The sequence below is a fragment of the Hydrogenophaga sp. genome (genome assembly GCF_051860785.1).
Classification (GTDB): domain Bacteria; phylum Pseudomonadota; class Gammaproteobacteria; order Burkholderiales; family Burkholderiaceae_C; genus Hydrogenophaga.
This window is the reverse complement of sequence record NZ_JBIMLB010000031.1, coordinates 1-46,316: the sequence shown is the minus strand read 5'-3', so window position 1 is coordinate 46,316 and position 46,316 is coordinate 1. Positions and strand designations below refer to the sequence as shown.

Genomic DNA, 46,316 nt, shown 5'->3' with positions numbered 1-46,316 from the left:
GGGCTACCAGGGCGTGGCCAAGCGTGAAGAGACGCAGGGCATCGAGGCGAACTGGCACGTGGCCATGCGCCCGGGCAAACGCAAGATGCTGGACAAGAGCACGCCCATGGGCGAGATCATGGACAAGCTGGAGCAGACCAAGGCACGCATACGGGCGAAGGTGGAGCACCCGTTTCGGGTGATCAAGCAGCAGTTCGGTCATGCCAAGGTGCGCTACCGGGGTCTGGCCAAGAACACGGCGCGGCTGACGATGCTGTTTGCGCTGAGCAATCTGTGGATGGTGCGCAGGCAGATCTTGAGGCTGCAGGGATGAGTGCGCCCGCACCCCGCGCGATGCCCTGCGGGGCGGGGAAAAACGGGCGCAGAAGGTCGAAATCCGCCGTCAAAAACCATCCGCATCCGACTTCGATGTCGACATCCGAAATCCATCGACTCAGCTCACGCTGCGGCGGGGGTTGTGCAGACCTTCCCTAGCGCATGAACAACTGGCCTGTCACCTTCCTATGGCCACAGTTGCTCTGGCTGCTGCTGGCATTGCCCCTGCTGGTGTTGCTCTACCTGTGGCTGATGCGCCGCCGCAAGCAGGTCGCGCTGCAGTACGCCAGCCTGTCCATCGTGCGCGAAGCCATGGGCCGGGGCGCGGGCTGGCGCCGCCACGTGCCGCCCATCCTGCTGCTGCTGTCCATTGCCGTCATGCTGCTGGCGGCCGCGCGGCCTGTGGCCAAGATCGTTCTGCCCTCCACCCAGCAGACCATCATCCTCGCCATGGACGTCTCCGGCAGCATGCGCGCCGAAGACGTGCAGCCCAACCGCCTGGTGGCCTCGCAGAACGCTGCCAAGGCCTTCCTCGCCGAGTTGCCGCGGCACGTGAAAGTGGGCATCGTGGCCTTTGCCGGGTCCGCGCAGGTGGTGCAGCCCGTCACGCTCAGCCGTGAAGACCTGGTGACCGCCATCGACAAGTTCCAGCTGCAGCGCGCCACCGCCATCGGCAGCGCCATCGTGGTCTCGCTCTCCGAGCTGTTCCCCGAGCAGCGCATCAACCTCGGCGACATGACCTACAGCCGCAACACCGATCCCTTTGCGCCCAAGGGCCGCGCGCTCGACCAGCCCAGGCCTGACGACAAGCCCTTCACACCGGTGGCACCGGGCTCGCACACGTCAGCGGCGATCATCCTGCTCACCGATGGCCAGCGCACCACCGGCGTGGACACCGCCGAGGCCGCCAAGATGGCCGCCGAGCGCGGCGTGCGCGTCTATACCGTGGGCGTGGGCACGGTGGATGGCGAGATCATCGGTTTTGAAGGCTGGTCCATGCGCGTGCGGCTGGACGAAGAGAGCCTGAAGGAAGTGGCGCGCACCACCCAGGCCGAGTACTACCACGCCGGCACCGCCGAGAACCTGAAGAAGGTGTATGAAACCCTCAGTTCGCGGCTGACTGTCGAGAAGAAGGAAACCGAGATTTCGGGCCTGCTGGCGCTGGCCGCGTCCATCCTCGCGCTGTTCTCGGCCGGCTTGTCCGTGCTGTGGTTCAACCGGATTCTCTGAACGCGGTCGATCCCTTCGGTAGCCCGGGGCTGGCAGGTCATCACCTGCCGCGCGGCACAATCCCCGCATGACCCAAGCAGTTCTCATTGCCGGCGGCGGCATCGGCGGCCTGGCGTGCGCGCTTGCCCTGGCGCGCGCCGGTGTGCACTCGGTCGTGCTGGAGCAGGCGCAAGCGCTGGGCGAGGTGGGGGCGGGCCTGCAGCTCGGTCCCAACGCCGTGCGTGTGCTGGCCGATTGGGGGTTGATGGACGCGCTGTACGAGTGCGCGGCATTTCCCGAGTCGCTGCACGTGCGCGATGCCCACAGTGCCGCGCAACTGGGTCACCTGCGCCTGGGCGCCATGGCGCTGGCGCGGCACGAGCAGGTGTACGCCACGCTGCACCGTGCCGATCTGCATGGCTTGTTGCTGAAGGCAGTGCAGCGCCTGCCGGACGAAGTGCAACTGCGTCTGGGCGCCCGGCTCGCAAGCTTCCATGAAGATGCCGATGGCGTGCAGGCCACGCTGGAGAACGGCGAGACCTTGCAAGGCGAGGCCCTCATCGGCTGCGACGGGCTCTGGAGCCGCGTTCGCGCGCAACTGCTGGGCGAGCAGCCACCACGCGCCACGGGACACCTGGCGTATCGCGGCATGGTGCGCGTGGCCGATCTGCCGGCTGCGCTGAATGCCAACCTCGTCACCGCCTGGCTCGGACCCCGGCTGCACGTGGTGCACTACCCGGTGAAGCAGGGTGAGTGGTTCAACGTGGTGGCGTTTGTGGAGGGTGCACTCGAGCCGGCCGACGATCCTCAAGGCTGGACGCACGAGGCGCATGTGGCCGACCTGCAGCGCGCGCTGGGCCCCGCGTGCGCCGAACTCATGGCCGTGCTCGACGCGGTGACCGACTGGAAGCTCTGGGCCCTGAACGACCGAGCGCCCATGCAAGGCCCGCAGGAGCACGCGCAGGGGCGCGTGGCGCTGCTGGGCGATGCCGCGCACCCCATGCGGCCCTATCTGGCGCAAGGTGCTGCCATGGCCCTTGAAGACGCGTGGACGCTGGGGCGCATCTGGGGCGTGCAGCGGATGCAGCGCGGTGGGCCCGACTGGCCCACCGCGCTCGCGCAGTACGCGGATTTTCGCTGGACCCGCAACGCGCAGGTGCAGGCACTTTCAAAGCGCAACGGCACCATCTTTCACGCCAGCGGGCCGCTTCGCTGGGCGCGCAACCGGGCCATGGCCCTGCTGGGCGAGCGCTTGCTGGACAATACCTGGCTCTACGGCGGGCCGAGCGATCCGGCGCCGGCACCTGAAACGCCTTCAATTCGAAAGAGGAAGACCCCATGACGCAGCAACATTCCCCCATCACCCGCCGCCATGCCCTGGCCACCGCCGCCGCCCTCGCGGCCACTGCCATGTTGCCCGCTGCGCATGCCCAGGTTGCCTGGCCCAGCCGGCCGCTGAAGATGATCGTGGGCTTCCCCGGTGGTTCGTCACCCGATCTCACCGCGCGCCTGCTGGCCGAGCCGCTGTCGCAGGCGCTGGGCCAGCCCGTGGTGGTGGAGAACCGGCCAGGTGCAGGCGGCAACATCGCGGCCGCCCAGGTGGCCCGCGCCGACGATGACCACACCATTGGCCTGATGATCAACGGCAACATGACGATCGCCAAGATCCTCAACCCCGACACCACCTACGACCCCATCAAGGACCTCACTCCCGTCTCCCTCATCGCCACCGCGCCGCTGGTGCTCAGCGTGCCGGCTACGGTGGCTGAAAGCGGCGCGGCTTACCTGGCGGTGGCCAAGGCCGCTGGCGACAAGTGGAACTACGGCACACCCGGCGTGGGCACCGTGGGCCACCTGGGCATGGAACTGCTCAAGAGCCGCTCGGGCATCGCACCGGTGCACGTGCCTTACCCCGGCAACCCGCAAGTGATTGCCGCCATCATCGGTGGACAGATCCAGATGTCGCTGCTGCCGCCGGGTCTGGCCATGGCGCAGGTGCGCGGTGGCAAGCTCAAGGCCATTGGTGTCACGTCCACTGGCCGCAGCAGCCTGGCGCCCGAGGTGCCCAGCTTGTCCGAAGCGGGTGTGCGCGACTTCCAGCTCGAGATCTGGAACGCCGTGGCCGCGCCCAACAGCCTGCCCAAGGCACACGTGAACAAGCTGGCCACGCTGCTCACCGAGATCGTGCGCCGCGAAGACATTCGCCAGAAGATCTTTGCCCAGGGCTGGCAGGTGGCCGGCACCGGTCCCGAAGGCCTGGCGCGCCGCATCAAGAGCGACACGGCGGCCATGACCGAGGTGATCCAGCGCAACAACATCCGTCCGGGCTGATCGCAGAACCGGCATGGCGCTGGAGAGCTGCACGTGCTGGTCAACAGGCCCTGGGTCGACTTCGAAGGAACGCACATGCCGAAGTACCTAGCTCCCGGCGTGTACGTGGAAGAGGCCAGCTTCCGCTCGAAGCACATCGAGCCAGTGGCCACGCACACCACGGCTTTCGTCGGCACCATCGGCTCGCGCACCGTGTCACCGCTGCTGACCAGTGTGAGCGACTTCGATCGTTATCAGGATGGCGAGACCCATGCGGCGATGGCGCAGGCCGTGCGCGCGTTCTTCAGTGAGGGCGGAAAACGGTTGTACGTGGCGTCGACGCTGGACGCCATCGAACCCCTGGCGGATGTGTCCATCGTGGCTTCGCCCGGCGACACCACCACCGAGATGGCGCACGCGCTGATTGCTCATGCCGAACGGCCCGGTGCTCACCGCATCGCGGTGCTCGACGCGCCAGCGGGCAGCACGATGGCGAGCGTGCAGGCGTACCGGCGCGCTTTCGATTCCAGCCATGCGGCCCTGTACCACCCCTGGATCGTGAGCAGGGTTGAAGGCCGCGAGGTGGTGTTGCCGGCGTCGCCCTTCGTGTGTGGCATCTACGCCCGCCACGATTTCGAACAGGGTGTGCACAAGGCGCCCGCGAACGAGGTGGTGCGAGGTGCCGTGCGTTTCGAGCGTCCGATCAACAAGGCGGAGCAGGACGTGCTCAATCCCGAAGGCATCAACTGCTTGCGCTTCTTCGATGGACGGGGCCTGCGCGTGTGGGGCGCGCGAACGCTCTCCAGCGATCCTGAATGGAAATACGTCAACCAGCGGCGCTACTTCAACTACCTGCAGGCTTCGCTCGATCGCGGCACGCAGTGGGTAGTGTTCGAAGCGAATGGCGAACCGCTGTGGGACCGGCTGCGCGAGTCCATCACCCACTTTCTCTACAACGAATGGCGCAACGGCGCGTTGCTCGGAGCGAAGCCTGAAGAAGCCTTCTTCGTCAAGTGCGATCGCAGCACCATGACGCAGAACGACATCGACCACGGTCGCCTGGTCTGCCAGGTCGGCGTCGCGTTCCTCAAGCCCGCCGAGTTCGTCATCTTCCGCGTCGCGCTTCAGTTGGCGGTGTGAAACCTCAACGGGCCGTCGCCACACCCGGCAGTGCGTACGCGATCACCGAATCGCCCGCCTTGGTGCCGAGCGATCCGTGGCCCCCGGCGGCCACCACGATGTACTGCCGGCCGTCGCGGCCTGTGTAGCTCATGGGCGTGGCCTGTCCGCCCGCAGGCAGGCGGCCCTGCCAGAGTTGATCGCCGTTGGTGAGGTTGTAGGCGCGCACGTAGTTGTCGATCGTGCCTGAGAGGAAGGCCACGCCGCCCGCCGTGATCAGTGGCCCGCCGAGGTTGGGCACGCCCATGCGGAACGGCAGCGGGATCGGCGCCACGTCGCGAACCGTGCCGTTGCGGTGTTGCCAGACCACTTCGCCGCTGACAAGGTCCACCCCGGCGATGAACCCCCAGGGCGGTGCCTGGCACGGCAAGCCAAGCGCCGAGGTGAACGGCCCCATCTTCACGGCGAAAGGTGCTCCCAGGTTCTCGTTGAGCGCAGGCAGCGCGCCTTCCGGCGGGCCACCGTCCTGCACGATCAGCGATGTGTCGTCCGGACGCGGCACGAGCTGCGACGTGAAGGCCAGGTAGGTCGGGGTCGTGAAGGCCACCTGCCGCACCGGATCCACCGCGATCCCACCCCAGTTGAAGACGCCGAAGTTGCCGGGATGCACGAGCGTGCCCTGGGTGGACGGTGGCGTGTAGCGTCCTTCATAGCGCAGTTTCCTGAACGCGATGCGGCAGGCCAGCTGGTCGAACAGTGTGGCGCCCCACATGGAGGCTCCGGTCAGTGGGGGTGGCCCGAACGAGATGGCCGAGACCGGTTGTGTCGGCGCCGTGTGGTCGCCTTCGGCCGCGCCTTGCGGCACCGGCACTTCCTTCACGGCGTGCACCGGCCGACCGGTTCGCCGGTCCAGCACGAAGAGCTCACCCTGTTTCGTGGGCTGCACCAGCGCAGGCACTGTGGCACCGTTCAACGTGAGGTCCACGAGCGTCGGTTGAGAGGGCACGTCGTAGTCCCACAGGTCGTGGTGCACGGTCTGGAACACCCAGCGCAGGCGGCCGGTGGCGAGATCGAGCGCGACCACCGAAGAGCCCACGCGTTCGATGGCCTCGCTGCGGTTGCCGCCCCACTGGTCTGGTGGCGGGTTGCCCATGGGCAGGTACACCAGGCCCAGCCCTTCGTCCACGCTCATGATGGACCACACATTGGGCGAGCTTTCCGAATACGTCTGCCCGGCCTGCAGCGGTGTGTTGTCGTCGGGATGCGCCGGGTCCCAGTGCCACAGCAGTTCGCCGGTCTGCACATCGAAGCCACGGACCACGCCCGAAGGCTCGCTGGTCGACACGTTGTCGAGCACCGTGCCACCCACCACCAGCACCTTCTGCGATGCGATCACCGGCGAGGTGGAGTAGTAGCCGCCCAGCCGCACGTTGGGCATGCCGTGCCACAGGTTGATCTGGCCGCTGCCGGCGCCGAAGTTGCGGCACACGGAGCCCGTCTCCGGGTCGAGCGCGATGATGCGGCCGTCCACCGTGGGCATGTAGAGCATGCGCAGGCAGTTGTCGGTGGCGGGGCTTTCCTCGGCCGCCACCGGCAGCGGCGGTGCGGGCAGGACGGGCTGGGTGGCTGCCGCGCTCGCGGCAGTGGGCACGCGGGCTTGCGGCGGCTCGCCGTCGCTCGACCAATAGGACAGCCCCCGGCAGGTCAGGTGCTGCAAGGCCAGGCCGGAGCGGATCTTCGGATCGAAGCGCCAGCGCTCCTCGCCGGTGGTGGCGTCGAGCGCGATCACGAACTGGTGTGGCGTGCAGAGGAAGAGCATGTCGCCCACCTTCAGGGGCGTGACCTGGAAGGTGGTTTCCTCGGGGTCGCCCGGCTGGCCGCGCTGGTCGCGGGTGTTGAAATGCCAGGCCACTTCGAGCTGGTCCACGTTGTCGACGTTGATCTCTGCCAGCGGCGCGTAGCGCTGGCCATGACCGGTGCGTCCGTACGCATGCCAGTCCAGTCCCACTTCCCACAGCGACCACACCAGCGTGGCCAGCAGCAGTGCGGCATACACCCACCAGGCCAGAGCGCTGGCCCGGTAAAGCAGCAGCGCCACCACCGCCAGCGCCACGCCAGCCGCCAGGTAGAAGGGCGAACCTCCCAGCGCCATCAGCCACGCACCTCCACCCAGAAGTCCCAGGGCCATCAGGCCCAGGATGATGGCGATGCTGGTGGTGAGGCGGTTCTTTCCCATCGAGGCGTTCTTTCTTGGCTGGAAGGTCGAAAGCCAACGGGGGGCAAACGACGTTCCCGGACAAGGTGTCCCTCGAGCCCCATTCGGGCCAGCATTCCTCGCCATTGCAGAAAGGATTGCCGAAACAGCGTGGTCAGCGTGTCGGGCCCATGTCGAGCAGATGCCCGTTCATGCAGGCGTGGCGTGAGAGGGCGTCGCGCACCAGCCAGCCGCCGGTGAACAGGGAGAAGGCCGGCAACACCAGTTGGTGGTCGATGTGCGCAAACGCGGGAAAGCGGCCGCGAAACCCCGGCACCCTCACCACCGGGTGCAGGTGCCCGCAGATCAGCAAGCGGCCGTCGCCTTCGAGCGCAGCTTGTGGTGCGTGTGCGAACACCAGCGGACTGTGCGCTTCCTCGACGCGGTCGCGGCGGTGCTCGATGCCCAGACCCGCCTGCGTGGCCGCCCGGTCGTGGTTGCCTTCCACCAGCAGCATCTCCAGCCCGGCGTGCCGTGCGCGGAAACCGGCCCAGTCTTCGCGCCAGTGCGTGTCCACCAGAGGCCCGTGCAGCAGATCCCCCAGAAACCACAGCGCCTCTGCGCGGCTGTGCTCGATGAGTGCGCTCAGGCGCTCCAGATCGTGGCGCGCGCTGCCCGCGGGCAGCGCGATGCCGGCCGCACGAAAGGTATCGTCCTTCCCCAGGTGCAGGTCGGCGACCAGCAGTCGGCGTTTTTCGGGCCAGTACAGCGCGCGGTCGGCGTACAGGCGCAGCGCAACACCCGCCAGCACCACCTCCATGGAGTCACCGCCATCAGCCATGGCGTTCCTGAAGCTGATCGGCGGCGCGCCGCACGCGCGTGCTCCAGTCTTCGGTGCTGAGTTCGCCGCGCACGGTTTCTGCCCACAGAGGAAAACTGAGCGGCGTCAGCGTGCGGGGCTGCCGAAGTTCGATGCGGCGCGCGGCGCAACGCGCGAGCGCTGCGGCCAGCGCCTGCACGTCCATCTGCGCCTCGAACACCTCGCGCACGGCCTGAGCCAGCAGCAGGTGATCGGGGTCGTAGCGCTGCAGCACGTCGAACAACAAACCGCTGGACGCCTGCAACTGCCGTTGGTTGCGTCGTGTGGTGCCGGGCATCGACGGGGTGAGCATGCCCGCCACGCGGGCGATGTCGCGGAACTGGCGGCGCGCCATCTCGGTCAGGTTCAGTCCCTCACGCAAGTCGTCCATCAATCCGTCCGGCGATAGGATCCTGGCGAGCGCACCTTCGTCCACGGCAAACGCTTGCTGCGAATTCAGCACGAAGCCATAGTCGTTCACCGCGAACACCACGGTGTGCGGCGCCAGGCGGCCCAGGCGCAGGGCGAACAGCGCGGCCATGCCTTCGTGCACCGAGCGGCCGGCGAATGGGTAAACAAACAGCGAGCCGCCACGGCGCATGTTCACCACCTCCACCAGCAGGGTCTGGGGTGTGGGCAGCGCCGACACGCGGGCTTGCAGATCCAGCAGCGGCGAAAGCGCCCGCAGCTCGGCGCTGTCGCGCGGGCCGCTCAACGCCGCCTCCACCGCCGCGCCGAGTTCGGTGGACAGCGGCAGCCGCCCACCCTGCCAGCGCGGCACGGCGGCCGTGGTGCCACGCGCGATGCGCACATAGGCCGTCATCTGGTCCATGGTCACCAGCTCCAGCGTGCGCCCGGCAAACTGGAAACGGTCGCGGGGTTTCAGGCGGCTGATGAAACTCTCCTCGACCGACCCGAGCGACGCACCGCGCAGAAAGCGCACCTCCACTGCGCCGTCGGCGGTGATGGTGCCGATGGACAGCCGGTGGTTCAGGGCCACGCGCCGGTCCGTCACGCGGTAGATGCCGTCTTCGTCCCGTTGCACCCGGTGGAAGTCGGGGTAGTTCTCCAGCGCCTGCCCGCCGCGTTCGATGAAGCGCAGCACGCCTTGCCACTGCACGTCGCTCAAGGCGGCAAAGGCGTGCGTGCCACGCACCTCGGCCAGCAGGGCGTCGGGCTGGAAGCCACCACCCAGTGCGAGCGTGACGCAGTGCTGCGACAGCACGTCCAGCGACAGGCGCGGCGGCCGCCGCGATTCGATCTGGCCCGCCTCGATGGCCCGGCGCGCCGCCGCGAACTCGGCCAGCTCCAGCGCGTGCGTGGGCACGCAGTGGATCACGCTGGACGCACCCGGTCGATGGCTGGCACGGCCCGCGCGCTGCAGCAGCCGGGCAATGCCCTTGGGGCTGCCCACCTGCAGCACCAGGGCCACGGTGGGAAAGTCCACGCCCAGGTCCAGGCTGGAAGTGGCCACCACGCAGCGCACGCTGCCGTCGCGCAGACCCTGCTCGGCGGCCATGCGCAAACCCGTGTCCAGCGAGCCGTGGTGCAGCGCCAGGGCCTCGGGCGCTTCCAGCCAGATGGACGAGAGGGCGCGGTGCCACAACTCGGCCTGCGCGCGCGTGTTGGTGAACAGGATCGCGCTGCGCGTGCCGGCGATGAGCTTCATGACGCCTTCGAGCTGCGACAGGCCCAGGTGTCCTGCCCACGCAAAGCGCTCGGGTCGGGCGGGCAGCAGCGTCTTGAGCGTGGTGGTGCGCTTGCGCGCGTGGCGCACCACCGGCGCGTCAGGCCGGTGCGGCAGCAACACGTCGCGCGCCTCGTCCAGGTTGCCCAGCGTGGCCGAGAGGCCCCAGGTTACCGCCTCGGGCGAGATGGCGCGGATGCGCGCCAGGCCCAGTTGCAGCAGCACGCCGCGCTTGTTGCCCAGCAGTTCGTGCCACTCGTCCACGATCACGCCGCGCAATCCCTTGAGCAGCCCCGCAGTCTCGGGGTAGGAGAGCAGCAGCGCGAGCGACTCCGGCGTGATCACCAGCACCTCGGCCTGGCCCTGCCGGGCCAGGCGTCGGTCGCGCGAGGTGGCATCGCCCGTGCGCTTGGCCACGGTCCAGCCCAGCCCCAGTCCGTCGATGGTCTGCTGCAGTGCGTGTGTGGTGTCGGTGGCCAGGGCGCGCAGTGGCGTGATCCACAGCAGGCGCAGTCGCGAAGGCTTCGCACGCGACCGCACCGGGTCGGGCAACGCGGGCTCCAGGCCACGCAAACCTTCCAGCAGCGCGCCGCCAAAGGCCGCCAGCGTCTTGCCGCTGCCGGTGGGCGTGACCAGCAGGCCCGACTCCCCGCGCAACCAGTGTCGCCACACCGTGCGCTGAAACGGCGCGGGTGACCAGCCCCGCTGGGCGAACCAGGCGAGCAAGGCGGCGTCGGCATTTTCATTCACGGGAGCTTCGGCCTGGATGCTGTGAAGGCTTTACCCGACGGGCCGTGAACCGGCTGGCATGGAGCCGCCCCCACTCAGCGAATCGTGACCTGCACCCGTCGATTGCGAGGCTCCGCCACGCCGTCCTTGGTCGGAATGAGCAGGTTCTTTTCGCCGTGCGATTCCAGGGTCAACGCCGAAAACTTCATCCCGGAAACCTGCAACCGGTCCGCCACCACTTTGGCGCGTTGTGCTCCAAGCACCACGTTGTCTTCGGCGCTGCCCACCGTATCGGTGTGACCAATCACCACCACCTCGACAATCGATTGCGCCGCGCGGGTTTTCCAGCGATTCATCAGGTCGGTGAATTGAGTTTCTGATTCGTCGGTCAACTGAATTCCCCCCGAGAGGAAATACAGCACGAAATGCTCAGGCGGGGCAGGTTGGGCTTCCTGGGCCGCTGAAAAGTCGGACTTCAATTGCACGCCATCGAGTTCGGCCTTGACTTCCTTGCCATCAATCCCCGCCACCTGCCCGGCGCGGCTCAACACCTGGTTGCCCTTGGGTCCGCTCACGATCACCTGACCCACCGCACCGTCCGGATCGGGCACCAGAACCACATAGGAGCGCGGAATGGTGGGCGCGCACGCTGCCAGCAACAGCAGCGCGCCCAGAAGGCCCGTTGCCCGCACCCAACGACGAAGGTTCTGCATTTCAAACATGGCAGGCGGTCCAATTCTTCAAAGTCGATCGGCACGCCAATGCGTGCCGGGCGGGAGGGATCTTTGGGCGCAAACGTCGCGTATTGCCGGAGACAGGAAATGGCGGGTTGCGATGCTAGTATCGCCGCTGTCTGAATACCCCGGGGGGATCTGGGGTGCCGTTGAATTCCAGATGCCGCATGTCCTCGTGTGTGGCTTCACTCCATTGAGAGCGACATGACAGCAGACGATAACGAATTCCAGCGGCGGCGCGACGTATTGGCGACCTATCTGCGCGACAATTTTCCGGGCATTGACCAGGAGACGCTGCAAAACATTCAAGACAGCGTTCAATGGATCGAGTTGCGCGCGGGTGACGTGCTCATGGAACAGGGCGAGGCGGGGGACGCCGCCTACCTCACGGTCAGCGGCCGGCTGCGCGTGTACGTCAAGACCGACGACGGCGTGCCCCGCATGGTGCGCGAACTCGGGCGCGGTGAGATCACGGGGGAAATCAGCCTCTACACCGATGCAAAGCGATCGGCCACGCTGGTGGCCATCCGAAGGACCGTGGTGGTGCGGCTGGACAAGGCGCGCTTCACGGCGCTGGTGGCGCGCAATCCGCAGGTGTCGATTGCGCTTACCCGCAAGATCATCGACCGGCTCCAGACCCAGCATGACCGGCGCCCCTTGCCGCCTCCGGTCACGGTGACGCTGCTGCCCATCACCGGTGGCAGCGTGGATGCCGTGGCCATGGCGCAGCGCCTCACCCAGGCGCTGGCAAAGTTCGGCCGCGCCTGCTGGGTGGAGGCCGGCCATACGCTGGCCGAGCTTGAAGACCTGGAGGCCGAGCACGACTTCGTGCTGATGGTGGCCGACCCCGAGCCGAGCGAATGGACTCAACTGTGCATCAGCCAGAGCGACGAGGTGCTGCTGCTGGCCGACGCCACGCAGCCCGCCGCCGTGCACCCGGTGGAAGAGATCTGCATGGTCAATCCGCCACAGCGCAGCGAGGTGGCGGAAACGCTGGTGCTGCTGCACCCCGCGGACATCCGGTCGCCGCTGGGCATGCGCCAGTGGGTGGAGCGCCGGCCCGTGGCTGGCCACGTGAACCTGCGCCCCGCGCTGGACAGCGACATCGCGCGGCTGGCCCGCCTGCTCAGCCGCAACGCGATCGGCCTGGTGCTGGCGGGAGGCGGTGCGCGTGGCTTTGCCCATCTGGGCGTGTGGAAGGCGCTCGACGAGCTGGGCATCGAGATCGATTGCGTCGGCGGCACCAGCATGGGCGCCGTCATGGCCGCGGCCATTGCGGCCGACCGGAGCATTCCCGACACCATCCACGTGATCCAGCAGGCCTTCAAGATCAATCCCACCGGCGACTACAACATGTTGCCCCTGATCTCGCTCATCAAGGGCCGACGCGTGCGGGCCATCATCGAGCGCTCCATTGCATCGCTGATGGGTGGGCCGGTCGACATCGTCGATCTCTGGAAGGGCTACTTCTGCATCGGCAGCAATTACTCGCAGGGCTGCGAGATGCAATGGCAAAAGGGCGACCTGGGCCGCGCGCTGCGCGCGAGCATCGCCATTCCTGGCGCGCTGCCGCCGGTGGTGATGGACGGTGAGCTCTTCTGCGATGGCGGCACGTTCAACAACTTCCCCGCCGATGTCATGAGAAACATGCGTGGCGTGGGCAAGGTGATCGGTGTGGACCTCAGCGCCCGCCGAGCCCGCCGGCTCGACTTCGACGAAATGCCCAGCGCCTGGCAGGTCTTCTTCGACCGGCTCAAGCCCCGCGCCCGGCAGCGCTACCGCGTTCCTTCGCTCGTGTCGTACCTGCTCAACGTGTCGGTGCTCTACAGCGTGTCGCGGCAGTCGGAATCGCGCAAACAGACCGACCTCTATTTCAACCCCGAGTTGTACAAGTTCGGCTTTCTGCAATGGGGACGCTTCTCGTCCATCGTCTCCAAGGGCGACTCCCATGCGCGCGAGGTCATTGGTGCCCTCAGCCACCCCGAGAAGCAGTCGTGGGGCATCCAGGAAGCCTGAGCCCGGTGCAGGGCGGCGGCCAGCGCCGACCTGACACCACATGAAAAGAATGCTGTCCCTGCGTTCGGTGGCCGCGTTGCTCAGCCTCGCCACGGCTGCGCTCGGCCTGTTGTTGGTGCTGGCCGACCCCCTGGCGCTTCAGGCCCTTCGGCACCACGGGTTCGATCAGTACCAGCGCTGGCAACCCCGAGCTTTCGAGGCCGTGCCGGTGCGCATCATCGACATCGACGAAGCCAGCCTGGAGAAGATCGGCCAATGGCCCTGGCCGCGTCACAGGCTGGCCCAGCTGGTGGACCAGCTCGGGGCCAAGGGTGCGGCGGTCATCGGCTTCGACGTGGTGTTCGCCGAGCCGGACCGCACCTCCCCCCGCCGCGCTGTTGCCGAATGGGCCTTGTCGCCCACCCAGGCGCGCACGCTCGAAAACCTGCCAGACCACGACGCGAGCTTTGCCGCCGCCATCGCCCGACACGACGTGGTGCTGGGCTTCGCGCTGCGCAGCGACGCCGCAGCATCGCCATTGCAACAGGCCACCCCCCCGAACGCGCCTTACCGCTACGTGTGGGTGGGCGAGCCCAGCCCCCAGGCGCTGCACGCATTCCCCACGGCAGTGCCACCGTTGCCGCTGCTGGATGCTGCAGCCAAAGGCAGTGGCGTGCTCACCTTCGTGCCCGATGGCGACGGCGTGGTGCGCCGCGTGCCCCTGGTTCTGGCGTTGGCAAGCACCCCCGTGCCCAGCCTCAGCGCCGAGCTGCTGCGCGTGGCGCAGGGCACCGACAACTACATCCTGCGGCGGGCCGAGGGCGAAGCGCCCGCGCTGGCCGAGGTGCGCATTGGCCAGGCGAATGTGCCCACCAACGCTCGGGGCGAAATGTGGCTGCACTACACCACCGAGCAGCCTCAGCGCTATGTGCCCGCCTGGAAGGTGCTGGCTGGCGACGTGGATCCCGCCTTGCTCGAAGGACACATCGTGCTGGTGGGCGCCTCCGCACAGGGCCTGATGGACCTGCGCTTCAACCCGCTGGGCCGTGTGATGCCTGGCGTGGAGGCACACGCGCAGGCGCTGGAACAGGTGCTCTCAGGGCACTACCTGAATCGCCCCAGCTGGGCCCTGGCGGCCGAGGCGCTGGCGGTGGTGCTGGGTTGCGTGGCCGTGGTCTGGATCGGCGCCTTCGTGCCTTCACTGTGGGCCGCTGCCCTGGCCCTGGGCATGGTGGGTGGCGTGCTGTGGGGCGGCTGGTCCGCGTTCTCGAACCACCGCCTGCTGCTCGACAGCTTCACGCCCGCGCTCGCCTGGGCAATGGCCTTTGTGCTGGCCAGCCTGTGCCGGCATTTCTGGAGCGAGCGCCAGCAGCGCTGGGTGAAGGAAGCGTTTTCCCGGTACGTCTCACCCAACAGGGTGGAATACCTCATGAAGAACCCGGGGCAACTGGAGCTGGGCGGCAAGCGCCAGCAGTGCAGCTTCGTCTTCACCGACCTGGCCGGCTTCACGAGCCTCATGGAGTCCATCGACCCGGCGGAGGCGGTCACCCTGCTCAACCGCTACCTCGAAGAAATGATCTCCATCGCCTTCCGCCACCACGGCACGCTGGACCGCATCGTGGGCGACGCCCTGGCCATCATGTTCTCCGCGCCCGTGGTGCAGCCCGACCACGCGCAACGCGCGCTGGACTGCGCCATGGAAATGCACGCTTTTGCCACCGGCTACGCGGAGGACCTGCAAGCCAGAGGCATTGCGTTCGGCCACACACGCTTCGGCGTGCACACGGGCGAAGTCATCGTGGGCAACTTCGGTGGCGGTGCCATCTTCGATTACCGCGCGCTGGGCGATCCGGTCAACACCGCGGCCCGGCTGGAGAGCGTGAACAAGCACCTGGGCACGCTCATCTGCGCGTCCGAAGCCACGTTGTCGGCCTGCGCGAACGTGTCGGCACGGCCGGTAGGGCAGCTCGTGCTCAAGGGCAAGAGAGCAGCGTTGAAGGTGTTCGAGCCGTTGCCTGAGGAACTGCCACTGGGCTATGCGCCCACCGACCTCTACCAGTCGGCCTATGAAGCCGTGCGGGATGGCGACGAGCAGGCGCAGGCGCAATTCGAAGGACTGTACGAGCGCTACCCCCTTGACCCGCTCGTGAACCTGTATTGCGCGAGGCTGGCGCAGAACGAGCTGGGCGACCGGATCGTGCTCAGCTCGAAGTGAGCGCCGTCACTCTTCTTCCACCTTCAGCAGGAACTGCGTGCCACGCACGCCAATCATCCCCGTGGGCGTCTTCACCGTCACGGCCTCCGGCTGCAGCTTGGCGATCACGCCCGACACGTAGTTCAGCGTGCCCTTGCCCATGCGGGCGCCCAGCTTGAGCTTGCCTTCGCCCGGCTCGTACAGGTACTCATCCACCGTCAGTTCCGTGCTCGGCCCGAAGGACATGATGGTGTTGTCCTTGAAGATCACGCCCATGCTCGATTGCGCCTCGGTCTTGAGCGCGCTGCCCTGGTGCAGTGGCGTGCCAGCCTGTGCCTCCACCACCTTGCCATCGGTGGTGACCGTGGCCGTGCCCTTGACGTTCTTCACGTAGCCCACAGGCACCTTGGCATCCTGCGCGGCGGCCACGCCCGCCCACGATGCCAGTACCAGGCCCATGGCCGAAGCGAGCACAAAAGAGCGGGTGAAGGGGGTCGTCGTCATGGCTGGAGCTCCCGGCAAAGGGTAGGAGAGGGCGGGCGGCATCGCCCGAAATCTCCAAGCACAGGGAACGCCCGGTGAGGGAATGCGACCGACAGGCGGGATGATAAACGGTCTGACCGGATACGCCTACCCGCATTTTGGGGATGCAACCGTACAGAGTTGGTCTGTTATATTTACACGAAAAAATATCAATAATATAGGAAAAATTCCATTTATATTGGATATAATTTCGTGTAAATGAAGAAATCATGCACCCTGCAACTGCACGCCCATGGTGCTTGGCACGACGTGGTGGGTGTGAGCCTGTCCGGCTCTGAACTCGAAGGGTGGAAAACCCGGACCTACTCGGGCTATGCGGTCGAATGGGCCGTGGAACACGCTGAGGCGATCGACGCGCATGCGCTCTGTGCCCGATGGCCGGTGGGCCTTGAGCCTCTGCAGTTGCCCCATTGGCCGGTGGCCCTTATCGACATGTTGCCCCAGGGGTTTGGTCGGCAAGAACTGCTTCGGCGCATCGGTCGAGCTCCCACGGCTGGCGTTGTGGCCGACTGGGAACTGTTGCTGGCCGGTGCCGGAAATCCCATCGGCCATCTGAGGGTCAAGGAAGCCGCCGAATGGCTCGGTGCCAACGCCGGGGCACAGCGCGGGTTCACCGATGACGAGGTGGCGCAGCGAGGCGACGAGTTCTCCGAGTACCTGGCCTCGCACGGCCTTTTCGTGGCGGGCTCGTCCGGCGTGCAGGGCGAGTGGCCCAAAGTGCTGCTGACGCGCGCCCACGATGGGCTTCTCTACCTGGATCACACCTTGCCTGACGAGCACGCGGACGAACACTACATCGTCAAGTTCGGCCGGGGAATGGATGCGCGAATGGCCAGCATCCTCCGGCATGAAGCGTTCTACATGGACATCGCCGGGTTGCTGGGCCTGCGCGTGCATGCGCCGCTGGTGTTGCGCGAACGCGCGCTGTTCATTCCCCGGTTTGATCGGCGCGTGATCGGCGGCGGTCAGGTCACCCGTCTGGCGCAGGAAAGCATCGCCACCCTGACTGGCATGCCGGGGTTCGAGGCCGTGCCGAGCCACGATCAGGTGTGTCTGAACCTGACTCGCCATTGCACCCACCCGCAGGACGAGGTGCTGGAATACCTCAAGCGCGACATCGCCAATCTGGCCTTGGGCAACAAGGACAACCATGCGCGCAACACCGCGGTGCAGCGGGACTTCCATGGCCACATCGCCCTGACGCCGCTGTACGACTTCGCGCCCATGTACCTTCACCCCGACGGCATCGCCCGGCGCATTCGATGGGAAGGCAACGATGGAGGCCAGCCCGACTGGGCGCGCGTGCTGGATCGCGTTGTCGAACTGGGTGAAGAGGTTCAGCGTGAACGTGGGAAGAAGGGGGCGGGGCTGGTGCAACGCGAGCCGCTGGTTGAAGGCCTGAAAACCATGGTGCCCGCACTGGAACGCATCGCCGAAGAAGGTGAGGCTCTGGGCCTGGACGCCGAGGTGCTCACCCACCTGCGGCCCGGCATCCTGGCGCGGGCGAAAGAACTGGCCGCACTGAAGTGACGGGAAGACGATGGACAAGCGTTTCACCCCCCTTTCCCTGGCTGAGCAACTGGAACTGCGCAAGCAGGCCCTTGACGATGTGCTCGCGCACCCCGAATGGTCGTTGGCGCAGTCGGTGCGGCACCTGAAGAAAACGATGCGACTGACCACGGCCGAAATGGCCAGGCTCTCCGGTGTGGCCTATCGCACCATTCAAGACATCGAGCAGGAGCGCAGCGACGGCAGCGTTCAGACGATGAACCGCATCCTCGGCATGCTGGGGCTCAAGCTGGGCGTGGCGCGTGTGACCAGCGAGCCTGAAACTCCATCCGCTCGCGAAGATCTGGGCTGAGTGCGCATCCTCAGGCCAGGCTGGCCTTGGAGCCTGCTGGCGAGTACATCACCACCAGCGCGGTGGCCGGACCGGACAGCGCGTGCCCGCGGTGAGGGATTCTCGAATCGAAGTGGATGGTGTCGCCCGGCTCCAGCACGAACTTGTCCATGCCCACCTGCCATTCCACACGACCGGTGAGCACGTGCATCATTTCCTCGCCCTCGTGTTCGAAGAAGACGAACTTGTCCACCTTGTCGGGGAAGGAAAAGATGAAAGGTTGAAGGGCTCGGCCCGTTGTGGCGTCGGTGAGGGCGAAGTAGTCGTAGCCGAACTGGCTGCCGCCCATCACAGTAGGGCGCTTGTCGGTTTTCTTCACGAAACTCACCCCGCGCCAGGCCGCGTGCGAAGTCTCGGTGAGCAGGCTGGCTGCCTCGATGCCCAGCACGTCGGCGATGCGCGAGAGCGTGCCGATGGGCGGGACCTTCTTGCCGTTTTCAATGCGCGAGAGGTAGGCCTTGCCAAAACCGGATCGCTCGGCCAACTCGGCCAGCGTGAGCTGCGCTTCGAGACGGCGTTCCTTCAAACGCGTGCCGAGCGCGATATGGGCTTCGACCTCTTTGGACCCTTCATATGCGGCGGCGGGCTGGACGGACTTTTTCGGGCGAGCTGACACCATGTTTCCTGAAATTTCCCAATGGTTGCTTTGTTGCCCAGCATAGCGCATGCGCTGGCGCGCTCCATGGGGGGATTTCCTGCCCTGGCGGTCCTTCAGGGGACGATCAGGCGGTGGCGCTTGGTGGTCTCGAACGCGTTGGCGTCTGCATCGGGCAGGGGCTGCAGTTCGCGCACCACGGGCCAGACGGCAGCGAGCTCCGCGTTGAGCTCACGGTAGGCCTTCTGATCCGGGGCGAGATCGGTGGCCGCCACGATGGCTTTTACCGGGCACACCATTTCGCACAGCGAGCAGTTGGCGCAGGTGGCGGGGTTGATGACGACGAAGTTGGGCCCGCCATGGAAAGCGTCTTGCGGGCACACGGCCACGCACTCGCCATAGCGGCAGGCAATGCAGGCTTCGGTGACGACGTAGGCCATGGCGGGCGCTGGCTCCGGTTACTGTTTGTCGGCTTCGAAGCCGGCTGCGTTGAAGAAGATGTTGGGCTTGCGGTAGACGGCGAGGATGGTGCAACCGGTGTCGGACCGCGTCTCGTGCAGCGACCCCGGGTGGCGGTAGACGTACTGGCCGGCGTAGCAGGTGCCGTCGTGGTCGGAGAAAGAGCCTTCGATCACGTAGCTCTGCTCGATCTCCGGGTGCTTGTGGAAGGGCAGCACGGCGCCCGGCTCCCACTTGAGCAGCACCGTCATTTCGCCTTCTTCGTCATTGCGGTAGAGCACCTTCATCTGGATCTTGGGAAACTGCGAAGGCTTCCACTCCATCTTGGCGGGGTCCACATAGACAGAACCTCCGATGGTCGGCTCGAGTTTCCCGCTGAGTCGTTCTTTGAATGCGCTGGTCATGGCTTTTCTCCTAAGGCTTGATGCACCCGATGCCGGCTGGGTGCTGACGAGGTTGTCCAATGGGAAAACCTCGTTGGGGCTTGGCAATGGCGCCTGGGGTCGGCCTGCTGGCATGAGGGCAGGCCGACGGTCTGTGCAGAGACCACCCGGGTTGCCAGCCCGGGCGCGCAAAAGAAACCCTATACCCGCACCGAGCTGTCGCGCGTTTCATGCGCATAGCAGGCCGCCACGAAAGTGATGATGGCCAGACCGATCAGCAGCATGGAAACACCCGCTGAACCACCCATCTTCTGCACCAGGATGGCGGACATGATGGGCGTGAGGCCACCACCAATGGCCGCCGAGACCTGGAAGCCGAACGATGCACCCGTGTAGCGCACCTTGGCGCCGAACAGTTCAGGGAAGTAGGTGGCCTGCGGGCCGAACATCAGGCCGTGGCCGAAGCTCAGCGCCACGGCCACCGCGATGATCACGATGAACGGATCGCGCGTGTCCATCAACCAGAACAGCGGGAACGCGAAGAAGAACGTGAAGATGGTGCCCGCGAAGTAGAAGGGCCGCCTGCCGATGCGATCAGAGAGATAGCCAAACAGCGGGATCGTGATGATCTCGATGGCCGCAGCGATCATGATCGCGTTGAGCATCAGCGACTTGGGCAGGCCCAGGTTGTTGACGGCGTAGACCACCATGAAGACGGTGAGCATGTATACCCACGACACCTCGCAGATCTTCAGGCCCACGGCGATCAGGAAGTTTTTGGGGTTGCGGAACACCGCGTCGTAGAACGGGTTCTTGGCGATTTCCTTCTTGGCCTTCATTTCCAGGAACACGGGTGACTCGGACACCTTGAGCCGGATGAACGTGCCCAGCGCTACCAGCACGATGCTGGAGAGGAAGGGAATGCGCCAGCCCCACGAGAGGAAGTCCTCTTCCGGCAGGCGCGACACCAGCGCGAACACCGAAGCGGAGAGGATGAGCCCGATCGGAAACCCGATCTGCACCAGGCTGCCGCAGAACCCGCGCCGGTGCTTGGGCGCGTGCTCGAGCACCATCAAGGCCGCGCCGCCCCATTCACCCCCCAGCCCGATGCCCTGCACGATGCGCAGGGTGACCAGCAGGATCGGCGCCCAGATGCCGATCTGGGCGTAGGTGGGCAGCAGGCCAATGGCGAAGGTGCCCAGACCCATGATGACCAACGTGATGAGCAGCATGGATTTGCGGCCCACCTTGTCACCCAGGAAACCGAAGAAGGCGCCACCGAACGGACGCGCGAAGAAGCCCACCGCCGCGCTGCCGAGCGCGGCCAGCGTGCCCAGGAACGGGTCGTCGGCGGGGAAGAACAGCTTGTTGAAAACCAGCGCGGCGGCGGTGCCGTAGATCAGGAAGTCGTACCACTCGATGATGGTGCCAATCGAACTGGCGAAAACGACCTTTCTGACCTCGGAAGGATGGGTGCTGGCCGGCTCGGATGTGTGCTCGGCCGTTGCGGAGTAGCTCATATCGGTGTCCTGTGGAGTGGTCCGCGCACTGCAAGGGCGAAGCAGGCCCCGGCCGCGCGCAGCAGCTGTTCGAATGGAGGAGAGGAGAGGCGGAGGAGCGATTGCGTGTCGCTGTGGGGGCCGGATCATCGGGGCCATCTGCACCGCCCCCGGTAAGGATTCGGTGCGCGCTGCTGTCGCTCAGGACGGGTGAGGCTTGAACGGTGCTGGCATCGGCTGGCTCCTTCAAAGAGGTTGGACTGGCCACGGTTGTCGGGCCAGTGCGGCGATGTTAAGTTTGTTTCCCAATAGACAACATATCGAAAACCCTGATATATTGTTTCCCATTCGGAAACTATTCTGACGGCTTTTCAGGAGCTTCAACATGCACGTCACCTTCCTTCTGTACGAGGGCATCGAGCCCGTGGACCTGGCCGCCATTGGCGTCATCTCGATGGCTCGTCGCATCATTCCCGAGTTGTCCTACGAAACCGTCGCGGCCCGGCGCGAGCCCGTCCAGTTCTCCAATGGCCTCATGGTGGTGCCCGCCAGAACTTTCGACGAAGTGAAAGACGTGGACGTGTTGCTCGTGCCCGGTGGGCCCGGCTGGCGTAAAGCCTCGCAAGACCCCGCCATCCAGGCCTTCGCGCGGCGCGTGGCGCCAGGCGCCACGCTGTGCTCCGTCTGCACCGGCGCCATGATCTTCGCCGAGGCCGGCCTGCTCGATGGCAAGTTGGCGACCACCAAGGTGGAAGTGGTCCCGCCCGAGGTGTCACCCCTGCGCGAACTGCGCGAACGTTTCCCTGGCGTTCAGGCCAAACACGCCTTGCTGGTGGATGCGGGGAACGTGATCACCGGGGGCGGCGTGACGCTTTGCATCGATGCGGTGCTGTACCTGCTGGAGAAGCGTTTCGGCGAAGAGGCCGCGAACGAGGTGGCTCGCATCATGGAGTATTCGGCGGCCCGAAGCGCCAACCGGGCACGGCTGGCGGTGCTGGCCTGAGCAGCTTGGCGCGCGAGACCACTTCGGAAGGTGACCCGCACCCTCTCTATGGATACTCACTCCGCAACTGCTTCGCCGCCACCACCATGTTCTCCAGCTTGCCCTGCGCCACTTCCCGCGGCAGGTACTTCATGCCGCAATCGGGCGCCAGGATGATCTGCTCGGGCTTCACGTGCGCCAGTGCCTTGCGCACGCGATCGGCGATCACTTCGGGCGTCTCCACGTTCAGGTCCGACAGGTCCAGGCAGCCCAGCAGAAACTGTTTGCCTTCGAGCTGGCGCAACACCGACGTGTCCAGATGGGACTGCGCCGTCTCGAGCGAAACCTGCTTGCACCGGCACCCTGAGAGCTCGGGCAAAAAGGAATAGCCCGTGGGCCGCTCGTGGATGATGGCGGCGTAGCCAAAGCAGATGTGCACGCAGGTGGTGCCCTGCACGCCATCGAGCGCGCGGTTCAGCGCGGCCAGGCCGTATTGCCGGGCCTTTTCCGGTCGGGCCTGCATGTAGGGTTCGTCGATCTGCACGACGTCGGCACCCGCAGCAAACAGGTCCTTGATCTCTTCATTCACAGCCGCCGCGTAGTCCATCGCGGCCTCTTCTTCGCTGGCGTAGAAATCGTTCTGGGCTTGCTGAAGCATGGTGAACGGACCGGGCACGGTGATCTTGGTGCGCAGCTTCGTGTGTTTCTTCAGGAACTGAAGGTCTCCCACCTCCACCGCGTGCTTGCGCCGGATTTTCCCGACGATGCGGGGCACCGGGTTGGGGTGTCCCGAACGGTCCAGCGCGGTGCCGGGGTTGTCCAGGTCCACACCTTCGAGCGCCGTGGCGAAGCGGTTGGAATAGCTCTCGCGTCGGATCTCACCGTCGGAGACGATGTCCAGCCCCGCTTGTTCCTGCATGCGGATGGCGATCAGCGTCGCATCTTCCTGCGCCTGGGCCAGGTAGGCCTCTGGAATGCGCCACAACTCGCGGGCTCGAACCCGGGGCGGGAAGCGGCCAGCCAGCTTGGCGCGGTCGATGAGCCAGTCGGGCTGAGGAAGACTGCCGACGACGGTGGTGGGGAACAACATGGATGCACCTTTTAGTTGAGTCACAGGATGTCTCTGAAGCCTGCAAATCGACCGTACATGGCCGCGGCACATCGTGCAAGCTTGGTTTCCCCCACCTCCTTGGCCAACCCCGCCTGTCTCCTGTGACCCGGGTCACTTCACATGGAGCGCGCCGCAATTGAAACTGCCGGGATGGCTGCCGGTGCCATGCCCGTCGCAGTCCCTATCTTCCAGAGGCCCCCATGTTGTTCGACCCGTTGGTACGACTTTCCCTCTGCGGCCTTCTTGCGTTGGCTGCGTGGCCTGCCTGCGCCCAGATCGGGCCGCAGTTCGTGCGAAAGCTGAGCGATGGGGATCTGACCGAGTAATGGGTCAGACTCGCATAAGACACTGGCGCATGCCAAGTGCGGCATGCGGAGTTCAGTGGTGGAGTATCTGCCCGAGAAACTGCCTGGCTCTTTCCGTTTGCGGGTGATCGAAGAACGCTTGCGGTTCGGCAAACTCGGCGATCTTTCCATCGGCCATGAAGATCACGCGATCTGCCACCGCACGCGCGAAACCCATTTCGTGCGTCACGCAGATCATGGTCATCCCGGTGTCCGCAAGTCCGATCATGACGTCCAGCACTTCGGAAACCATTTCTGGGTCGAGCGCGGAAGTTGGCTCATCGAACAGCATGACCTTGGGGCGCATGCACAACGCGCGCGCTATCGCTACACGCTGTTGCTGTCCGCCTGAGAGCTGGCCTGGATATTTCCTGGCGTGTTCGGAAATCTGAACGCGTTTGAGCAGTTGCAGTGCCATTTCTTCCGCAGCAGCTGGATCCTGCCTTTGCGACCACACCGGTGCCAGCATGCAGTTCTCAAGCACGGTGAGATGAGGGAACAGGTTGAACTGTTGAAACACCATGCCCACCTCCTGCCGCACCGCTTCTACTTGCTTCGTCTGGCCTAGGTCCTTGCCCTGAACCAAGAGACTCCCGGATTGATAGGGCTCCAGACCGTTGAAGCAACGCACCAGGGTTGATTTGCCCGAACCCGAAGGGCCGCACACCACGACACGCTCACCTTGCTGAATGGAGAGGTCGATGTCGTGCAGTACCTGGGTCGCGCCGTACCACTTGTTCAGTCCAGTGGCCACGATGCTCGGTTGAGCGTTGTTGGCGCGGTTCTCATTCATGTGCGTTTTCCTGATGTTTCTGCAAGGCATCTCGGTCCGAGCAAATCCAAACGATTCTGGCCTCCTCGGGGCCGGTGGACACCAGCGCGTGTCCTGTGCGGCTGTCGAAGTAAACGCTGTCACCTTCATGGAGCGTGAGTGGTTCGTAGTGCTCGCTGTGCAAGGCGATGGATCCCGAAACCACATAAACGAACTCTTCACCCTCGTGAGAGGGCAGGGGGCCGAATTGCTGGTGACTTCGCGCCTTGATCGTGGCAAAGAGCGGAAGAAACTGCTTTCTGGATAAATCGGAGGCAAGCGCCTCGTACTCATAGTGCTCCGACGTGTGGCGCACACCCTGGCCTCGTCTGGTGACTCCGCGTCGCCCGGTCGAGACGGGTTCGACGCGTGGCTGAAACAGCTCGGCCACTTCCACGCCGAGACCGATGGCCAAGCGTTGGATCGTTTCGTACCCTGGCGAGAGTTGCCCGCTTTCAATCTTCGAGATGGTGGATGCCGCCAGGTCGCCCTTCTCCGCCAGCTCGGTGAGCGTCAGTCCTGCGCGGGTTCGCAGCGCTTTGACGATCGCCCCCAAGGCGCTTTGCGTTTTGGGGGCTCTGACGGATTTTCTGGCTCTTTCCGCAGGGTTTGTATTCCTCATAAGCACCTCATGATGGGAAAAAATATTTCCAATAGGAAAATTATTTGTGTATTATGCATCAACTTTTCGCGGTGGTGTTGCGCCTCAGCGCAGACGCGAAGAGCATTTTTGGAGAATGGTATGAACAGTTTGACCTCGATCTTTTCTGCCAGCCGGCGTATGGCCACGCTGGCCCTTATTGGGACTGCCGGGTTCGGTGGATCCGTGTTGGCTCAGACGCCCAAGAGTGCGCTGGACCTCATCAAGGATCGAGGCACGCTGCGCTGCAGCGCTCACAACGGCAGTTTCAGTGGCTTTTTCGAGCTGGACGACAAGGGCAACTGGAAAGGTTTCGACATCCAGTTCTGTAAAGCGCTCGCCGCCGCAACATTGGGCTCGGCGGAGAAGGTGACCTATGTGCCACTCAGTTGGGCGCAACGGTTTCCCTCGTTGATCTCCGGAGATGTCGACATCGTTTTCAAGGCCACGGGTTGGACGCTGTCGCGCGATACCAAGCAGAAGATTGATTTCAGCATGCCGTACTTCGTCGGTGGGTTCCAGTTCATGGTGCCCACGGCCTCCGGGATCAAGAGCGGCAAGGAGCTCGGTGGCGCGACTGTGTGCACAGCAGCTGGTACCAGCATCGAACCTGTTCTGGCGAGCTACATGGCTTCGGAAAACGTGAAGTTCAAAGTCGTCACCTATGAAAAGAGCGAAGAGTTGCAGGGTGCTTACTTCGCGGGCCGTTGCGACGCGCTGGCTGGTTGGGGCCCAAGCCTGGCCGTCACGCGAACACAGAAAGTGAAAGACCCCAGCACGCAGACCATCCTGCCCATCACACTCACGCTGGAGCCGATCTCGGCAGCGGTACGTGAAGACGACAAGAAGTTTCGCACCGTGGTCAACTGGACCATCGCTGCAATGATTCGTGCAGAGGAACTGGGCGTCACCAGTCAGAACGTGGACGGCATGCGCGCACAAATTGCGGCGAACCCTGCCGCCAACCCCGCCATGGCCAAGTTGTTGGGTGTTCAAAAGGGTGTGGGGGCCGATTTGGGCCTCTCCGACAACTGGGTCTACGACGTCATCAAACAGGTGGGCAACTACGGTCAGGTGTACGACCGCGAATTGGGCGCGGCCTCACCATACAAGCTGGACCGCGGAGCCAACCGCTTGTGGAGAAATGGCGGCTTGATCTATGGCCCGGTCTTCGATTGATGTCGGGCATGCCGGAGTTATGAACGCTTCTCCTGTTTCTGCAGCATCGCCCTGGATGAGGCTTTCCACAGGCAGCCTTCTGACCATCTTGGTGTTTGTCGCGATCGCGGTGGCCTATGTGATGGGTGAGCTGGATTTCCTGAGAAACGCCACCTCCTGGCAAATGGGGTTCTCGGTGATCACGCAGACGCCCAGCGATCCCTACTGGAAAACGATTGGAATCTCCGTTCTGAATACGGTTGTTCTGGCGGCCGTGTCGATTGCGCTGGCAACAGTTATCGGCAGTCTGGTGGCGTTTCTCGCGGTATCGGGGCATCCGTTGTGGAGTCGACTGGCGAAAGCCTATGTTCAGGTCTTTCGCAACATGCCTCTGATCCTGCAGGCGTTGTTCTGGTTTGCGGTCATCACGAACATGCCGGGTCCCCGACAGGCGTTCGGCATTGCCGGTGCGGTCGTCAGCAACCGGGGGGTGAGCATTCCCTTCCCGACGGCCGCGGGCCTTGCTGTGGTGGGCGCTGCGCTGGCTCTGGTCCTTTTGCTGTTTCTCCTCTCTCGCCGTCGGCGTCTCTTTCCAACAGGGCGAACATGGAAGCTGTTTGTCGTCGCCGCCTTGGGTGCGGGCGCCACGAGTCTATTGGGGTTTCCCGGCGAAGCGCTCTACTCGGTACCGAAGTTGCAGGGGTTCAACTTCGTGGGTGGTTTGTACGTACCGACGGAGTTGCTCGCTGTGCTGATTGCGCTTTCCATGTTCGGCTCGGCCTATGTCGCGGAGATCGTGCGCGGCGGCTTTGCGACCGTTCCTAAGGGCATGCTGGAAGCAGCACGCGCCCTGGCGTTGCCGACATGGGTGGTCGAATGGAAGGTGCGTGTGCCTTTGGCACTGCGGGCGGCCATCCTTCCGATGGGGAGTCAGTACACCACGCTGATCAAGGCTACCTCGATTGGCCTGGCGGTCGGGTTCACCGACCTTTTCGCGGTCACGCTGATGTCCATCAACCAGTCCGGCCATACCGTGGCGCTACTGTGTGTGATGACCGCGTGTTTCGTACTTCTCAATCAACTGGTGGTCTCCATCGCCAATGCGCTGAATCATGCATTTGAAGTACCTGGCCACGGCGCCTAGCAAAGACAAAGACGGAGGCACTGCGCCAGTCGTCAAGCGCGGTCTTTCGACCCTCCTGACGGTGGTCGCAGCGCTCTTCATCGCATGGCTGGGGTGGGTCGTCCTCCGTTGGGGTGTCATCGATGCCACCTGGAATGCCACTACTGCAGCTGAATGTACGCCGGGCGGTGCATGCTGGGCGGTGCTCAGAGCGCGCTACCACTTGATCCTGTTTGGTCTGTACCCCGTGGTTGAACAGTGGCGACCAGCTACAGCATGCGCCCTGGTCATACTGGCAGTGGCGCTGTTGCAATGGCCTCGCCTCTGGCGATCCGCCGTGCTGTTGTGGTCTGCTGTGTTGGTGGCGGCTGCGTTCGTGGTGTTGATGCATGGAGGCATCCTCGGCCTTCCTGCGGTGTCGACCGACCGCTGGGGTGGCTTTGCGCTCACGCTGTTTCTCTACCTCGTCGGCATCCTCCTGGGCTTTCCTACCGGTGTGGTGCTGGCACTGATGAGGCGTAGCAAGAATCGGCAGTTGGCTTACGCAACCGGGTTCGTGGTCGATGCCGTTCGCACGTTGCCCATGGTGATGATTCTGTTCTCCGTCGGTGTTCTGGCACCCATGCTGGCCCCTGGATGGCTCTCCGGCGACAAGCTCTGGCGCGTTGCCATTGCCTTTGCTTTTGTCTACGGTTGTTATCAGTCGGAAATCGTGCGCGCTGGCTTGCAGGCCATTCCCCGTCAACAAGAGGAAGCTGCAAAGGCATTGGCCTTGTCGCGCTACCTGCGCCTTCGCCTGGTTCTGTTGCCGCAGGGATTGACGAATGGCCTCCCTGCGACGGTGAACCTTCTCGTTGCAACCTTCAAGGAGACTTCGATCGTCGCCATCATCGGCTTCTTCGATTTCACTGCCTCGGCGCAGGCCGCGTACGGAAATGCCGATTGGGTCAACGCCTATCTGGAGGTATATCTCTTCATTGGCGCCGTCTATTTCGCTTGCGCCAGTGTCATCGGATGGCTGGGAAGCACGCTGGAGCACCGTTTGCGCGAGGCGAGGGCATGACCATGGAAATCCCCTACGTCCACGTTTCGGCCTTCACCGACACGCCAGGGCTCGGTAACTCGGCAGCCGTCTGCAAACTGAATGCATGGCTGGCCGACCATGAGCTGGCCAGACTTGCACAGACGATAGCGCTGCCGGTCACCTCCTTCATTGTGGATACCCAGCGTGGCTCGGAGTTGCGTTGGTTGTCCCGGTCGGGTGCGTTCGTGCAGTCCATGTGTGGTCATGGCACGTTGGCCGCTGCCTTTTTCATGGCAATGCACGGCCATGATCTGGAAGATTTCAGCTTTCTGACTCCCGGCGGCGAGGTTCCCGTACGCAAGCGTCACAAGCGCTTCTTTCTTTCTTTGTCGCAATGGAACGCAACGCCGATGCATGAGGGCTGGCTTGCTCTGAATGAAGCTTTGGGCGCAACACCAGTGGAAGTGCTTGCCGCCGGGCGGGACTTCCTGGCGGTGTTTTCATCCGAAGACGAAGTGCGCGCACTGAATCCAGATGTGAAAAAGCTGCTGGCACTGGGGAGGCACGGCTTCATTGCCACGGCTCCAGGTCGAACGCACGACTGTGTATCCCGATTCTTCTGTCCATCCTTCGGTTTGGGTGTCGACGAAGACCCGGTGACCGGATCTGCGCATTGCTCGATCGCTCCGCTGTGGGCAAAACGCCTCGGCAAGCCTCGAATCATGGCATTTCAAGCATCTTCTGCGGGCGGTGAACTCGAGTGCGAGGTCCACTCCCAGGTGGTCACCATTGGAGCCAGTGCGGTGCTGAAGTCCCATGAAACTGTGAGCATCTAACCGGCGCTGATGAAAAGATCTTCATGATTTTTCTTGACGAAGCACAGACGACCGAAGCCCTGCCTTTTGACCGGTTGATCGATGCCATGCGCGCCCTTTTTCGAGAGGGTTGTCATGTGCCAGCGCGTCATCTTCACGAGGTGAAGACGCCCGAAGCCACCGGAACGGTGCTCATCATGCCGGCCTGGACCGAGCGATATCTGGGAATCAAGACCGTCAACATCTATCCCAACAACGGGCAAAGGGGGTTGCCGGGCCTCTTCTCGGTCTATACCCTGTTTGATGCAACCACCGGCATGGCTCTCGCGCAACTTGATGGAAATGTCATCACCGCGCGCCGAACTGCAGCTGCATCCGCACTTGCTGCGTCCTACCTAGCGCGTCCAGATTCGAAGCGCATGGTTGTGGTCGGTACTGGACGCGTCGGGCGCCTTTTGCCCCAGGCGTACCAGGCGGTGTTGGGCATTGAGCACGTGGATGTATGGGGACGCAGTCTTGGATCGGCGCAAGCTGTGTGTGAAGGTCTTGCTGGCGAGCTCGGATCTCTCACGCCGATCGCTACCGGGCTTGATGTTGCGGTCAGTCAAGCCGACATCGTGAGCACGGCAACATTGGCCACCGAGCCGCTGGTCAGCGGCAATTGGCTTGCGCCAGGGAGCCACCTGGACCTTGTGGGGAGCTTCACGCCCAGGATGCGAGAGGCAGATGACGCCGCCTTCAGAAACGCCACAATTTTTGTGGACACTGAAGAAGCACTCGAAAAGAGTGGCGAACTTCTCGATCCCCTGTCGCGTGGTGTTTTTGATGCAGCGGATGTAGTTGCCACGCTGCAGGGTCTCTGCACCGGGATGCACCCAGGACGATCTCACGGCAGCGAGCGCACTGTTTTCAAATCAGTGGGTACCGCGTTGGAGGATCTGGCTGCAGCGATCCTGGCGTATGAGTACTGGCAATAGTGCGAAGAGGATTTTGTATGTGCTGGGGCGTTCACGTGTGGACTCTCTCTCATCACCCGTCGCTCCGATGTGACCCCGGTAACTTCACGCCAAGCACTCCGCGCTTGAAACTGGTCGGACAGCCGCTGGTGCTGCTGAGGAGGTTTCCCCATGTTTCCCACTTCGTTGGCGCGACTTTCCCTCTACGGCCTTCTTGCGTTGGCTGCGTGGCCTGCCTGCGCCCAGATCGGGCCGCAGTTCGTGCGAAAGCTGAGCGATGGGGAGCTGACCTGCTTGCAGATCCATGCGGAAACCCTGACGCTCGAAAAGGCAAGCCAGGATCACCGGATTCAGGCCACGCAGGCACAAGCTGTCATGGCGGAAATTCAGAACGAAATGCTGGCCCAGGCCAACGTCGCGCGTCGCGGTGGCATGGGGTCGGCGATGGGCAGTGGGCTGATCGGCATGATTCCCGGAGGGGGCCAGATCCAGGGCTATGCCATGCAGGCTGCCGCCGATGCCCGCAGGGCCAGGATGCAGGAAGGTGTCAACAAGATGATGCAGGTGCAAACACAGCTGATGAATGCGGAACAGGCTCTGGAACATGCGCAGGCGCGCAGCGATCACCTGGTTGATCTGTTCCTGAAGAAGGACTGCAAGCTGTCACAGGTTTCACCTGCACTGCCCGTCGAACGTGTCCTTCATGGTCGAGACGACTGAGGGACGAACACCGCGCCAGGTCTGAACATTCATGTTCGTGGCCTTGGCTTCGCACTGGAGTCGCGCCTGATCGGGCGGCGTGACCGGCATCAGCTTGATCAAGCCCGACAGGGCGTCGCAATACTGTTTGAAGTTCTTCGTGCTCAAGGCTTGGTCCCGGCGAGCGCGAAGCTTGTCGTATTCGTCGCATTGGGTGTCGGGCGCGGCTGTGGAGACGCTGGCAAGAAGGCACAAGGACAAACCGATGAAGATTCTGGACATGGGAAATGGGTCCCCGAGGGACGCTATTGAACGGGCGACCGCGAGTATCGAGTGCAAGCCCCGCCGGGGTAAGTGACCCGGGTCACATCGTCCAGCAGGAAGCACGGTCAACGCGCGAGTGCTTCGATCAGTTGCTCGGCTCGAACCGGTTTGTGAAGAAAGGGGAGGCCACTGCTCCTGATCTCTGCGATGCGCTGTGGCGCGGTTTCGCCAGTCACGAGCAGGGTGCGCAGGTGCGGCGAGGTGCGGCGCAATGCCAGCAGGAAGTCCACGCCGTTGCGCTCCCCTGGCAGCCGAACATCGGAGACCACGGCCTCGATCGGGTTCCGCGCCAGCAGCCGTTGTGCCTGTTCCAGGTCGCCTGCGGTGTGCGCGGTGCAACCGTGCGCCGAGAGCAGCAGTGCCATGGCTTCGCGACTCGTCGGTTCGTCGTCGATCACCAGCACCTGCTGGGGCAGGTTCTTCGCGGCGTGCGCAGCTGGAACGCAGTCGGTCTCCGATGGCTTCGCCTGTTCCGGTGTCTGCCCGGCGGCTTGTGGAACCCACACACGAAAGCGTGTACCTCTTTGCGGCCTGGATGACATGGCCATGGGGTGGTCCAGCAAGGTGGACAACCGCTTGACGATCGACAGGCCAATGCCCAGACCGGCCGCGCGATCGCGCTGCGGATTGTCCAACTGGAAGAATTCGTCGAACACCCGTTGCTGGTGTTCGCTGGCGATGCCGATCCCGGTATCGACGACTTCGAAGCAGATGCGGCCGTCGCCGCCTGCAGCAGCACCCGAGCGCGCGGCCACGAGCACGCCACCGGTGCGGGTGTACTTGATGGCGTTGTCGATCAGGTTTCCGAGCAGTCGGGTGAGCAGCTGCACGTCGCTCAACACGACCAGGTCGCCCGGTGAGCGGAATCGAATCTGCAGATTCCGGTTTTCGGCGCTCGCGGCGAAGGTGTGGTTCAGCGACATGAACAACTCATGCACCTTCAAGGGTTTCAGAATGGGTTGCACCGCGCCGGCATCCAGCCGCGAGACATCGAGCATGGTGTCGAGCGACTGGTTCAACATGCGCACCGACTGGCTCAAGCGGGTGATGGTCTGTGTGCTCTCCGGATCGAATCGGGAGCGTTCAAGCACCGATGTGAACAAGGAAATGGCATGGAGGGGTTGGCGCAGATCGTGGCTGGCCGAAGCGAGAAAACGACTCTTCTCCCGGTTCGCATTCTCGACCAGTTCCACCTGCTGTTCCAGGCGGCGAGCGAGATCCTCCTTTTCAAATCGGACTGTGAGCGATTGTTCGAGCAGGTCGGCTTGCTGGAAGGTCCACTTCAGCGTCATCACAAGGAACAGCGTCATGCACACCGCCAGGATCCACCCCACCAGCCCGCCATGCCACACGCTGGCCGATATGAGTCCAAAGGCCGCTGGAATGCTGAACGCTGCGATCGTCTGGCGGTGCGTGGAGACGATGGCAGACCCGAGTGAGATCGCGCCCATGATGAACACGGCCGTGAGGACCAAGGCGTCGGCACTCTGATATGCGCCCAGCAGCCAGGCTGCGGATCCCCACATGGACCCGAGCAGCAGGATGTCGCGCACACGACCTCGCAGGACGCTGGCCATCTCGTGGTCCTGGATGGAACCCCGGGCCTCGAGTCTTCGTCTTTGCAGATAAGTGACGAAGATGACGACGTAGAACAGGCCGAGCCAGAGCAGCGGATGGCCTGGCGGTCCGTCGAGATGGAACAGCACCGCCAGTGGCGTCGCAAAAGGAATGGGGGAGAGGATGCGCACAGCCCCGGTCTTTTGCAGGAGCAACTCGAGCCGAATGCGCTGCACGGCCAGCGGTGCGGTTGCGGTGTTTGTCGATGGCATCTGAAGCAAGGCCTGGCTACGAGAACAGCCTGATCAGCTCGGCGCGGGAGCGCACGTTGAAGTCAAGAAAGATCGTTGATACGCAGTTCTTCACCGATCCCAGCGCGAGTCCCGTTTCACCAGCAATCGCCTGGTTGTCGAGGCCGCTCAGCACCAGTTCCAGCACCTGAACCTGGCGGCTGGTCAACCGGATGCCCGGCTTGAGGTTCCTGGAGCGAACGAGCGTGTCGTGTCGGGCTTTGAGATGGTTGGAGCCGTGGGCGCTTTCGATCGTGTCCAGAAGGTTCTTCAAGTCCCCGGCTTCCCCCACCTTGCAGAAGTAGCCCAATGCGCCCTGCGCCAATGCCTCTTCGCGGACGCGGGCGTCGGGTGTGCCCGATACGACGGCGATGGGGAGATCAGGGTAGCGCTGCTTCAGGAGCTGGAGTCCAGCCAGGCCGCGTGTATCGCCCAGGTTCAGATCGAGCAGAAGCAGAAAGACTTCGTCCGCATGTGGCTTCAGATACAGCAGGGCCTGCTCCAGGCTCTTCGCATCGGCGACGTTGAAACGCGCCGCAAAGTGCTGAACGATCACCTGGCGCAACCCCATCCGCACCAGTTCGTGGTCATCAACGATCAGTATCGTTTTGAGTTGCTGCTCGTCAGACATCGCCAGGTCGGCCCTTCCCTTTTTGAAACGCGGCCGCTGGCCAATGGCCGACATCCTAGCGAGCTCCGCGGGAGGGCGGAAGTGTTTGTGGGACGTGCCGTTCGCACCGGGTGCCGAACGGCTGGGTCTGCTACTTTCCGCGATAGATCTTTTCCGCCGCCGCCGGGGATATCCGTTGTTGTTGCAAGTCCCGGACGATGTCCCCCTCTGATCGTTGCTTGGGATCTCCCCAGCCGCCACCTCCGGGCATCACATGTTCAACCAGGTCACCTTTGCGCAAATCCAGGGGGGCCAGTGGAAGAGCAGGGACCGGAATGCGTTCCAGGTCGCGGTGAATCCATGTCATCGATCCGCCTCCGGCAAGACCTCCGAAGAGGCCGTGCGGAGGGTGGGCCCGTTTGTCGGATCGAATGTTAAGGGTTGCGTTGTCACACAGGATCCGATAGCTGCGCTTGATGGACATACCACCGCGCAAGCGGCCCGGGCCGCCCGAGTCCTGCACCAGACCATACTCCTCGACTCGCAGCGGGTAGCGAGCCTCGATCAATTCAATGGGCACATTGGCCTGGTTGGCACCAATGTGCGCCACGCCTTCCTGGCCATCGTGCGCATCGCACGCGCCCGATGTACCCATCAGCGTTTCGCAGAAGACAAATTGCTTTCCGTCGATGGTGCCGGCAAAGGTCGGCAGCGAAGAGCCGCCACTTCCGTCGGCCGTCACGCGGTCGGGAACGGCCTGAGCCAGGGCGCCCATCAGGCAGTCCAGCATCCGGTAGCCTGTGATGCCACGTGCGCCCGTTGGCGCTGGGAAAAGTGGCTTCACCACGGAACCTTCGGGCGCGCGCACCTCGATCGGGACGGTGAAGCCATGGCAGTTGGGCACGTTCTGGCGAAGCACGCTGCGGATCGCTGCGTACGCGCAGGACTTGGTGAAGGGGAAGGTCGAATTGATTCCGCCGGCCACTTGAGGCGATGTGCCAGACCAGTCAACGACCACACCGTCTCCGGTGAAGGTGACTTTGACCGAAAAGGTCACCGGTGAGGGGTTCTCACCCAAGCCATCGATATGGTCGACGAAGCAATACTCCCCTTGGGGGAACTCTGCCAGTTCGGCGCGCACAAGCTTCTCTGCATGCTCGTGCAGGGCCTTGCCTGCGGCGCGAATGGTCTCCAAGCCGTATCGCTCGATCAGTTCGGAGAATTCGCGTACCCCGTTGGTGCATGCGGCTACCTGGGCGTGCAGGTCGCCAAACACCAGTCTGGGCGTGCGAACGTTGGCTTCGATGATGCTCCAGACGGATTCGTTCGGGACGCCCCGGTTGTAGAGCTTCAGGATGGGAAGTCGCAAGCCTTCCTGGAACACCTCGGTGGCTCCAAGTGCATTGCTGCCTGCCACGATGCCACCTACGTCGGAGTGGTGGGCCAGTGTGGTCGCCCAGCCTTCAATGGCGTCGTCGACGAACACGGGTGCCAGCACATAGATGTCGGGCAAGTGTTGCCCAGCGGCCAGAAACGGGTCATTGAAGATGAATACGTCGCCCGGGAAAATGTCACCTTCCTTGACGCGTCGCAGATTCACCATGGCGTCGTGGAAACTACCAAGGTGCATCGGTGTGCAGACGCCTTGCGCCAATGTCATGCCCTCCCTGTCGCACAGCGCAGTGGAGAAATCGAGCGATTCGCGCACGATTTCCGAGTACGCAGTGCGCATGACCGTGATCGCCAGGTTGTCCGCGATCGTGTCGAATGCGCTGCGCAGAACTTCGAGGAGATAGGGGTCGACTTTTGACATGGCTGTGCTCACTTGAAATTGATCCGAAGGTTGTTCAACTCGTCTCGATAGACCGAAGCGTCCGGCGGCACGACGGTCGTGCCATCCACGTCCTGAACGATGAGTGGACCGGTCTGTGGGTCGCGCCCGACCTTGCCTCGGCTCACGACAGGCGTCTCGATCCAGCCAAACCCTGAACCGAAGTAGCACCTGCGATCGGGGTTGACTTCCACACTCAGTTCCAGTGCGGCCAGCGCCTCACGAATCGGCGACTTCGATGGGCGTCGAAGCGTGACCCGGATCGAAGTGATCTCCACGGGATGCTGCTGGTGTGGGCGATGTCCGTAGGTCTTTTCATGCTCCTCCTCGAACGCGGTGGCCAACGCTTCCAGATGACCTTCGTAGGCCTTCTCGGGAATTTGCACGGCGAGCTCGAACAACTGGCCCTCGTATCTCATCATGGCGAAAGCATCCAGGTCGCCACCAACCAGCAACGAAGTGGAACTGGCGACCAGCGCTGACCGGCCATCTTCAATCAGCAGCCGCAGCATTTTGCTATCGAGACTGGCGATGCTGGCGTTCACCGGCACCATCCTTGCTGCCTCCATGTCTGCGCAGAGCAGGCCAAGAGCACTGAACACCCCCGCCGCAGGCGGTATCAGAACCTCCTTGATCTGCATCAGTCGAGCAAGGTCAGGCCCATGCACGCCACCATTGCCGCCGTAGCAGACCAGCACGCAGTGGCGTGGATCTCGGCCCTTGTAAGTGCTGACCGACTTGATGGCTCGAGCCATTCGTGCATTGGCAACCTGCCGTATGCCATGCGCGGCGTCCTCAATCGTTCCGCCGATTCGATCCACCACCGCTTTCTGAATCGCGTCCCGAGCGAGATCGGGATCGATGGGGAGCGTGCCTCCCGCCAGCGCACCGATGTATCCGAGTGCCACATTGGCGTCGGTCACGGTGGGTTGCGTATTTCCCTTTCCATAGCAGGCAGGGCCCGGCACTGCGCCCGCGCTCTTGGGTCCCACCTGGATGGCACCTGCCTTGTCGATGGCAACCAGACTGCCGCCTCCGGCGCCGACCTCCGCAATGTCGATCACGGGAAGCCGCAAGGCGTATCCCGCCCCTCCGGCCATGACGCCACCAAACGACTGTTCGCTGCCCACCTCATAGGTATCGGAGAGGAACAGGCGACCTTTCTCGATGAGTGAGGCTTTTGCCGTGGTGCCGCCCATGTCGAAGGCAATCACGTCCGAAATGCCCACCGCCGCCGCCAGCTTGGCGGCGCCGACGACACCTGCAGCCGGGCCGCATTCAATGATCTGTGCCGGCAACTTCTCGATTTCCTGCGCAGAAGCCACGCCGCCGCTGGATTGCATGAGAACCAGAGGCGCATGGATGCCGCGTCCCTGCAAGGTCTCGCGAGTTTTCGAAAGATACTTGCTGACCGGAGGTCCGACATAGGAATTGATGACAGTGGTGCTGGTGCGCTCGTACTCACGCATCTCGGGCAGCACGTCGACCGATAGCGAAACATAGACGCCGGGCAGCGCACGACGCAGGGCGTCGCCAAGGCGCCGCTCGTTTTCCGCGTTGCGATAAGAATTGATGAAGCACACCGCTACCGCTTCGAGCGAGTGGGTTTTGCACAGGGTGATGGCGCGCGCGATTTCGTCGTCGCTGAGACTCTGGAGCACCGAACCATCTGCGGCCATGCGTTCTTCCAGCTCAAAGCGCAGCTCGCGCGACACAAGGGGCTCGGGCCGCTCGTACTGGGGATCGTAGAGCTTGGGGACGCGGATGCGACGCAACTCAAGCACGTCGCGGAATCCCTTCGTGGTGAACAAGCCCGTGAGCGCACCACGGTGCTCAAGGATCGCATTGGTTGCGACCGTGCAGGCATGCAGCACCTCTGCAACTTCGTCTGGCTGCCCGCTCGCACTCCTGAGCCCGGTCTCCACCCCATGCACCAGCCCCGTTGCAAAATCCGGAGGGGTGGATGGGACTTTGGTCACAAAGAACCGTCCATCTCCTGTGGCAGTCACGATATCCGTGAACGTGCCGCCAATGTCACTGCCAATACGCATCAGATGCTCCAAGCTAGGGTTTGAATCCGTTCCGCGTCGAAAGCTCGCGCGCCACCTCGAGCAGACGATCGGCAAGCTCTTGACGGTGCGCGGGAACGAAACGGGATGTGGGGAGGGTGAGGGCGATCACATACGAAATGACGCCGTTGGCGTCTAAAACCGGTGAGGCGATGGAGGCGACGTCCTCAAGGAACTCGCCATTGGCCACTGCATAGCCCTTCGTTCTCACGGCTTCCAGCTCTTTCATCAGGAGCCGCCTCGAGATCACGGTCTTTTCCGTGTAACGCGTCAGTGGCCCCTGCAACACCTGTTGGATATCCGCTGCCGCCGAATGGGCGAGAAAGACCTTCCCTGTCGCCGTGCAGTGCACGGGATTCACCCGGCCCGGCGGTGAGTGGTGGGTGATGGAGCGGCTGCCCAGTATCTGGTCGACATTGACGGCATCGTGGCCGTTCCAGCCACTGACGGTTACCGTGTCACCGGTTTGTTCTGCCAGAAGTTCGAGCAGTTGCCGGGCGTTGGATGGCAGCCGGTACTTGGACAGCACTGCGCCCGCCAGAGAGAGGATGCCCAGACCAATCTGATAGCGGCCGGAATCTGGCTCGCGGTCAACGAATTTCTCCGCGCGCAAGGTGGCAAGAATGCGCGAAGCGGAACTCTTGTGCAGACCGAGTTCGTTGGCGATTTCAGTGGCGCCCAGTGGCTTGCGAGCATCGGCCAGAATCAACAAAGTCCTCAGCGCGTGGGTGATGCTCTTGGCCTGTCCGGTTTCACCTGGTTGTGCTGGCATCAAATGTGTCTGCTTCGATGGAAGTACGACATTTGCAACGGACTTCATGCGGACTCTTTTTCCTCGGAGCGAAGGGCCTGGAGCACCGTTTCTGCTCGACTTTCGCCTGCAAGAATTTCTTCCAGTAGTGCCGTGGACAGGGTCTCGACGCCGTTGCAGTTGGCCAGGTGCAGTGCTTTTTCCATCAAGGCCCGATCCGACAGGGGATGGTCGTGATCCCCCAGCGGAGAAACCACCAAGAGTTCTCTCGAGCCGTCCGACCATTCGATGCGCACGCGGGCAGGGACTTTGGCGGGGAACATGCGTTCCAGCTCGTCATCTACCGTGATTTGAATGCGTTCCGCCAGACCGATGATCTCCGGGTCCGAGAGCATGACCGCGTCCATGGGCATCAGCGCATGGCTGCCGCGAACCAAACCAGCGGCCACCACGAAAGGCAGGCTGAACTGGGCCGAGATCACATCCGCTGGCTGGACATGGTTCGGTAAAGAGAACGCGCGTTCAAAGGTCTCGATGACGATCCGGTCGATCCGCGCAGTAGGGGGCCGTCCAGCATTCAACTCGATTGCTGCATCCACCGCGCTGTGCGTCCATCGGCAGCAGGCGTAGCGCTTGTAGTAAGTGGTCTCGATCAGAAGCCGCTTTGGGTCATCGCCAGGTGCACGGCCCCGGTACATCGCAGGGTTGGAGAACGAAGCATCGTAGCCCTTGAATCCATGTCCGGCGAGGTCCGCCGCGGCGAAGCCCGCCACCACCGACCAGGGGATGCCTTCCTTGATGTAACCGCCCTGGAATCCGGAATGGTCTGCTGCCAGCAGATTGGGTGCATGAGCTTCTGCGATGGTCAACGCGTGTCGGGTTCGTTCCCCATCGAAGCCTCTCAGCTTGGCGACGGTCGCTGCCACGCCGACGGCCGACCACCGCCCTGTTGCGACAGTGGCTTGAGCCGCCTGTGTGCGCAGGACGGCGCAGCGGACACCCGCTTCGTAGCCAACGATGATGGCCAAGAGGATATCCCTCAGCGAGGCACCCTGGGCCTGGCCCTGGGCGAGTGCCGCAGGAATGATGGCAGCGCCAGGGTGACCGGCGGCGGCCCGGTGACCGTCGTCAAGATCCAGGATGGATGCTGCAGTGGCATTGACGAATGCCGCACCCACTGGCGTGAGGCTGTCTTCCGCGAACCAGACCGTGCTCGGTCCCGTCGCATAGGTTTGCCTTGCCCATTGAAGCGCACTCCGAACGGCGGGTTCGTTGTGACCAGCCGCCGCGCATCCCAACGCGTCGATCAAGCAACGTCGAGCAGCGTGAAAGGTGGGCTCGGTGACTTCTTCTGCCGACAGATCGGTGACCTGCGCCGCCAGCCACTCAGCCGTCGTCATGTCCAGGAGAGTTTCTTTTGTCACTTGAGCAGTTCCGGAATGTAGAGCGCAATTTGGGGGAAGACCAGCAAGAGAACCATCGCCAGGATGTAAACCAGAAGGAATGGCATCACGCCAGCGAATACATCGCCGAGCGAGCCGCGGTCCTTGCGCATCCCTTGAAGCACGTAGAGGACTGTGCCGTCGGGTGGGCTGATGAGCGCAATCTCCACCGCCATCGTGACAACGATGCCAAACCACACCGGGTCGTAACCCAGCGCCATCACGATCGGAAAGATCACGGGCGTGGTTGCGATGATCATGGAGAGACCTTCCATGAAGGTGCCCATCGCGATGTAAAAGCCCATGATCAGAAGCATCACGACCCAAGGCTCCATGGGCAGGTCCTTGAACATCTCGGAGGCCGCGCGCGGCACGCCGAGGTGCGTCAGCACGTAGTTCAAGACGTAGGCGCCGAAAAGGATCAGTCCCACCATGGCCGTGACGTGGGATGTGGCGATGGCAGACTCATTGATCATCTTCATGTCGAGGCGACGCGAGATCAATGCAATCACCAAGGCCCCGACCACGCCCAGGGCGGCCGATTCGGTTGGTGTGGCCCATCCTGCGTAGATGGATCCCAGCACCAGGACAATCAGGATGATCGTGGGCACCAGATCGAGCAGTGAGTGAATCTTTTCTTTCCAGCTGGGTGGTGTCTCCATGCGCTGCGGAGATCGGATTCCGTGGATGGCGATGATCAAGAGAAAAAGTGTGACAACGAGAAGGCTGGGCCCAATCGCAGCTTTGTACAAGGCGCCGACGGATGTCTCCGTGATCAGTCCATACAGGATGAAAGTGATGCCAGGGGGAATCAGGTTGCCCAGCGCACCGCCGGCAGCCAAGGAACCCAGCACCCAGCGCGGTGAGTAGTTGCTGCGAGCGAAGTGGGGCAATGCGACCGAACCCATCGTGGCGGCCGTGGCCACGCTGGAGCCGGAAATGGCGGAGAACACGCCCGAAGCCACCACGTTGGTGTGCAGCAAGCCGCCCGGCAGTCTCCCGGTCCACAGAGCCAGACACCTGTAGAGCCTGTCCGAGAGTCCCGCGCGCAGCATGATCTCCCCCATCAGGATGAACAGTGGCACTGCCACGAGGACGAAGTTCGTCGAGGGACCCCAGACCATCTCTCCCAGAAAATTCCAGAATGGACGGTCGAGATACAGGAACCCGAAAAGAAGGCCGAGGGCGCCAAGGGCTGCGGCGATATGGACGCCTGCGGCGAAGAAGAATGCGAACGCTCCGATGAAAAGGAACGCGCCAGCAATCGGGACGGTGAGCGCTGCCCCTGACAGCAACAAGGCTGCCATGATCACAACCAGGATGGCGAGGGCTAGCATGCGGGATCTTTCGTCGAAGGGTTTTGGACCGAGTGGGATGCCTCGATCGCTTCGGCAGCCTCTTCGGCCGCGCTCTTCTGCCTCATCTGCAGATTGACTGCGTCAATGTCACCCCGGGACAGGTGGCCTATCACGTCACTCAGAGCCAGCAGGATCGCCACGAGGAAGACAAAGATGCCCAATCCGAAAATTGCCTGCGGCAGCCAGAGCGGAATGCGCAGTGCGCTCATGTCGTGTGCGTCAAGTTCCCACGAGTCGTAGGCCAGCGCGAAGGCGCCGTACGTGATCATGATCAGGAAGCCCATGAGCAGCGTGAGCGCCATCAGATGCAACCAGGCACGGGGGAAACGCGGCAGCTTCTCAAGCAGCATGTCGACCCGCACGTGCATGCGTGCCACGAAGGCACCCGCCAGACCCCATGCGATGCCGCATCCCAGCGCATAGCCTGAAAGCTCCACGGTGGCCTGGGTGGAAAAGTTGAAGATGTTGCGTGCGACAACGTCAAAGACGATCATCACCGCGCAGGCGACATACAGCCACCCCGCAACCCGGCTCATGAACAGAGCCAGAGCGGCAACTTGCCGCTGGCCCAGGGTGCCCGTCAAGCGCAACATGATCGTTTCTTGCCGTCAGGGTGCGTACGTCACGCCGGAGATGGGCGAAACGACGCGGTTGAAAATCTCGCCGCAGTTGGCGCCGCAGCGCTTCACCCACTCCGGCAAGATGCGGCTGGAGAGGGCGGCCTTCACCGCTGCGTCGTCCGCCGGGTTCGAGGGAACAGTCGTCATCGGGCGGGAGGCAAGCGTATGGATCTGACACGTGGCGGCAATGCCTGCATTGCAGTCGATGCCATCTTGAGTGGCCTCCGCGGCAAGCTTCCACTGGGCCTCTTGCACCTTCAGCATGGTGTCTTCGATCATGGTCCTCAAGGCCGGGTCGAGCTTGGTCCACCAGGAGAGATTGACCAGGTAGCCGGCGGTGGCGCCCGAGATGATGCGTGTGTGCAGGCTCGTCGCCACTTCGGTCCACTTCGCGCTGTTGCCCGAGCCCACCCCCGTGATCGCGCAGTCCACGGTCTTGCGTTCCAGGGCGGTGTAGACCTCGCCGAACGCCAGTGAAACTGGCTGTCCGCCGAAGGACTCCACCAGCGCGCCCAATGCAGGGCCTGCCACCCGGACTTTCATGCCCCGCAGGCTTGAGAGCCCGGTAACGGGACGGTTGCAGAACAGCATCTGAGGCGTATAGGTGTACGTGGCCACCAGCTTCACACCGAGACGGCGCAGGCGCTCATCAGCGTAAGGAGCCAGTGCGTCGGCGACCTTTCGAGCTTGCGCGATGTTGTTGTTCAGACCCGGCAGGTCAAAGCCATCGAGCAGCGGTACATCTCCTGAGGCGGTGGCAAGCGTGACCGCAGCGATATCGATCTGACCTGAGCGCACCAGTCGGAGGACTTCAGGTCCTCCCACATTCATCTCCGGGTAGGAGTAAAGCTTCACCCGGATCTTCCCTCCTGACTGAGCTTGCAACTGGTCACGAAGAATCGGGATGTCCACCTTCGTGAACTGGGGGAACAGCGGCCCGACCTGGGTCACCGCGGTGATCTCGAGAGGCTTGGCGGGGTCGGCGGCCATGGCCCATGAAGACAGAGAAAGCGCGCAGACCGCAACTAGATATCGCAGGAGTGTCATGGGAGTCCTTCGGTTGGGGAAAATGCAACCTGGTTGCAGGGTGCGCAACCAGTCGGCGAAATGTAGGATGTGACAAGCAAGCACCGTGCTACATGCGCCTGCTCTGATGCTAATTAGAAGTGAACGTAATGCTGCCCGCGCCGGCGCTGGAGCGCGGATGATGCGAAGAGCCATGCACTGCGCTCCTCCCCTCCTGTTTCGACAACTGCACCATGTTCAACCCCGGCCCTGGTTGAACGGTGGCGGCGTGACGCGAGAACTTGCCAGCGCGAGTTGCTGGAGGATCAGCGTCGCCGACGTGGTCACGGACGGCGCTTTCTCCATCTTTTCCGGGCAGACGCGCCATTCGGTGGTCATTGGGGGCCAAGGCCTTGAACTGCGAACCGGCACCGAAGTCCTCAAGCTGCATCCCATGCGCTGCCGATCCTATGACGGAGGGAAGCCCTGGCAAGCCACGCGCAACGCGGGACCGGTGAGGGTCTTCAACGTCATGACTCGCATCGGCCGTGCCGAGGCGGACGTGGTGGTGGAGAAAGAGACGATCACCACCGCACCATACGGGGGCATCTGCATGGCGCTTTGCATCGAAGGCTCGGTGCTTTGCGATGGCCAGCAAGTCTCCGCTTCGAGCCTTGGTGCGGGTGACTACGTGTTTTTCAGCGCATCCGCCGGGGCCATCCGTTTCAGGCATGCCCAGACCGAGAGTCGATTTCTGTTGGCCCGCATCCAGCCCACTACGGATCGACAAGAACCCCAATTCACATAAGGAATCGATCGACCATGTCCCATCCGTTTGAACTGGTGCGCCGCGATGGCCCCATTCTGGTGTCCATTCCGCACCTCGGTCGGACCATACCCGAAGACCTTTGCGGCGGTTACACAGAGGAAGCTTCTTCCCTGGCCGATACCGATTGGCATCTCGACAAGCTGTACGACTTCGCAGCAGATATTGGCGCCACCGTGCTGCAGGCGACCGTGTCGCGATACGTGATCGACCTCAACCGCCCCGCCACGGGAGAGTCTCTCTATCCGGGCCTTGTCACGACGACGCTCTGTCCTACTGAAACGTTCACCGGCGAACCGCTGTATCGGCCTGGAAGCGAGCCATCCGATGGGGAAGTGGGTAGGCGCATCGAAGCCTACTGGCGACCCTACCATCGCGTGTTGGCGGAGGAAATTGCGCGACTGCAGCACCGTCATGGGCATATCCTGCTCTGGGAGGCGCATTCCATTGCCAGTGAATTGCCCAGGCTGTTCTCTGGCAGATTGCCGGACCTCAACTTTGGCACGGCGGATGGCGAGAGCTGCGAAGATTCGGTTCTGGCTGGCGCAGTGGCTGCCGTGCGCGCCACAGATTGTTCCTGGGTGGTCAATGGTCGGTTCAAGGGAGGATTCATTACCCGCCGCTATGGCAATCCGACAGTTGGTGTGCATGCGATTCAGCTGGAGATGTGCAAATCGCTCTACATGGACGAAGCCGCGCCGTTCGAGTGGCAAGCTGAGCGAGCTCGAAAACTGAGGCCAGTGGTTCAAGCCAGCGTGGAAGGCGCGCTGCGGGCATTGGAGAAGCTGCCAGGGAGCGCGCCGAAGGGGCGGACTACACTAGCCGGTAGCAAAGTCCCTTCAAATGAATCCATTCGATGAGCAGGCCCGACCAGACTGGGCGTTGCTGAAAAGCTGGGTCGCGGTGGTGGAGTCGGGAAGCATTTCCGACGCCGCCCGACGGCTCCACATTTCTCAGGCCGCGGTATCTCAGCACATCAAGCAGCTGGAGGGCTTCCTGACGACGGCCCTCCTCGATCGCTCCACCAGGCCGGCCCAGCCCACCGCCGCAGGCCAACGCCTCTACGAAGGTGCCAAGGATGTCCTCACGCAAGCGGACCAGATGCTGGAGAGCGTGCGCAACGTCAGCCGCGCGAAGCGGATGGTGGTGCGCTTCGGCTGCGTGGATTCCATCGCGGCCACGATCGGCCCCCTGCTGATCAAGGCGCTGTCCGGTACTTCGCACCAGATCCGCCTGTGGTCTGGCATCACGCCAGACCTTGAGAGGCTGATCGACAGCAGGCAGCTTGACTTGGCCATCACCACCGCTTTGGGCTCGGCGCCAGGCATTTCGCGCACCCAGCTGTTCAGCGAACGTTACTACGTGGTGCTTCCTTCGACCTTTGATGTCGATTCCCTCGGAACCTTGCTCGATCTGAGCCGACACCTGCAGTTCATTCGATACAGCGCCCGCTCGCTGATCGGACAGCAGATCGACGAGTACCTGCAGCACACCGGTGATGCCATGGAGCGGACCTGCGAATTCGACGCCACGGATCCACTGCTGAGCCTGGTGGAAAGCGGCGTGGGCTTTGCGCTCACGACACCACTGTGTCTATGGCAATCGCGGCACTTCATACCTTCCCTGCGTGTTCTGCCACTGTCGGCCTTCTCCCGGCAAGGGCGGCCCTATCCGGATCTGACCAGGGCCTTCTACCTTGCTTACCGTCAGGGCGAGCTCGGTTCTTTGCCGATAGAGGTGAAGGATCTCGTGCGGGTTGCTGTGCAGCGGCAGATCTCGCTGGCCATCGGCACCGCCCTGGGACTTGGCAGCAACGTGCTCTGGACGCCCCCGCAAGGGGACAGTTGAGGCCAACCCCGGGCTGCTGCTTCGCTTGATTTCAGCATCGCCGCTGCTTATGTTGGCGGTGATCAGGCTCAAAGCGAGAACACTCCTGTTGACTCAATACAGGAGCATCTCTTGGAAAAATTCGACGTGATCGTGATTGGGGGTGGCGTGATCGGCACCTCCGTGGCATTTCACTTGGCCCACTTCGGCGCGAAAAGCGTGCTGCTCCTGGACCGCGTCGCCGTCGGCGCCGGCACCACGTCCCAGTCTTCCGGCATCTTGCGAACACACTATTCGGTTCGGGAGAACGTGGAACTGGCACGGCGCTCATGGAGTGTCTTCAACGATTTTGCCGCCTATGTCGAAGACGAGGAGGCATCGTGCGGCATCGTGCGTTGTGGCTACATGATCAGCGCTTCGGAAGGCGACAAGCTGGAACCCTTGCGCGCCTCCCTTCAGCAACAAGAAGCCCAGCAGGTTCGCCTGGAGTACTTGACACCCGCCCAGGCGCGTGAACTGCTCCCCATTGCCTCCTTCGACGATGCGGCCCTGATCGGCTACGAACCCGATGCCGGCTTTGCGGATGCAACGATGACCGCCATGGCATTCGCCAAGAGCGCGCGGCAAAAAGGTGTGAAGTTGCGCGAAGGCGTGAATGTGACCGGCCTGCTGAAGCAGGGCGACAGGGTGATCGGTGTTTCCACCACGGAGGGCGACTTTCTCTGCGGCACGGTGGTCAGCACGCAGAACATCTGGGCGCGCGAACTCAGCGGATGGATCCCGGGCGAAATCCTCGTCACTCCCGAGCGCCATGCGGTCCTGGCGCTGGAGTGCACTACGGCGCCTTACACCTCCGCCATGCCCGTCTTCAAAGATCTGGCCTCGGCCGGAATGCTCTATTACCGCAGCTATGGCGGCAAGCAGATGCTGGTCAGTGAAGGCGTTCTTGGAGAGAGTCTGGTGCAAGCCGATGCCACGCAAGGCGACGTGTCCCTCGACTATGTCGTTGAGGTGGGGGCTCAAGTCGCCGAGCGGTTTCCAGCGTACGACACGGCGGGGCTGGCCTCGTCCTGGACCGGCGTGTACGACGTGACGCCCGACTGGAACCCCGTTCTCGGACGCATGCCCGGGGTGGAAGGCTTGATCGTCGGCTATGGATTCTCCGGACACGGCTTCAAGCTGTCGCCCACGGTCGGTCGGATACTCGCCCAAGAGGCCTTGGCACTGCCCACGGATGTCCCGCTCGCCCCGTATTCGATTGAGCGTTTCACCACGGGTGCGCTCTTGACCGGGAAATATGGTCTGGGCGCGGTCTCTTGAATACTGGAAAAGGAATGCAAGCCATGAAGGTCCTCGTCCCCGTCAAGCGCGTGGTGGATTACAACGTCAAGGTCCGGGTCAAGAGCGACGGGACGGGCG

The 46,316-nt window shown here is 63.4% G+C and carries 42 protein-coding genes and 1 pseudogene; 21 read left to right on the top strand and 22 right to left on the bottom strand.

The window, feature by feature from the left end; translation table 11 throughout:
* The 5 genes from ACTIF6_RS25450 to ACTIF6_RS25430 form a co-directional block, all read left to right on the top strand.
* The coding region (locus ACTIF6_RS25450) for a transposase (RefSeq protein ID WP_439590525.1) at nt 1-313 on the top strand (313 nt) is incomplete at its 5' end.
* A 164-nt stretch (nt 314-477) separates the two neighbouring features.
* Entirely contained in the window at nt 478-1,545 is a 1,068-nt protein-coding gene (locus tag ACTIF6_RS25445) for a VWA domain-containing protein (RefSeq protein ID WP_439590524.1), read from the top strand.
* Between the two features lie 67 nt (nt 1,546-1,612).
* A complete protein-coding gene (locus tag ACTIF6_RS25440) occupies nt 1,613-2,866 on the top strand; it encodes an FAD-dependent monooxygenase (protein WP_439590523.1) in 1,254 nt (417 codons plus the stop codon).
* Entirely contained in the window at nt 2,863-3,855 is a 993-nt protein-coding gene (locus ACTIF6_RS25435) for a Bug family tripartite tricarboxylate transporter substrate binding protein (protein ID WP_439590522.1), read from the top strand. Before ACTIF6_RS25440 ends, ACTIF6_RS25435 begins: the two co-directional genes overlap by 4 nt.
* 33 nt (nt 3,856-3,888) lie before the next feature.
* Nucleotides 3,889-4,974, top strand: a complete 1,086-nt coding sequence (locus tag ACTIF6_RS25430) for a phage tail sheath family protein (RefSeq protein ID WP_439590521.1) — start codon at nt 3,889-3,891, stop codon at nt 4,972-4,974.
* Between the two features lie 4 nt (nt 4,975-4,978).
* On the opposite strand, the gene ACTIF6_RS25425 is transcribed toward ACTIF6_RS25430, so the two are convergent.
* From ACTIF6_RS25425 to ACTIF6_RS25410, 4 genes are all read right to left on the bottom strand, one after another.
* Nucleotides 4,979-7,189 carry a membrane-bound PQQ-dependent dehydrogenase, glucose/quinate/shikimate family gene (locus ACTIF6_RS25425; RefSeq protein ID WP_439590520.1) on the bottom strand — a complete coding sequence of 737 codons (2,211 nt, stop codon included), beginning with the start codon at nt 7,187-7,189 and terminating at the stop codon, nt 4,979-4,981.
* Between the two features lie 133 nt (nt 7,190-7,322).
* Complete coding sequence (gene pdeM, locus ACTIF6_RS25420; protein WP_439590519.1) at nt 7,323-7,988, bottom strand: ligase-associated DNA damage response endonuclease PdeM; 666 nt, start codon at nt 7,986-7,988, stop codon at nt 7,323-7,325.
* Nucleotides 7,981-10,443, bottom strand: coding sequence for a ligase-associated DNA damage response DEXH box helicase (locus ACTIF6_RS25415; RefSeq protein ID WP_439590518.1), 2,463 nt, complete (start codon nt 10,441-10,443; stop codon nt 7,981-7,983). The genes pdeM and ACTIF6_RS25415 overlap by 8 nt, the downstream gene beginning before the upstream one ends.
* Nucleotides 10,444-10,517: 74 nt before the next feature.
* Nucleotides 10,518-11,144, bottom strand: coding sequence for an OmpA family protein (locus ACTIF6_RS25410; protein ID WP_439590517.1), 627 nt, complete (start codon nt 11,142-11,144; stop codon nt 10,518-10,520).
* Between the two features lie 216 nt (nt 11,145-11,360).
* Between ACTIF6_RS25410 and ACTIF6_RS25405 the strand changes: the two genes are divergently transcribed.
* Both ACTIF6_RS25405 and ACTIF6_RS25400 read left to right on the top strand, forming a co-directional pair.
* Nucleotides 11,361-13,172: a patatin-like phospholipase family protein gene (locus ACTIF6_RS25405; protein ID WP_439590516.1), complete on the top strand. Its 1,812-nt coding sequence runs from the start codon at nt 11,361-11,363 to the stop codon at nt 13,170-13,172.
* A 40-nt stretch (nt 13,173-13,212) separates the two neighbouring features.
* Entirely contained in the window at nt 13,213-15,366 is a 2,154-nt protein-coding gene (locus ACTIF6_RS25400; RefSeq protein ID WP_439590515.1) for a CHASE2 domain-containing protein, read from the top strand.
* Nucleotides 15,367-15,372: 6 nt separating this feature from the next.
* Here ACTIF6_RS25400 and ACTIF6_RS25395 read toward each other — a convergent pair whose 3' ends face one another.
* A complete protein-coding gene (locus ACTIF6_RS25395) occupies nt 15,373-15,849 on the bottom strand; it encodes a FecR family protein (RefSeq protein WP_439590514.1) in 477 nt (158 codons plus the stop codon).
* 237 nt (nt 15,850-16,086) lie between these two features.
* Here ACTIF6_RS25395 and ACTIF6_RS25390 point away from each other — a divergent pair, with 237 nt between their 5' ends.
* Together ACTIF6_RS25390 and ACTIF6_RS25385 are read left to right on the top strand one after the other, a co-directional pair.
* The gene (locus tag ACTIF6_RS25390) at nt 16,087-17,418 is read left to right on the top strand and encodes a type II toxin-antitoxin system HipA family toxin (RefSeq protein ID WP_439590513.1); all 1,332 of its coding nucleotides are present in this window, start codon (nt 16,087-16,089) and stop codon (nt 17,416-17,418) included.
* Between the two features lie 10 nt (nt 17,419-17,428).
* Nucleotides 17,429-17,749, top strand: a complete 321-nt coding sequence (locus tag ACTIF6_RS25385) for a helix-turn-helix domain-containing protein (RefSeq protein ID WP_439590512.1) — start codon at nt 17,429-17,431, stop codon at nt 17,747-17,749.
* A gap of 10 nt (nt 17,750-17,759) precedes the next feature.
* Here the strand turns inward: ACTIF6_RS25385 and ACTIF6_RS25380 are convergent, their stop codons facing one another.
* The 4 genes from ACTIF6_RS25380 to ACTIF6_RS25365 all read right to left on the bottom strand — a co-directional run bounded on the left by ACTIF6_RS25380 (nt 17,760) and on the right by ACTIF6_RS25365 (nt 20,745).
* Nucleotides 17,760-18,407: a helix-turn-helix domain-containing protein gene (locus tag ACTIF6_RS25380; protein ID WP_439590511.1), complete on the bottom strand. Its 648-nt coding sequence runs from the start codon at nt 18,405-18,407 to the stop codon at nt 17,760-17,762.
* Between the two features lie 92 nt (nt 18,408-18,499).
* The gene (locus ACTIF6_RS25375) at nt 18,500-18,823 is read right to left on the bottom strand and encodes a 4Fe-4S binding protein (protein ID WP_439590510.1); all 324 of its coding nucleotides are present in this window, start codon (nt 18,821-18,823) and stop codon (nt 18,500-18,502) included.
* Nucleotides 18,824-18,841: 18 nt separating this feature from the next.
* Nucleotides 18,842-19,246 carry a cupin domain-containing protein gene (locus ACTIF6_RS25370; RefSeq protein WP_439590509.1) on the bottom strand — a complete coding sequence of 135 codons (405 nt, stop codon included), beginning with the start codon at nt 19,244-19,246 and terminating at the stop codon, nt 18,842-18,844.
* A 179-nt stretch (nt 19,247-19,425) separates the two neighbouring features.
* The gene (locus tag ACTIF6_RS25365; RefSeq protein WP_439590508.1) at nt 19,426-20,745 is read right to left on the bottom strand and encodes an MFS transporter; all 1,320 of its coding nucleotides are present in this window, start codon (nt 20,743-20,745) and stop codon (nt 19,426-19,428) included.
* 364 nt (nt 20,746-21,109) lie between these two features.
* On the opposite strand from ACTIF6_RS25365, the gene ACTIF6_RS25360 reads away from it, so the two are divergent.
* Nucleotides 21,110-21,727: a DJ-1/PfpI family protein gene (locus ACTIF6_RS25360; RefSeq protein WP_439590507.1), complete on the top strand. Its 618-nt coding sequence runs from the start codon at nt 21,110-21,112 to the stop codon at nt 21,725-21,727.
* Nucleotides 21,728-21,773: 46 nt separating this feature from the next.
* Here ACTIF6_RS25360 and ACTIF6_RS25355 read toward each other — a convergent pair whose 3' ends face one another.
* The 3 genes from ACTIF6_RS25355 to ACTIF6_RS25345 form a co-directional block, all read right to left on the bottom strand.
* Nucleotides 21,774-22,796 (bottom strand): uroporphyrinogen decarboxylase family protein, encoded by a 1,023-nt coding sequence (locus ACTIF6_RS25355; RefSeq protein ID WP_439590506.1) that lies wholly within the window; start codon nt 22,794-22,796, stop codon nt 21,774-21,776.
* Nucleotides 22,797-23,195: 399 nt separating this feature from the next.
* On the bottom strand, nt 23,196-23,954 hold the full coding sequence (locus ACTIF6_RS25350; protein ID WP_439590505.1) for an amino acid ABC transporter ATP-binding protein: 759 nt from the start codon (nt 23,952-23,954) through the stop codon (nt 23,196-23,198).
* Nucleotides 23,947-24,594 carry a helix-turn-helix domain-containing protein gene (locus ACTIF6_RS25345; protein ID WP_439590504.1) on the bottom strand — a complete coding sequence of 216 codons (648 nt, stop codon included), beginning with the start codon at nt 24,592-24,594 and terminating at the stop codon, nt 23,947-23,949. The genes ACTIF6_RS25350 and ACTIF6_RS25345 overlap by 8 nt, the downstream gene beginning before the upstream one ends.
* Nucleotides 24,595-24,753: 159 nt before the next feature.
* On the opposite strand from ACTIF6_RS25345, the gene ACTIF6_RS25340 reads away from it, so the two are divergent.
* The 6 genes from ACTIF6_RS25340 (at nt 24,754) to ACTIF6_RS25315 (ending at nt 30,408) form a co-directional block, all read left to right on the top strand.
* A complete protein-coding gene (locus tag ACTIF6_RS25340; RefSeq protein WP_439590503.1) occupies nt 24,754-25,791 on the top strand; it encodes an amino acid ABC transporter substrate-binding protein in 1,038 nt (345 codons plus the stop codon).
* A gap of 19 nt (nt 25,792-25,810) precedes the next feature.
* A complete protein-coding gene (locus ACTIF6_RS25335) occupies nt 25,811-26,914 on the top strand; it encodes an ABC transporter permease subunit (RefSeq protein WP_439590502.1) in 1,104 nt (367 codons plus the stop codon).
* Nucleotides 26,883-27,956, top strand: a complete 1,074-nt coding sequence (locus tag ACTIF6_RS25330; protein WP_439590501.1) for an amino acid ABC transporter permease — start codon at nt 26,883-26,885, stop codon at nt 27,954-27,956. The genes ACTIF6_RS25335 and ACTIF6_RS25330 overlap by 32 nt, the downstream gene beginning before the upstream one ends.
* Complete coding sequence (locus tag ACTIF6_RS25325; RefSeq protein WP_439590500.1) at nt 27,953-28,753, top strand: PhzF family phenazine biosynthesis protein; 801 nt, start codon at nt 27,953-27,955, stop codon at nt 28,751-28,753. Before ACTIF6_RS25330 ends, ACTIF6_RS25325 begins: the two co-directional genes overlap by 4 nt.
* A 23-nt stretch (nt 28,754-28,776) precedes the next feature.
* On the top strand, nt 28,777-29,709 hold the full coding sequence (locus ACTIF6_RS25320) for an ornithine cyclodeaminase family protein (protein WP_439590499.1): 933 nt from the start codon (nt 28,777-28,779) through the stop codon (nt 29,707-29,709).
* A gap of 150 nt (nt 29,710-29,859) precedes the next feature.
* Nucleotides 29,860-30,408, top strand: coding sequence for a hypothetical protein (locus ACTIF6_RS25315; RefSeq protein ID WP_439590498.1), 549 nt, complete (start codon nt 29,860-29,862; stop codon nt 30,406-30,408).
* Here ACTIF6_RS25315 and ACTIF6_RS25310 read toward each other — a convergent pair.
* The 10 genes from ACTIF6_RS25310 to ACTIF6_RS25265 all read right to left on the bottom strand — a co-directional run bounded on the left by ACTIF6_RS25310 (nt 30,361) and on the right by ACTIF6_RS25265 (nt 42,229).
* Nucleotides 30,361-30,669 carry a hypothetical protein gene (locus tag ACTIF6_RS25310; protein WP_439590497.1) on the bottom strand — a complete coding sequence of 103 codons (309 nt, stop codon included), beginning with the start codon at nt 30,667-30,669 and terminating at the stop codon, nt 30,361-30,363. The two genes, ACTIF6_RS25315 and ACTIF6_RS25310, sit on opposite strands and share 48 nt — an antisense overlap.
* 107 nt (nt 30,670-30,776) lie before the next feature.
* Nucleotides 30,777-32,540 (bottom strand): ATP-binding protein, encoded by a 1,764-nt coding sequence (locus ACTIF6_RS25305; protein WP_439590496.1) that lies wholly within the window; start codon nt 32,538-32,540, stop codon nt 30,777-30,779.
* Nucleotides 32,541-32,556: 16 nt separating this feature from the next.
* Nucleotides 32,557-33,243, bottom strand: a complete 687-nt coding sequence (locus ACTIF6_RS25300) for a response regulator transcription factor (protein WP_439590495.1) — start codon at nt 33,241-33,243, stop codon at nt 32,557-32,559.
* A 76-nt stretch (nt 33,244-33,319) separates the two neighbouring features.
* Nucleotides 33,320-34,981: a hydantoinase B/oxoprolinase family protein gene (locus tag ACTIF6_RS25295; protein WP_439590494.1), complete on the bottom strand. Its 1,662-nt coding sequence runs from the start codon at nt 34,979-34,981 to the stop codon at nt 33,320-33,322.
* A gap of 8 nt (nt 34,982-34,989) precedes the next feature.
* Nucleotides 34,990-37,050 carry a hydantoinase/oxoprolinase family protein gene (locus ACTIF6_RS25290; RefSeq protein WP_439590493.1) on the bottom strand — a complete coding sequence of 687 codons (2,061 nt, stop codon included), beginning with the start codon at nt 37,048-37,050 and terminating at the stop codon, nt 34,990-34,992.
* A 13-nt stretch (nt 37,051-37,063) separates the two neighbouring features.
* The gene (locus tag ACTIF6_RS25285; protein ID WP_439590492.1) at nt 37,064-37,888 is read right to left on the bottom strand and encodes an IclR family transcriptional regulator; all 825 of its coding nucleotides are present in this window, start codon (nt 37,886-37,888) and stop codon (nt 37,064-37,066) included.
* Nucleotides 37,885-39,219 (bottom strand): MmgE/PrpD family protein, encoded by a 1,335-nt coding sequence (locus tag ACTIF6_RS25280; RefSeq protein WP_439590491.1) that lies wholly within the window; start codon nt 39,217-39,219, stop codon nt 37,885-37,887. Before ACTIF6_RS25280 ends, ACTIF6_RS25285 begins: the two co-directional genes overlap by 4 nt.
* Nucleotides 39,220-39,239: 20 nt before the next feature.
* A complete protein-coding gene (locus tag ACTIF6_RS25275) occupies nt 39,240-40,598 on the bottom strand; it encodes a TRAP transporter large permease (RefSeq protein WP_439590490.1) in 1,359 nt (452 codons plus the stop codon).
* Nucleotides 40,592-41,212 (bottom strand): TRAP transporter small permease subunit, encoded by a 621-nt coding sequence (locus ACTIF6_RS25270; protein WP_439590489.1) that lies wholly within the window; start codon nt 41,210-41,212, stop codon nt 40,592-40,594. Before ACTIF6_RS25270 ends, ACTIF6_RS25275 begins: the two co-directional genes overlap by 7 nt.
* Before the next feature lie 15 nt (nt 41,213-41,227).
* Entirely contained in the window at nt 41,228-42,229 is a 1,002-nt protein-coding gene (locus tag ACTIF6_RS25265) for a TRAP transporter substrate-binding protein (protein ID WP_439590488.1), read from the bottom strand.
* 214 nt (nt 42,230-42,443) lie between these two features.
* Here ACTIF6_RS25265 and ACTIF6_RS25260 point away from each other — a divergent pair, with 214 nt between their 5' ends.
* The 5 genes and pseudogenes from ACTIF6_RS25260 to ACTIF6_RS25240 all read left to right on the top strand — a co-directional run.
* Nucleotides 42,444-43,052, top strand: a complete 609-nt coding sequence (locus tag ACTIF6_RS25260) for a HutD/Ves family protein (protein ID WP_439590487.1) — start codon at nt 42,444-42,446, stop codon at nt 43,050-43,052.
* Between the two features lie 14 nt (nt 43,053-43,066).
* Nucleotides 43,067-43,930: an N-formylglutamate deformylase gene (gene hutG, locus ACTIF6_RS25255; protein WP_439590486.1), complete on the top strand. Its 864-nt coding sequence runs from the start codon at nt 43,067-43,069 to the stop codon at nt 43,928-43,930.
* A complete protein-coding gene (locus tag ACTIF6_RS25250) occupies nt 43,914-44,918 on the top strand; it encodes a LysR family transcriptional regulator (protein WP_439590485.1) in 1,005 nt (334 codons plus the stop codon). Before hutG ends, ACTIF6_RS25250 begins: the two co-directional genes overlap by 17 nt.
* A 111-nt stretch (nt 44,919-45,029) precedes the next feature.
* Nucleotides 45,030-46,217: an NAD(P)/FAD-dependent oxidoreductase gene (locus ACTIF6_RS25245; RefSeq protein WP_439590484.1), complete on the top strand. Its 1,188-nt coding sequence runs from the start codon at nt 45,030-45,032 to the stop codon at nt 46,215-46,217.
* Nucleotides 46,218-46,240: 23 nt separating this feature from the next.
* A pseudogene (locus ACTIF6_RS25240) lies at nt 46,241-46,316 on the top strand (electron transfer flavoprotein subunit beta/FixA family protein); the annotation flags it as partial.

What these genes read in the sequence shown, in the direction of transcription:
- ACTIF6_RS25445 (WP_439590524.1), top strand. Translation starts at nt 478, where the DNA reads ATGAACAACTGGCCTGTCACCTTCCTATGGCCACAGTTGCTCTGGCTG.
- ACTIF6_RS25440 (WP_439590523.1), top strand. Translation starts at nt 1,613, where the DNA reads ATGACCCAAGCAGTTCTCATTGCCGGCGGCGGCATCGGCGGCCTGGCG.
- ACTIF6_RS25435 (WP_439590522.1), top strand. Translation starts at nt 2,863, where the DNA reads ATGACGCAGCAACATTCCCCCATCACCCGCCGCCATGCCCTGGCCACC.
- ACTIF6_RS25425 (WP_439590520.1), bottom strand. Translation starts at nt 7,189, where the DNA reads ATGGGAAAGAACCGCCTCACCACCAGCATCGCCATCATCCTGGGCCTG.
- pdeM (WP_439590519.1), bottom strand. Translation starts at nt 7,988, where the DNA reads ATGGCTGATGGCGGTGACTCCATGGAGGTGGTGCTGGCGGGTGTTGCG.
- ACTIF6_RS25410 (WP_439590517.1), bottom strand. Translation starts at nt 11,144, where the DNA reads ATGTTTGAAATGCAGAACCTTCGTCGTTGGGTGCGGGCAACGGGCCTT.
- ACTIF6_RS25405 (WP_439590516.1), top strand. Translation starts at nt 11,361, where the DNA reads ATGACAGCAGACGATAACGAATTCCAGCGGCGGCGCGACGTATTGGCG.
- ACTIF6_RS25400 (WP_439590515.1), top strand. Translation starts at nt 13,213, where the DNA reads ATGAAAAGAATGCTGTCCCTGCGTTCGGTGGCCGCGTTGCTCAGCCTC.
- ACTIF6_RS25395 (WP_439590514.1), bottom strand. Translation starts at nt 15,849, where the DNA reads ATGACGACGACCCCCTTCACCCGCTCTTTTGTGCTCGCTTCGGCCATG.
- ACTIF6_RS25390 (WP_439590513.1), top strand. Translation starts at nt 16,087, where the DNA reads ATGAAGAAATCATGCACCCTGCAACTGCACGCCCATGGTGCTTGGCAC.
- ACTIF6_RS25385 (WP_439590512.1), top strand. Translation starts at nt 17,429, where the DNA reads ATGGACAAGCGTTTCACCCCCCTTTCCCTGGCTGAGCAACTGGAACTG.
- ACTIF6_RS25380 (WP_439590511.1), bottom strand. Translation starts at nt 18,407, where the DNA reads ATGGTGTCAGCTCGCCCGAAAAAGTCCGTCCAGCCCGCCGCCGCATAT.
- ACTIF6_RS25375 (WP_439590510.1), bottom strand. Translation starts at nt 18,823, where the DNA reads ATGGCCTACGTCGTCACCGAAGCCTGCATTGCCTGCCGCTATGGCGAG.
- ACTIF6_RS25370 (WP_439590509.1), bottom strand. Translation starts at nt 19,246, where the DNA reads ATGACCAGCGCATTCAAAGAACGACTCAGCGGGAAACTCGAGCCGACC.
- ACTIF6_RS25365 (WP_439590508.1), bottom strand. Translation starts at nt 20,745, where the DNA reads ATGAGCTACTCCGCAACGGCCGAGCACACATCCGAGCCGGCCAGCACC.
- ACTIF6_RS25360 (WP_439590507.1), top strand. Translation starts at nt 21,110, where the DNA reads ATGCACGTCACCTTCCTTCTGTACGAGGGCATCGAGCCCGTGGACCTG.
- ACTIF6_RS25355 (WP_439590506.1), bottom strand. Translation starts at nt 22,796, where the DNA reads ATGTTGTTCCCCACCACCGTCGTCGGCAGTCTTCCTCAGCCCGACTGG.
- ACTIF6_RS25350 (WP_439590505.1), bottom strand. Translation starts at nt 23,954, where the DNA reads ATGAATGAGAACCGCGCCAACAACGCTCAACCGAGCATCGTGGCCACT.
- ACTIF6_RS25345 (WP_439590504.1), bottom strand. Translation starts at nt 24,594, where the DNA reads ATGAGGAATACAAACCCTGCGGAAAGAGCCAGAAAATCCGTCAGAGCC.
- ACTIF6_RS25340 (WP_439590503.1), top strand. Translation starts at nt 24,754, where the DNA reads ATGGCCACGCTGGCCCTTATTGGGACTGCCGGGTTCGGTGGATCCGTG.
- ACTIF6_RS25335 (WP_439590502.1), top strand. Translation starts at nt 25,811, where the DNA reads ATGAACGCTTCTCCTGTTTCTGCAGCATCGCCCTGGATGAGGCTTTCC.
- ACTIF6_RS25330 (WP_439590501.1), top strand. Translation starts at nt 26,883, where the DNA reads ATGCATTTGAAGTACCTGGCCACGGCGCCTAGCAAAGACAAAGACGGA.
- ACTIF6_RS25325 (WP_439590500.1), top strand. Translation starts at nt 27,953, where the DNA reads ATGACCATGGAAATCCCCTACGTCCACGTTTCGGCCTTCACCGACACG.
- ACTIF6_RS25320 (WP_439590499.1), top strand. Translation starts at nt 28,777, where the DNA reads ATGATTTTTCTTGACGAAGCACAGACGACCGAAGCCCTGCCTTTTGAC.
- ACTIF6_RS25315 (WP_439590498.1), top strand. Translation starts at nt 29,860, where the DNA reads ATGTTTCCCACTTCGTTGGCGCGACTTTCCCTCTACGGCCTTCTTGCG.
- ACTIF6_RS25310 (WP_439590497.1), bottom strand. Translation starts at nt 30,669, where the DNA reads ATGTCCAGAATCTTCATCGGTTTGTCCTTGTGCCTTCTTGCCAGCGTC.
- ACTIF6_RS25305 (WP_439590496.1), bottom strand. Translation starts at nt 32,540, where the DNA reads ATGCCATCGACAAACACCGCAACCGCACCGCTGGCCGTGCAGCGCATT.
- ACTIF6_RS25300 (WP_439590495.1), bottom strand. Translation starts at nt 33,243, where the DNA reads ATGTCGGCCATTGGCCAGCGGCCGCGTTTCAAAAAGGGAAGGGCCGAC.
- ACTIF6_RS25295 (WP_439590494.1), bottom strand. Translation starts at nt 34,981, where the DNA reads ATGTCAAAAGTCGACCCCTATCTCCTCGAAGTTCTGCGCAGCGCATTC.
- ACTIF6_RS25290 (WP_439590493.1), bottom strand. Translation starts at nt 37,050, where the DNA reads ATGCGTATTGGCAGTGACATTGGCGGCACGTTCACGGATATCGTGACT.
- ACTIF6_RS25285 (WP_439590492.1), bottom strand. Translation starts at nt 37,888, where the DNA reads ATGAAGTCCGTTGCAAATGTCGTACTTCCATCGAAGCAGACACATTTG.
- ACTIF6_RS25280 (WP_439590491.1), bottom strand. Translation starts at nt 39,219, where the DNA reads ATGACGACGGCTGAGTGGCTGGCGGCGCAGGTCACCGATCTGTCGGCA.
- ACTIF6_RS25275 (WP_439590490.1), bottom strand. Translation starts at nt 40,598, where the DNA reads ATGCTAGCCCTCGCCATCCTGGTTGTGATCATGGCAGCCTTGTTGCTG.
- ACTIF6_RS25270 (WP_439590489.1), bottom strand. Translation starts at nt 41,212, where the DNA reads ATGTTGCGCTTGACGGGCACCCTGGGCCAGCGGCAAGTTGCCGCTCTG.
- ACTIF6_RS25265 (WP_439590488.1), bottom strand. Translation starts at nt 42,229, where the DNA reads ATGGCCGCCGACCCCGCCAAGCCTCTCGAGATCACCGCGGTGACCCAG.
- ACTIF6_RS25260 (WP_439590487.1), top strand. Translation starts at nt 42,444, where the DNA reads ATGATGCGAAGAGCCATGCACTGCGCTCCTCCCCTCCTGTTTCGACAA.
- hutG (WP_439590486.1), top strand. Translation starts at nt 43,067, where the DNA reads ATGTCCCATCCGTTTGAACTGGTGCGCCGCGATGGCCCCATTCTGGTG.
- ACTIF6_RS25250 (WP_439590485.1), top strand. Translation starts at nt 43,914, where the DNA reads ATGAATCCATTCGATGAGCAGGCCCGACCAGACTGGGCGTTGCTGAAA.